Genomic DNA, 43,231 nt, shown 5'->3' with positions numbered 1-43,231 from the left:
CAAGGAGCACAAGGAATTCAAGGGCCAAAAGGAGAAAAAGGAAATCCGGGATCAACAGGACCAATGGGACCACAAGGAGATGTAGGGGTACAAGGAGTTCAAGGACCAAAAGGAGAAAAAGGAGATCCGGGATCAATAGGTCCAATGGGACCACAAGGAGATGTAGGACCACAAGGACCAGAAGGACCACAGGGAGTTCAAGGACCAGTTGGACCAATGGGAATGCAAGGAACGACAGGAGTAACAGGTGTTACAGGGGCACAAGGACCACAAGGAATCCAAGGAAATCCGGGCGAAATAGGACCGCAAGGAAATCCTGGAGTAACTGGACCACAAGGAATTCAAGGAGAAGAAGGGCCACAAGGATCTGAAGGACCAATAGGACCAAAAGGTTGTCAAGGACCAATGGGATGTCCAGGAGAACCAGGATGTCCAGGAAAAGAAGGATGTCCGGGACCAATGGGACCAATGGGATGTCCAGGACCAATGGGATGTCCAGGACCAGAAGGACCACAAGGGCCAACAGGATGCCCAGGATTAGAAGGACCAAGAGGATTAGAAGGCCCAAGAGGACCAATGGGATGTCCAGGAGAACCAGGATGTCCAGGACCAATAGGACCAATAGGACCAAAAGGACCAGGAGGATGCCCAGGACCAGAAGGACCAAGGGGAGCAAAAGGAGAACCAGGATGTCCAGGACCAAAAGGAGAAAAAGGAGAAAAAGGAGAACCAGGATGTCCAGGACCAGAAGGACCAAAAGGAGAACCAGGTGAATGTAAACATTCAGAAAATGCATATATATGTTCAGATTCATGTCAATTAATTAATGGACAAAATGCGATTAAACTAGGTGCTAATGTAGTTAGTAATGGCGATTCAATATATCATGCAGAAGATAGTAGTAAAATTGAACTATTAGAAAAGGGAACTTATTTAGTAAATTTCTCTACTTCGGCTTTAGGAGAATGTGGATCACTTGCTGAAATAAGATTAATGGCAAATGGTAATCCAATTGGAATTGCAGCAGCAGAAATATTCAAGAGCGGATCATTAGTTAATTTAGCTAGTTCAGCAATTGTTGATTTTTCAAAATGTAATGTAGTTGAATTAGAATTAATTAATTCATCTAGATGTAGCATGAAATATTGTTTAACAAGAATTACTATAGTTAAATTAGCATAGAACTCATAGTTTTACAGTTAAAATATAGTTGGAAATCATACAAGTATAATTATACTTGTATGATTTTTTTACTTATATTAAATAAAGAAATATATTATAATGAAATAAATATATTTCTGATATAAATATATGTAAATTAAAAGAAGTGAGGTGAAACAAAATGCATTTTGTTTGGTTAACTATTATATTGATATTTTTAAACCTATTGTTTGCAGGCTCATTAATATTTATTGAAAGAAAAAATCCAACAACTACATGGGCATGGCTTATGATTTTTATATTACTACCGGGACTAGGATTTGTGATTTATTTATTATTAGGCCAAAATTTTAGTAGACAAAAATTATTTAAAGATAAGTCTGTTACAGATGCTAATACGAGAAAAAATAATATAGCTAATAGCAATATGGTATTAAATGAAGAGGAACTTAAATACTTAGATTTAATAAAAATGAATTATACTAATTCAGGTGCTAGATATACACAAAGAAATGAAATAGAGATTTTTTCAGATGGTAAAGAAAAGTTTGAAAAATTATTAGAGGATATAGAGAATGCTAAAAAATACATTCATATCCAATATTATATTTTTAAAAATGATGAGATTGGAAATAAAATAATAGAGGCATTAGAGAAAAAACTTGATGATGGAGTTAAGGTAAGACTATTAGTTGATGCTATGGGCTCTTGGCAAGTGACAAAAAAGAAATTAAGGACGTATTTAAATAAAGGCGGAAAATTTTCTATATTTTTTCCAGGAATCTTACCACATATCAATACTCGTATAAATTATAGGAATCATAGGAAAATAGTAGTTATAGATGGGGAGTATGGATATGTTGGAGGATTTAATGTTGGAGATGAATATTTAAGCAGGGATAAGAAAATTGGAAACTGGAGAGATACACATATAAGAATACGAGGAAAGGCTGTAGAAGATTTAGATGAGCGATTTATATTAGATTGGTGCTATGCAGCTGATGAGAAAGTTGAAGATATAGAAAAATCTGAATTTGAAGATAGTAAAAGCATTGGAGATGTCAGTGTACAAATCGTAACTAGTGGACCAGATCATAATGAAGAATATATAAAAAATGGATATGTTAAAATGATTAATAATGCAAAAAAAGATATTTATTTAACAACTCCATATTTTGTTCCGGATGTTACTATGATTGAAAGTCTAAGAATTTCAGCACTTTCAGGTGTAAATGTAAATATTCTTATTCCGGGAAATCCAGATCATAAATTTATGCAATGGGCAGCAAATTCATATATAGGAGAATTACTTGATGCTGGAGCAAGAGTGTTTCATTATAATAAAGGGTTTGTGCATGCAAAAGTTTTAAGCATAGATGGATGTGTTTCTAGTATAGGGACTGCTAATATGGATATAAGAAGCTTTAGTTTGAATTTTGAAGTAAATGCTTTTATTTATAATTTTAAAGTTGCAAATGAAATTGAAGAACAGTTTAAGAAAGATTTAGAAGATTCAACAGAGATTACACGAGAAATATATCAAAATAGAGGAAGAATTTCGAAAATTTTAGAATCTATAGTAAAGCTTTTATCACCTATATTATAGAGGGATAAGAGAAGTTATTTTAAAAGAGATACTCATTTAATTCTTAGTTTATATTTTGTGAATTTTATACTGGTAGTTAGATAAAATAGTAGGCATAGTAGAGAGGTTTAATTCTACTGTGCCTATTTTATTAGATAGTTTTAAGGAGTTTAATATTAAATTTTATTTTTTATATAGCCAATTTAAAATTTATAGAAGAGCATGAAGTTTTATGGTGAGATAAAAGAAAAATTAAGAGTATTAAGCTAAAAAGAAAATACTGACAAAAACATATCATTATGATAAAATGTAAAAAATAGGAAAATGAAGAGATTCTAAGTTGATGGGGATATAGATCTAATTATTTATCTTAAATTCTATTTTCTTATATTTTGAGATTTATAAATTTAGAGACTCATCACAAAAGATGAGTCTTTTATTTTTAGGAGGGGAAATAATGATAGTAATATTAAAACAAAAAACAAGTAAAAATGAGATTGATAAACTTACTAAGTTTATTAGAGAAAAAGGTGTTGAAGTAAATCCAGTTATAGGACAAGATTTAATTATTTTAGGACTTGTTGGTGATACAAGTAGAATTGATTCTACACAAATTGAAGCAAATCGAAATGTAGAAAAAGTAATGTATGTACAAGAGCCTTTTAAAAAAGCTAATAAGATGTTTCATCCTGAAAAGACTATTATAGATATTAATGGAGAAAAAATAGGGGGAAAGAAAATAGCTTTAATTGCAGGTCCATGTTCTGTAGAAACTGAAGAACAAATAGTAAATATAGCGAAAGATGTAAAAGAACTTGGAGCAGGATTTTTAAGAGGAGGGGCATTTAAGCCAAGAACATCACCATATAGTTTTCAAGGTCTTGCATATGAGGGATTAGAGCTATTAAAAATTGCAAAGGAAAAAACAGGATTACCTATTGTTACAGAAATAATGTCACCATATGATGTAGAGGTATTTGATAGAGATGTTGATATAATTCAAGTAGGGGCAAGGAATATGCAGAATTTTGATTTGTTAAAGGAATTAGGAAAAACGAAAAAACCAATACTCTTAAAGCGTGGACTATCGTCAACTGTTGAAGAACTACTTATGAGTGCTGAATATATTATGGCTGGAGGAAATGAAGATGTAATTCTTTGTGAAAGAGGAATACGAACTTTTGAAACTTATACTAGAAATACTTTAGATTTGAGCATCATACCAGCTATTAAAAAATTAAGTCATTTACCAGTAGTTGTTGATCCAAGTCATGCAGCAGGAAAATGGTGGATGGTAGAGCCTTTATCAAAGGCAGCAGTTGCAATTGGTGCAGATGGGCTTATAATAGAAGTGCATAATGACCCAGTAAATGCATTATGTGATGGACAACAATCTATAAAACCAGATGTTTATGGGAATTTATTAGAAGAATTAAGACCTATTGCAAGAGCTGTTTCTAGAGAATTGTAATAAAGTTTGTTAATAATAGAAAAAGGTTGTAAAATTGATTAGGAAATTTAATTTTATGACTACAAGAAAGGTGGAAGAATATGAAAAGATTATTTGTTGATTTAAAAGAAAATTCATATGAAATATTAATAGAAAAAGGAATATTAGGGAGAGTTGGTACATTAATAAAAGATGTATTTAAAGAAGGAAAAATATTTATTATTACTGATGAAAATGTAGATACTCACTATGGTAAGAAAGTAGAAGACTCTCTATTAAATGAAGGTTTTATTGTAGATAAAGTAGTTTTAAAACCCGGAGAAGAAACAAAATCTTTTAATACTCTTCCACTACTATATAATAAGCTTTTAGATTTTAAATTAACGAGAAAAGACTTAATTATAACATTAGGTGGAGGAGTAGTAGGAGACCTTGGAGGATTTGTAGCTTCAACTTTTTTAAGAGGGATTCCATTTATTCAAATTCCAACATCATTATTAGCACAAGTGGATAGTAGTGTAGGTGGAAAGGTTGCAGTTGATTTAGAAAGAGGTAAAAATTTAGTTGGTAGTTTCTATCAGCCTAAGATGGTTTTAATAGATCCAGAAGTTTTAAATACTTTAGAGGATAGATATTTTAGAGATGGACTTGGAGAAGTTATAAAGTACGGTTTAATTAGAGATGAAAATCTTTATGGAAATTTAAAAAATTATAGTGGAAAAGAAGAAGTATTAGAACACATAGAAGAGATTATATATAAGTGCTGCAATATAAAAAGAATTATTGTAGAAAGAGATGAAAGAGATTTAGGGGAAAGAATGGTTTTAAATTTTGGGCATACAATAGGGCATGCAGTTGAAAAATATTATGATTTTAAAGAGTATACACATGGAGAATGTGTTGCAATAGGTATGTATAATATTCTTAAGTTATCAGAAGTAAAAGGAATTTCTAAAAATATATATTCAAATGAATTAAAAGAGCTTTTAATTAAATATAAATTGCCATATGAAGTTGAAGTAGATAATAAGGAAATTTTAGAAACTATAACTTTGGATAAAAAAAATATGGGGAAAGTATTAAAAGCAATTATTGTTAAGGAAATAGGAAAAGGCGAAATATATGATACGACAGTAGAATTTTTTAAGTAAGGAGTAGTGGTTTTTTTGGGGAATTATAAGATACAACCTAGACGATTAAGTGGAGAGGTAAGCATACCACCATCAAAAAGTATGGCACATAGAGCTGTTATTTGTGCAGCACTAGCAAAAGGAAAGAGTGTTATAGAAAATATTGATTTTTCAGATGATATTATAGCAACTATAGATGGGATGGAAGCTTTTGGAGCTAAAATAACTAGAAAACATAGATGCATAGAGATAGATGGAATATTTAGAGAAGAAAATATGCAACATAAGGATAAGATTAAAGTTGATTGTAATGAGTCAGGATCAACTTTAAGATTTTTAGTTCCGATAAGTCTTTTATTTAATAAGGAAACTAATTTTATTGGTAGAGGAAATTTAGGTAAAAGACCTCTTGAAATATTTTATAATATTTTTGATAAACAAGATATCCAATATTCATATAAAGAAAATGAGTTAGATTTAAAGATAAAAGGACTTCTAAAGAGTGATACATTTACTGTTAGAGGAGATGTTAGTTCTCAGTTTATAACAGGACTTATGTTTATATTACCGCTTTTAGAAAAAGATTCAAAAATAATAATTGAAACAGAATTACAGTCAAAAGGATATATTGACTTAACTATTCAAGCTATGAGAGAGTTTGGTGTTGAGGTAGTAAACAGAAATTATAGAGAATTTATTATAAGAGGAAATCAAGAATATAAAGAAAGAGAGTATAGAGTTGAGGGAGATTATTCTCAAGGAGCATTTTTCTTATGTGCAGATGCAATTGGAAATACTGTTATTTCTTTAGATTTAAAAGAAAATTCACTTCAAGGTGATAAAGAAGTTATAGATATATTAGAAAGAATGGGTGTTACTTTTAAAAGAATTAAAAGTGCAATTGGTGGAAAAGCAAAAGTTCTAAATGGAACAACAATAGATGCAAAAGGATGCCCAGATGTAATACCTGTATTATCAGTAGTTGCAGCTCTTTCAAAAGGAGTGACAAAGATAATTAATGGTGAAAGATTAAGAATAAAAGAATGTGATAGATTAAAAGCAATTTATTTAGAACTTACAAAGATTGGAGCTCAAATTGAAGAAAAAGAAGATGGGCTTGTAATTTATGGAGTAGAAGAGTTTAAAGGTGGAGTGCAGGTTTGGAGTCATAAAGATCATAGAATAGCTATGATGCTTGCAATAGCTTCAACTAGATGTAAAAATCCAATTGTTTTAAAAGATTATGAATGTATATCAAAATCTTATCCACATTTTTTTGAAGACTTTAAGAACTTAGGAGGAAAAGTAGATGAGTGGAATATGGGGGAATAATTTTAAATTATCCATATTTGGAGAATCACATGGAAAGGGAATTGGAATTACGATAGATGGATTACAGGCAGGTTTTCCTATTAATCTAAAAGAAGTAGATTTTCATATGAAAAGAAGAGCACCAGGAAAAAGCCCTTTATCAACAGCAAGAAATGAAGGTGATGAAGTAGAAATTCTTAGTGGATTTTTTGAAGGAAAAACTACAGGGACACCTCTTTGTGGAATTATAAGAAATAAAGATAATCGTTCAAAAGATTATAGTAAATTAAAAAAAGTAATGAGACCAGGACACGCTGATTATACAGGAAGCGTAAAATATAATGGGTTTAATGATTATAGAGGTGGAGGTCATTTTTCAGGAAGAATAACAGCACCAATAGTTTTTGCAGGAAGTATTGCAAGACAAATTCTTGAAAGTAAAGGAATAAAAATTATTTCACATGTAAAAAGTATAGGAAATATAGAAGATGAGTATTTTAATCCTTTAGGTATAGAAAATGGTGAAGAGTTATTAAATGAAGAACTGCCTTTATTAAATAAAGAATTAGAACCTAAAATGAGAGAAGAGATATTAAATGCAAAAAAAGAAGGAGATTCTGTAGGTGGAATTATAGAAGGAATGATTTTAGGTGTGGAGCCAGGTCTTGGAGATCCATTTTTCCATTCTGTAGAGAGTAGACTTTCAAGTCTTTTATTTTCAGTTCCAGCAGTAAAAGGTGTAGAGTTTGGTTGTGGATTTAATATGGCAAAACTTAAAGGTTCTCAGGCGAATGATTCTATGTACTATGAGGATGGAGAAGTAAAATGTAGAACTAATAATAATGGTGGGATTTTAGGTGGAATAACAAATGGAATGCCAATTATATTTAGAGTAGTTATAAAACCAACAGCATCAATAATTCAAAAACAAGAAACTGTAGATATAGAAAGTAAAGAAAATACTGAGCTAGTTATTGAGGGAAGACATGATCCTTGTATAGTTCAAAGAGCAATTCCAGTAGTGGAGAGTATGGCTGCTATAGGAATATTAGATTTAATGAAAGAGATTTAGTACTATGAATGATTTAGAAATTTGTAGAGATGAAATAGATAAGATAGATAGAGAACTAACAAAACTTTTTGAAAAAAGAATGGATGTAGTTTTAAGAGTAGCAAATTATAAAAAGAAAAATAATATGCAAATTTTCCATAAGGGAAGAGAACAAGAAGTAATAAAAAAGAATTTAAATAGATTAGAAAATAAAGATTATGAAAAGGAACTAGAAAAGTTTTTAAATAGTATGATGGAAGTTAGCAGAGAACTTCAAAGAAGAAAGTTAGCTGATGGAGAGGAAAATTATACTATTAAAAAAAGAGAATTTAATGAAGATAGTGTTCTTGGATTTCAAGGAGTTAGAGGTTCATTTACAGAAGAAGCATTATTAGAGTATTTTGGTGAAAAAAATAAATCTATTCCTTATGAAGAATTTGAAGATATTTTTGAGGGAATAAAAAATGATGAAATAGATTTTGGAGTTGTACCTGTTGAAAATTCATCTACAGGAGGAATTTCAGATGTTCATGACCTTCTTGCAAAGTATGGATTTCATATATCAGGGGAAATTAGTATAAAAATAGAACAGCATTTAATGGGAGTAGAAGGTGGGACTTTAGAGTCTATTGATGAAGTATACTCTCATCATCAAGGATTTGCACAAAGCTCACAATTCTTAAAGAAATATGATCATTTAAAGCTTATACCATTCCATAATACTGCAACTAGTGCAAAATTAGTGTCAGATTTAAAAGATGATAAGAAGGGTGCTATAGGAAGTAAAAGAGCTGCAGAAATATATGGATTAAAATTATTAAAGGAAAAAATAAATGATTGTGATGAAAATTATACAAGATTTGTAATAATATCTAAGGAATTAGTCAAGGAAGAGGGAGCAAATAAAATAAGTGTAGTTTTTTCACTTGAAGATGCACCAGGAACATTAAGTCGATTATTAAAGAATTTTTCAGAGAATAATTTGAATATGATTAGGATAGAATCTAGACCAACAAAGCATGATAAATGGAAGTATTTTTTATATGTTGATTTTGAAGGGAATTTAGAAAATACAGAAGTACAAAATGCTTTAGAACAAATTAAAACAAGTAGTGAATATTTTAATGTTTTAGGATTTTATAAAAATAGAATTTAGACTTAATTTGAGGAGTGAAATAGATGAATTATTATGGCTTAGTTGGAGAGAAGTTATCCCATTCTTTATCACCAAAAATACATGAGTATATATTTGAAAAGTATAGTGTTGATGGAGGATATGAGCTTTTCCCAATTCCTCAAGAGGATATATCAGAATTTGGGAAATGGATGAAACTTTTGAAGATTAAAGGAGTTAACGTTACTATTCCTTATAAAGAAAGGGTTATTGAATTTTTAGATGAGATATCAGATGAAGGAAAAAAAATAGGTGCTGTTAATACAATATTAAATAAAAATGGAACTTTAATAGGGTATAATACTGATTATTATGGTTTTAAATATATGCTGTTAGAACAAGAAATTTATGTTAAAGATAAAATAGCTGTAGTTCTTGGAACTGGAGGGGCGAGCAAAGCTGTAATTCAGTATTTAAAGGATGAAAAAGCAAAGGATATATATTTAGTATCTAGAGATATTAAGGGGAAAAAATCTTTAGATAAGGATGTTAAATTAATAGATTATGAAATGCTAAAAAATATTGAAGGATATGTTTTAATAAATACTACACCTGTAGGGATGTATCCTAAACTTTCTGAATGTCCTGTGAATGAGGAAGTTATAAAAAAATACCAGTGCATAGTTGATTTAATTTATAATCCATTAGAAACAGAATTTATAAAACTTGGAATAGCACAAGGTAAAAAGGTTTGTGGTGGACTTATGATGCTTGTGTATCAAGGTGTGAAGGCAGATGAAATTTGGGAAGAAGTTAAGGTTTTAAAAGAAGAGATAGTTGAATTAAATGAAATATTGAAAAAGGAGTTTGTTTAAGGAGAAATAATGTGCAAAAAGTATGAAAAGATTTTTCTTGTAGGAATGCCAGGTTGTGGAAAAACAACTATGGGAAAGGTTTTAGCTAAAGAATTAAATTATAACTTTTATGATATGGATGAATATATTGAAGAAATATCAGGAAGGTCCATAAAAGATTTATTTAGTGAATCAGAAGAAGTCTTTAGAACATGGGAGACAGAGGCTTGTAGTAGATTACGAGAGAAAAAAAGAAGTGTTATATCTACAGGGGGCGGAGTTGTAAAAAGAGATGAGAATATTAAGCTTTTAAAAGATTCCGGATTAGTTGTATTTATAAATAGACCAGTAGAGAAAATAATAGAAGATGTAGATATAAATAGTCGTCCGCTTTTAACGGCAGGAAAAGAACGAATATATGCATTATATGAAGAAAGATTTGATAGATATAAACAGATTTGCCATGTAGAAATAGTTAATGAAGGCTTTATAAGAGATACTATTGATAATATAAAAAAAGAAATAAGAGGTAAGGTGAAAGAATAACTATGAAAATAATGGTGATAAACGGACCAAATTTAAATATGTTAGGAATTAGAGAAAAAAATATTTATGGTGGAGAAAACTTAAAAGCCATAGAGGATTTAGTTCAAAAAGAAGGGGATGAGAGAGGACATGAGTTAGAATTTTTCCAAAGCAATAGCGAAGGAGAAATAATAGATTGTCTACATAGAGCTTACTTTGATAAATTTGATGGAGTTATTATAAATCCAGGAGCATATACACATTATAGCTATGCAATCCATGATGCAATAAAAGCCATTCAAATTAAAACAGTTGAAGTTCATTTATCTAATATTCACGGAAGAGAAGAATTTAGAAAAAAATCGGTAACAGCTAGTGCGTGTATAGGTCAAATATCAGGTTTTGGGAAGACGGGATATTTATTAGGAATGTACGCATTAGAAAAAGAGATAGAAAATTAATACACACATAAGGTAGATACTAAGAGTATCGTAGGAGGAACAAAGAAAAATGATAATAGTAATGAACCCCAAAACAAGTAGGGAAAACATAGAAAAAGTAGAAGCATGTATAAAAAATAATGGATTAAATATAAATTATTCAGCAGGAGAAAATCATTTGATTTTAGGTGTAGTTGGAAGTGCTGAAAGATTAGATTCAAATAAATTATTAAGATTTGATGGAGTGGAAAAAGTTTTAAAAGTAGAACAACCTTTTAAAAAAGCAAATAGACTATTTAAACCAGATGATACCATAGTAGATGTTAATGGAAGAAAAATTGGTGGAGGTCACTTTGGAGTAATAGCAGGACCATGTTCAGTTGAAAGTGAAGAGCAAATAGTAAATGTTGCTGAAGATATTAAAAGAGCAGGAGGAAACTTTTTAAGAGGGGGAGCTTTTAAACCAAGAACATCTCCTTATAGTTTCCAAGGATTAGAGCTAGAAGGATTAGAATTATTAAAGAAGGCTAGAGAAAAAACAGGGCTTCCAATAGTTACAGAAATAATGTCTACAGATTATATTGATCAATTTGTAGAAAGTGTTGATGTTATTCAAGTTGGAGCAAGAAATATGCAAAACTTTGATCTTTTAAAACAACTTGGAAAAACTAATAAACCAATACTTTTAAAAAGAGGATTATCTGCAACAATAGAAGAATGGATAATGTCAGCTGAATATATTTTAGCTGGTGGAAATGAAAATGTAATTCTTTGTGAAAGAGGAATAAGAACATTTGAAACTTATACAAGAAATACTTTAGATTTAAGTGCAATACCAATGGTAAAAAGATTAAGTCATTTACCAGTTATTGTAGATCCAAGTCATGCAGCAGGGTACTGGTATTTAGTTGAACCATTAGCAAAGGCAGCAGTAATGGCAGGAGCAGATGGGCTTATGATAGAAGTTCATAATGATCCTCAAAATGCATTAAGTGATGGACAACAATCTATAAAACCAGAAAATTTTAAAGCATTAATGGAAAAAATAAATATTTGTTTAGAATTAGAAGGAAAAACATTAAAATAAAAATTTTATAAAAGGGGTAGAGAATGAGGATTTTAATTGTAGGACTAGGAGTTATTGGGGCATCCTTTGCAAAAGGATTTAAGGAATTAGGCTACAATGAAGTTTATGGGGTTGATATTTCAAAAGAAACTTTAAAAAAAGCTAAAGATTTAGGAATAATTAAAGAAGGTTTTTTAGAAGAATCTGAAATTGTAAAAGAGTGTGAGTTAATTATATTGGCCATTTATCCTAAGTTAATATTTAAGTTTATAGAAAAAAATAAAGATAAATTTAGAGAAGGTACTGTTATAACAGATGTTACTGGAATAAAAGAAGTTTTTATAGATAAAATAAGGACTATACTACCAAAATCAGTAGATTTTATTTTTGGGCATCCTATGGCAGGGAAAGAAAAGCGAGGGATAGATTTTTCATCTAATGAGGTTTTTAAGGGAGCGAATTATATTATAACTCCAGTGGATGAGAATAAAGAAAAAAACATCCAATGTATAGAAAAAATAGCTTTAGAACTTGGGTTTAAAAATATAAAAAGAATATCACCAAGTTATCATGATAAAATGATAGCTTTTACAAGCCAACTTCCACATGCAATAGCAGTAGCATTAATAAATAGTGACGAGGAAGATAGGGATACAGGTTCATTTATTGGAGATAGTTATAGAGATTTAACTAGAATTGCAAATATAAATGAATTGTTATGGAGTGAGCTATTTTTAGGGAATAGAGAAAATTTACTAGAATGTATAGAAAATTTTGAAGAGGAATTAAATATCATAAAGACGGCAATAAAGTATAATGATAAAGATGCTTTAATAAAAGGATTTAATAAATCTTCAAAAAGAAGAGAAAATTTATAAAAATAGAATATTTATGCAAAATTATAGCTAAAAGATTAGGAATAAACTTTTCTAAAGAGAATCTTTTAGCTATAATTTATTTATAGGATATTTTATAGAGAAATTTAAAGAATTATTTAAAATGAGAGGTAGTTTAAATAATTACAAATTAAATAGTGTATAATGGATTTTATAGTAGTAGTTAAGATGGAGGAAGAAGATGAAGAGAATTGAAGAGGTTTTAAGAAGCTTAATCAATTTAAGCGGTGAAGAAAAAAGAGGTATATCTGCAATTGAACTTAGTGGAGAGATGAATTTAGATAGAGCTACAATAAGTAGGTATTTAAATGATTTATATAAAGAAGGTAGAGTAACAAAGATAGAAGGAAGACCAGTTCTTTATAGATCGATATTAGAAAGTGATTCAGCAGAGGATGAGCTGGGAATGGATTTAGAAAAAAATTGCTTAGATTCACTAGTAGGTGCAAATGACTCTCTTCAAATACCGATACAACAAGCAAAAGCAGCAATATTTTATCCGCCAAATGGACTTCATACACTTATATTAGGAGAAACAGGAGTAGGAAAATCAATGTTTGCAGAGGCCATGTATGGTTTTGCAAAAGAATCGAAAACATTAGGAGAAGAGTCATCTTTTGTAAGATTTAACTGTGCAGATTACTCAGAAAATCCACAACTTCTTATATCTCAAATATTCGGGGTAAGAAAAGGAGCATTTACAGGGGCAGATAAAGATAGAGACGGTCTTTTAAAACAAGCAGATGGCGGAATAATATTTTTAGATGAGATTCATAGGTTATCTCCACAAGGGCAAGAAATGTTATTTACGTTTATAGATAAAGGAAGCTTTAGACCACTTGGTGAAAGTGAAAAAGAAGTAAAAGCAAGTGTACAGATAATAGCAGCTACAACAGAAGAGCCGAAATCATTTTTATTACAAACTTTTACTAGAAGAATACCTATGACAATAACATTACCACCATTAAAAGAGAGAACATTGAAAGAAAGATATATGCTTTTAGAAGAATTCATAAAAAATGAATCATTAAGACTTTCAAATGATATTTACTTTGATAAAAATGCATTAATTTCATTTTTACTATATGAATGTACAAATAATATTGGACAATTAAAAAGTGATATACAATTAGCTTGTGCAAAGGCATTTTTAAATTATAAATCACGAAGTAAAAATATTATAATGGTAGAACAACAAGATTTACAGTCAAATGTAAAAAGAGGAATAATGAAACTTAAAGATCATAGAAGTGAAATTGATGAGTTATTTAATAATTTAAGTGACATAATATCTTTCTCTTATAAAAAGAAAAAGATAAAAACAAAAACCTATGAACTAGAAGAGGCTGTAAGAAAAAATGATATTGAATATTTTTATAGTGTTATAGAAGATAAAGTAGATTCTTTAAAAAAAGAAGGGTTAGATGAGGCACATATAAAAGATATTTTAAATGTAGATATAGATGAATATTTCAAAAAGTATATGAGTAGTTTTAAAAATAATTTTAGAAAAGCAGAAATTTTAAAAATTGTTGATGAAAAAGTATTAGATATAGTAGAGAAGTCGCTAGACTATGCATCAAGTAAACTAGGAAGAGAATATGATGAAAAAATCTATTATGGATTAGCTTTACATATGCAAGGTAGTATAGAAAGAATTAAAAACGGAAATAGAATATACCATCCTAAATTAAATTATATAAAATCTAAATTTAAAGACGAATTTATGATTGCAATGGATGTAGCAAAATTAGTAGAAGATGCATTTTCAATTGATGTTACATTAGATGAAATTGGATATATTACAATGTTTTTAAAATCTAATAGTGTAGATTCTGATAAGGATTTAGAAAAAACTGTAGGAGTATTAGTTATAATGCATGGAAAATCTACAGCAACTAGTATGGTAGAAGTTGCAAATACTCTTATAGGTGAAGAGTATGTGCATGCCCTAGATATGCCACTTACAATGAAGGCAGAAGAAATGCTAAGCAGAGTAAAGAAAAAGGTTATTGAGATAGATTCTGGAAAAGGTGTAATAATTCTTGCAGATATGGGTTCTTTAGTCAATTTTGGTGATATAATAAAAGAAGAGACATGTATTGATATAAGAACAATTGATATGGTAAGTACACTTTCAGCAATAGAAGTTGGAAGAAAAGCTTTATGTGGAAGAGATATAGATTCAATCTATAGATCATGCAGACATATACATGTTTATTCTGATAGTAATAGAATTAGAGGAATAAAAAAGGAACTTGCAATAATAACTACATGTTTTACAGGAGAAGGTTCTGCAGAAAGATTAAGAGATGTTATTGAAGAAAAGATTTATGTTAAAGATAGGGTTCGTGTAATACCTATAGATATTTTAGATAAAGATAGATTTTTTAATAATATAGAAGAACTTCAAAAAGACTATAATATTGTTTGTATTGTAGGAACTGTAAATATGTATGTTGAAGGAATTCCATTTATTTCAGCAGTAGAAATATTTACGGATGATGGAATCAAAAGGTTGAATTCTTTAGTTAGTGAAGAAGTTCAATATGATCATATTGGTGATTCGCTGAAAAATCAGCTTAATACAATAGATTCATACACATTAGTAGAAGAAATAAAAGATGCATTAGAAAAAATCGAAGCAAGTATTCAGGTTGATATTAAGCCAGATGTAAAACTAGGAATAGTTATGCATATATGTTTTTTAATTGATAAACTTAAAAAGGGTGGATCAGAAACTCAGTTTATTGGATTAAATGAATATAGAGATAAATATAATAAAGAGTTCATTTTGATTAAAGGAAGCTTTAAAAAGATTGAAGTTGAGTATGGAGTAAATGTAGGAGACAACGAGATAGCATTTATTGTTAGAATGGTGTTGAATAATAAAAGATAAGTGTGCTTAAACTAATGTAGAGTGTAAGGAATTTTACACACTATACTCGAAAAAAGAGATCTTAGAAAAGTCAGTAAATAAGCGGGTTAAAAGCTAAAAGGCAAAGTATTATGTTTTGGCATGATACTTGCTTTAAATAAAAGTATAAAAAACAAATGAGATTAAGAATTAAATAGTTCTTAATTAAGGAGGAAATGAAAATGAAAAATATATTATTAGTATGTTCAGCAGGTATGTCAACAAGTTTATTAGTAACTAAAATGGAAGCAGCAGCAAAAGAAAAAGGTATAGAATGCCATATTGAAGCTTTAGCTGAAGCAGATGCACACAGAAAATTAAACGAAGTGGACGTTTTATTATTAGGACCACAAGTTAGATTCTTATTATCAAAATTCAAAAAAGAAGCTCCAGAAAATTTACCGATAGAAGTAATTGAAACAGTTGCTTATGGAACTATGAACGGAGCAAAAGTATTAGATAGAGCTTTACAATTAATAGGATAATATTAAAGGTAAATAAAGTGGAGCTTTTAAACTCCACTTTTAAAATGTAATAATAAATAGATTTTGAAAAGAGGTATAAATATGGAAGAAATAATTATGAATTTAATTATGTATAGTGGAGAAGCTAGAAGTTATGCTATGGAAGCTATGCAAGCAGCAAAAGATGGAAACATAGAAGAGGCTAGAGAATTATTATCAAAAGCTACTGCACAATTAACAGAAGCACATCATTCACAAACTAAACTAATTCAAGGTGAAGCTGCAGGAAACAAAACAGAAGTTTCATTATTATTAGTACATGCTCAAGACCACTTAATGACTACAATGACATTAAAAGACGTTGCAGCAGAAATCGTTGATATAAGAGAAGAATTAAAGAAATAATATTTTTAAAATATAGATAAAAATAGATGAATATATAAATCAGAATAGAGGATACATTTGTATCCTCTATTTTTTTACTTGGAATTATTAAATTCTTCAATTAAGGTATAGATAGTTTTTGAAGTAGTATCTTTCATTGTATAGCCAAGTAGAGAAAGGATTTTAGCTAAATTTTCTTCAGAATCTGTTTCAATTTCAATATAAGGGAATGGACAAAAAGATTTATCGTTTATATCAATTTCAACTAATCCATTTTCTAGTCTATAACTTTCTCTATATTTTTTTATAGATTGATATAATTTTAGGCCAAGTGATTTGAAAATACCTTCAGCCATAACTTTATCATCAACGATAACTTCATTTTCTTCCATAACTTTAAATTTATCTTGAGATAAAAGTTTTTTTGTAGTCATAAAAATAACTTCTTTATTTCGTAGATTATCATAAACAGTTCTGATTCTTGCATATCCTTTTTCATTAAGTAATCTCTTATCTTCAAAGTCGTAAAGATCATTTATTTGATCTTCAACTTTAACTTTTTCTGCCTTTAACTCTATAAGTTTTTTTCTTAAATCTTCAACATCAATATTTATAATTCTAGTTTCTAATTCCTTTGCCATAAAAAAGCCTCCAAATAAAAATAATTTAGTTTAATTATAGCACTAAAATTTATGTAAAATATGATAGAATAAAAAAAGGTTGTTTTTAGTAAATATAGAAACACAGAATTTGTATGAAAATTAAAATGAATATAAAAGCAATAATTTGTTTAAGGGAGTTTTTTATGGAATATATTAATGATATAAATGTCAATGAAGCAATAATTCATATATTAGATAGTAATGGTGGAGAACCAGTTTTAAATGAGTATGCACTTGATTTAACAGATGATACATATAGATTTGTTTTTAAGCATATAGATAAATGTCTTAAAGATGAGGAGCTTAAGTATGCTGTGTTTAATCCAGAACGTAGTATAGTAAAAGAAGTATGTCAGGATTATTTAAATGGAATAGATAGTAATTTAATAGAATTATCAAAAGAGTTAGGAAGACAGATGTTTGCAATTATGAATGGAAATACTAATATTCCATCTTGTGATCTTATAGTGGCATCTATTGTAACAGATAAGGGACCTATGATTGCTATACTTAAGATGGATTATGTTAAAAATTTTACTCATCAAGTAGATTTCATTGATGATAAAATAGGAATAGACATAGTACCACAATCAGCAGGGCTTCCAGGTAGTGGACAAAAAATTCAAAAAGCAGCATTTATAAAGCCAATAAGAGAGGGCGAAGAGTATAACTTAATGGTTTTAGATAAGCAAAGAAAAAGTAAGACTGAAGAATATGGAGCAAATTATTTTATAAATAATTTTTTAGGATGTACAATAATCTCTAACGAAAGAGATATGACAAAAAGTTTTGTAAATGCAGCAGAAAATTGGACTAGAGAGAATTTTGCAGAAGATCCTGCAAGAGCTAAAAAGGTTCGTGATGCAGTTAAACAAAAATTACGTGATGAAGAAAAGATTAGTATAGAAGAATTTTCAAAGGAAGTTTTTGAAGGTGAAGCTGATAAAGGGCAGAATTTTAAATCTTATGTAAAAGATTTTGGATTAGAAGAAGTAGAAGTAGATAAAGCTTGGGCAGAAAAAAAACTTAAAAAGGTAAGATTGAAAATAGATAATAGTATTGATCTTTATATAGAGGAAGAACAGTATTTAGATTCATCAAAATTTGAAGTAACAAGAAATGGCGATGGAACAGTTAATATGACTATAAAATTTGTTACGAATTATATAGAAAAATAATATAAATAAAGGATCCCATAGATTGGGGTCCTTTAAATTTAATTAGAAAGTAATTTTACTAAAACTGCTTTTTGAACATGAAGTCTATTTTCTGCTTCATCAAAGATTACATTTGCATGTTTTTCTAGTACTTCTGTAGAAATTTCCTCTTCTCTATGAGCGGGAAGACAATGAAGAACTATAGCATCATTATTTGCAAATTCCATAAGAGATGAATTTACACAATAACCTTCAAAAGCAATTTTTCTTTTTTTAGATTCAGATTCTTGTCCCATACTTGCCCATACATCAGTTATAACAACATCAGCATTTTCAATTGCTTCTTTAGGTGAATTTGTTAAGGTGAAAAGTGTATTTTCAGTTTTGGAAATAGTATTTGCAAGATTTAAATATTCTTCTTTAGGATAGTATCCCTTAGGAGAAGCTATAGAAAAATCCATTCCAAGTTTTAAACAACCAATCATAAGTGAATGAGCCATATTGTTTCCATCACCAATATAACAAATTTTAAGGTCTTCAAAGGAATTTTTTTGTTCACGTATAGTCATTAAATCAGCAAGGATTTGACAAGGATGCTCATCATCAGTTAAAGCATTTATTATAGGAATAGAAGCATGTTTTGCTAAAGAATCTACTTCAGATTGTTCAAAGGTTCTTATCATAATACCATCTAAGTATCTTGAAAGAACTCTAGCAGTATCACAAATAGGCTCACCACGACCTATTTGTAAATCAGAAGAACTTAAAAATAGAGGGTTTCCTCCAAGTTCATACATACCAACTTCAAAAGAGACACGAGTTCTTGTTGAAGCTTTTGAAAATATCATTCCTAAAGATTTTCCTTTAAGTAAGGGATGTTTGATATTATGATTTTTTTCATATTTTAATTGATCAGCTAAGTTTAAAATTTCTAATATTTCGTTTTTAGATAAATCATTCATTTTTAATAAATCTTTTTTCATTATATAACCTCCCAGTTAAAATTTATCTATTATAGCTAAAAGAATGCTTAATCCTTTTAACAGATCTTCTTTTTGTATAGTAAGTGGAGGAAGAAGTCTTATAACATTTGGACTAGCAGTTAGAACAACTAATCCTTTTTCTAAAGCTAAAGATTGAATTTTACTACTAGAAAAAGGAGTTTCGATGCCTATCATTAAACCACCACCACGAACTTCAAGGATTTTTTCAGTATTTAAATTTTTAAAAGTCTCAAAGATTAATGAACTATTTTTATTTATATTTGTGATAGATTCTTGAGAGGAAAGTTTGTTTAAGACAACAATAGCTGATGCACAAGCAACAGGATTCCCACCAAAAGTTGAACCGTGATCTGAAGGAGAAAAGGTATTTTCTAGTGTTTCATCACATAAGGTAGCACCAATAGGTAGACCACCACCTAAGCCTTTAGCTAAAGTTATAATATTTGGTTTTACATTAAAGTGATTAAAACCAAATAAACGACCAGTTCTATAAATTCCACATTGAACTTCATCAAAAATAGTTAGAATATCTCGTTTCTTACATTCCTCAAAAACTTTTGAAACAAAATTATAATCTAGAGGATGAACACCACCTTCACCTTGAATACTCTCCATCATAACAGCACATACATCGGAAGTAAGATGTTCTAAAAATTCATTTATATTATTTGCAGTTACATATTTAAAGCCATGAGGAAAGGGATGAAAATAATTATGAAATTTTTCTTGACCTGTTGCTTTTAAGGTTGTTAATGTTCTTCCGTGAAATGAGGATTTTAAGGTTATGATAGTTCCACGAGTTCTAGTATTATATTTATCAAAACTGTACTTACGAGCAAGTTTAATTGCACATTCATTTGCTTCAGCACCAGAATTAGAAAAGAAAACTTTACTCATTTCTGATTTTTCTACAAGAATTTTTGAAAGCTCTAGTGACTTTTCATTTAAAAATAAATTAGAAATATGACAAAGTGAGTTTGCTTGAATTGATATAGCGGAAATTAAATCTTTATCTCCATAACCGAGAGAGTTAACTCCAATTCCACTGGAAAAGTCTAGATATTCTGTGCCTTCAGTATCATAAAGTTTAGTACCGATACCATGAGTGAAGATAGGAGAAAGCGGGGCATAAGTATTCATTAGAAAATTATCCATAAAAAACCTCCATAAAATTAATAAATCATTGTTCCAATACCATCATTTGAAAAAAGTTCTAAAAGAATAGAATGAGGAATTCTTCCATCTAGAATGTGGGTCTTAGTAACACCCATACGAATAGATTCAACACAACATTGTATTTTAGGAATCATTCCTCCAGTTATAATATTATCTCTATATAATTTAGGAATTTGATGTAATCTAAGTTTAGAAATTAAGGTGGATAAATCATTTGGATTAACTAAAACACCAGGGACATCTGTTAATAAAATAAGTTTTTCTGCTTTTAAGGCAGAAGCAATTTTTGAAGCACAAGTATCTGCATTTATATTAAATACCTCATTTCCATCAGAGCTAATGCCTATACTACCAACTACAGGAATATATCCAGAATTTAAAGCCATAGTTAAGACTTCTGTATTAATAGAGGATATTTCACCAACAAAACCTAAATCGCTTTTAGAATGGAGCTTAATTGCTTTAATTAGTGAGCCATCCATACCACAAAGTCCAATAGCTCTTTCACCTTTTTTAGTAAATAAAGAAACTAAATCTTTATTTACTTTTCCACCAAGAACCATTTGAACTATATCTATAGTTTCTCTATCTGTGTATCTAAGACCATCTATAAATTGAGATTCCAAATTTAATTTACTTAAAAAAGAAGAAATCGAAGGACCACCACCATGAACTACAACGGGATTTATACCTACACATTTCATTAATATAATATCGTTTATTACAGATTCACGAAGTTCATCACTTATCATTGCATTGCCACCATATTTTACAACTATAGTTTTGCCAGCGTATTCTTGAATATAGGGGAGAGCTTGAACTAAAACTTCTGCACGAAATTCATTATTTAAAATATGTGTATTCATTAGCTTCTATAGTCTCCATTTATTTTTACATAATCATAACTTAAATCGCATCCAAAGCAAGTAGCAGAATAATCCCCATTATGCATATCTACTATAATTTCAATTGTATCTTGGCTTAATATTGTTTTAGCTTTTTCTTCATTAAAGGGAAGTCCTATTCCATTATCAAAAACTAAAACTTCACCTATAGAACTCTTAAATGAAAGAGACAAATTATTTAGATTAAAGGGAATTTCAGTATAACCTAAAGCACATAAAATCCTTCCAAAGTTAGGGTCACTACCAAAGATTGCAGTTTTTACTAAAGGTGAGTTAATAATACTTTTAGAGAAAGTTATAGCATCATGTTCAGATGCAACAGAGAAAACAGTACACTCTATAAGTTTTGTAGTACCTTCACCATCACTAGCAATATTTTTAGCTTGAAGTAAATTAAGCTTATTTAAAGCATTTAAGAAAAGTTTATAATCATGATTTTCTTCTATTATCTTTGAATTTTTACAAAGACCATTAGCTAGGATTAGTACCATATCGTTAGTGCTTGTATCACCATCTACAGAAACTCTATTAAAGGTTTTAGATACAGAGTCTTTTAATGCTAGATTAAGAAGCTCATGAGAAATATTTAAATCTGTAGTTATAAATGAAAGCATGGTTCCCATATTAGGTTCTATCATTCCAGAACCTTTTGAAATTGAACCTATGTGACATGTTTCACCACTAGATAAAGTGAAACTTATACAGGCTTCTTTTTTTCTAGTATCAGTAGTCATTATAGCTAAAGCAGCATCTTCAGAATTTTTATAGGAAAGAGAAGATACAAGGGTAGGATAAGAGTTTATTATTTTTTTTAAGGGAAGAGGAACTCCGATAACACCTGTAGAAGCTACTAAAATATCTTTAGGTTCTATATGAAGATTAAAGGATAAAAAATAAGCCATAGCTTTTGCAGCATCAAGACCTTTATTCCCATTACAAGTATTAGCATTTCCACTATTTATAACTATGGCTCTTGCAGTTCCATTTTCAAGATGATCTCTAGTTACATAAATAGGTGCGCCTTTAATTGTATTTTTAATATAAACACCAGCAGCAGTACAGCTAGTTTCTGAAAATATTAAAGCGAGATCTTTTTTATTAGATTGTTTTAAACCACAATGAATTCCAGAAGCTTTGAATCCAAGTGGAGTAGTTATTGATCCATTTTTTATAAATTTCATAAATACCTCCAAAGTTTAGAAGCTTGGACTAATTAAATTTAAGCTTAAAGTTTCTTCAAAGCCTAAAGTTAAATTCATATTTTGAATAGCTTGTCCGGCAGCTCCTTTAAGCATATTATCTATTGCACTAATTAATATTAATTTATCTTTTTTATGGTTAAGGTGAAGTGAAATATTACAATTGTTAGAAAGTTTCACGCCTTTAATATCAGCAGTTTCATTAAGAGGTAGTATATTTATAAAAGGCTCATTTTTATAAAATTTTAAATATAAAGTATGGAGTTTTTCTAAAGATATATTTTCTCTTAATGAAACATAAATAGTAGATAAAATTCCACGATTTATAGGAAGTAAATGAGGAGTAAAGGTTACAGAGACATTTTCATTTGAAATAGAAGAAAGTGTTTCTTCTATTTCAGGAGTGTGTCTATGACCTTCAACACTATAAGGATTAAAATTTTCATTTACTTCTGCATAATGAGAAGAAAGGCTTAGATTACGGCCAGCGCCTGTAAGTCCTGATTTAGAATCACAAATTATAGAGTGTGTATCTATGAGAGAATTTTTTAAAAGTGGCATAAGTGCAAGATTAATGGAAGTAGGATAACAACCAGGATTTGCAATTATTCGTTTCTTTTTAATTTTTTCTCTATTAAGTTCAGGTAAGCCATATATAGCATATTGATGGAGTTTAGGCTTATCAAAAGATTTGCCATACCAAACCTTATAATTTTCTTCAGAAGAAAGTCTGAAATCTGCGCCTAAATCAATACAAATTTTATTTTTATAAAAAATCTTTTCAGCAATACTTTCACTTAAACCATGGGGGAGTGAGAGAAATATAAGATCACAAGTTTCTATAACTGAATCTATATCCTCACAAATTAAATCTGTTTTATTAAAAAAACTTTTATAAATAGAAGAATACTTTTCGCCTAAAAAAGATTTTGAACTTATTTTAAAAACTTCTATTTTAGGATGATTTAAAAGAAGTCTAAAAAGTTCAGAACCAACATAGCCTGTGGCACCAATAATTCCAACTTTAATCAATTAAATCATCTCCTTTAGTTTGTTTAATAAACTTATCTAAATAATGGAGTTGAAGAAGAACTGATTCTTTAGAGGGACCTCCAAAGACTTTTCTTTCTTCTACACAAGTAATTAAATTTATTGAATGATAAACATCACTTTCAAAAATATTAGAAAACTCTTTAAGTTTATCTAAAGTTAAATCTTCGATACCTTTATTCTCTTTAATACAATAAAGAACAACTTCACCAACTATTTCATGAGCATTTCTAAAAGCCATTCCTTTTTTGACTAAATAATCAGCTAAATCAGTAGCATTGGTAAAGCCTTTAGATGCACCAGATTTCATGACATCCTTATTTACTTTCATTGTAGAAATCATGCCAGTAAAAGTTTTTAATGAAAGACTTACAGTATCTAGACCATCAAAAAGAGCTTCTTTATCTTCTTGCATATCTTTGTTATAAGCTAAAGGAATTCCTTTCATTACTGCTAATAAAGCAATTAAATCTCCATAAACACGTCCAGTTTTACCACGAATAAGCTCTGCAACATCAGGGTTTTTCTTTTGAGGCATAATACTACTTCCAGTACTATACTGATCTGAAAGTTCAACAAAATTAAATTCATTTGTGCACCAAAGAATTATTTCTTCTGAGAATCTTGAAAGATGCATCATTATTATAGAGAGACATGAGAGTGTTTCTATAACATAATCTCTGTCAGAAACAGAATCTAAGCTGTTTAAAGTGACTTTAGAGAAACCTAAATCCTTTGCTACCATTTCTCTATCTATAGGGTAGGTAGAACATGCTAAAGCTCCACTACCTAATGGCATTTCATCAACTCTTGTAAAGCAATCTTTAAGTCTATTTATATCTCTCTTAAACATTTCACAATAAGCTAGTAGATGATGTGCAAAAGTTATAGGTTGAGCCTTCTGCATATGAGTATATCCTGGCATTATAGTATCGATATTTTCAGTGGATTTTTCCTTTAAAACAATTAAAAGTGAGTTTAAATCTTGAATTAAAGATTTAATATAATTTTTTAAATACATCCTTAAATCAAGAGTAACTTGGTCATTTCTACTTCTGCCAGTATGCAACATTTTTCCACAAGGACCAATGTAGTAAGTTAAAAGTCCTTCAGTAAAGCTATGAATATCTTCAGAAGAGGTATCAATTTCAATTACTCCATTTTCTAATCTTTTTAAAATCTCTAAAAGACCTTCTTCAATTTTTTGACTAGAAATTTTAGGAATAATATTTTTATCTCCAAGCATTTTTACATGTGCTAAACTACCTTGTATATCTTCTTTATACATTCTGCTATCTATATTTATAGAGGAATTAAAATCATTAACTAAAGGGTCAATTCTATCCTTGAAGCGACCACCCCAAAGTTTCATTAGTCTGTCCCCTTAAGAGCTTGATCCATTTTCGCTTTTACAGTTATCGGTAGTCCAAAAAGATTTATAAATCCAGCAGAATCATTTTGGTTATAAACTTCATCTTCATCAAAAGTTGCATACTCTTCACTATATAAAGAATAAGGAGAAGATATACCTGCACTTATAATATTTCCTTTATAAAGTTTTAGTTTAACATCACCAGTTACTGTTTCTTGAGTAGTATCTACAAAGGCAGAAAGAGCAGCACGTAGTGGCGTATACCATTGACCGTTATAAACTATATCAGCAAATTTTAAAGAGATCATTTCTTTATAATGCATAGTTTCTTTATCTAAGCAAATAGATTCAAGTTCTTTATGAGCATAATAAAGAATACTTCCTCCAGGAGTTTCATAAACACCTCTTGATTTCATTCCAACAAGTCTGTTTTCTACCATATCGCAAATACCAATAGCATTTTCTCCACCAATTTTATTTAAAGCTAAAATAAGAGAAGTACCATTCATTTTTTCACCATTTAAAGCTACAGGAATTCCTTTTTCAAAAGATAGTGTAATATAAGTAGGAATATTTGGTGCATTTTCAACAGTAGTTGAAAGTTCTAATATTTTTTCATAATTAGGTTCATTATTAGGATTTTCTAAATCTAATCCTTCATGACTTAAATGCCAAAGGTTTTTATCTTTACTATAGTTAGTTTCTTTAGTAAGTTTTATAGGAATATTTCTATCGATAGCATATTGAATTTCTTCATCACGAGATTTTATCTCCCAGATTCTCCAAGGTGCAATAATTTTCATATCAGGTGCAAAAGCTTTAATAGCAAGTTCAAATCTTACTTGATCATTTCCTTTTCCAGTGCATCCATGACAAATTGCATCAGCCCCTTCGTTTAATGCAATTTCAACCATTCTTTTTCCGATAATAGGTCTAGCAAAAGAAGTACCTAAAAGATATTTTCCTTCATAAACAGCATTAGCTTTTATAGTAGGAAAAATATAATTTTCTACAAAATCATTAGTTAAATCTTCTATATATATTTTGGATGCTCCAGTTTTTAAAGCTTTTTCTTCTAATCCTTCAAGTTCATCTTTTTGTCCTACATTACCTACAACAGCAATAACTTCACAACCATAATTTTCTTTAAGCCAAGGAATTATTATAGAAGTATCTAATCCTCCTGAATAAGCTAATACAACCTTATTTAATTTTTTCATTTTATAGCCTCCTACAAATTAATAAAAAATATAATTTCCATTTAATGGATATTATATACTTGATGGAATAATTATGCAATATATAAAAGTAAAAATCTTTAATTTTGCATAAAATACAAAAAATAACTTTAAATATGCATAAAATGGTATTAAATATAAAAAAATCTAGAAATGAGAGTACATCACTAATGAGACAAGGGTATTTAAAGAAGAAATAGTGAAATAATATAAATGTATCAATAAAGCAAGGAGTTGATGTTAAATGACTACATTAAAATGTGATGTTACAGATTGTAATCATAATAAGCAAAGCTGTTGTTGTAATAATGAGATAACAGTAGGTGGAGTTCAAGCAGAAAGTTCAAGTGAAACTAACTGCAAAAATTTTGAATGTAAAAGTGGTGCTTTAAGTAATGATGTAAGAGACATAAATCCTAGTTTATATGTAAACTGTAGTGCAGACACATGCATCCATAATAAAGGACAAAGTTGTGTTGCAAATAGTATAGAGATTTCTAATAATCTTAGCAGTTACGCAAGTGATACACAGTGTGCTAGCTTTGTAGAAAGATAGCTGAAAAAGATTACATCTGTATTGATGTAATCTTTTTTTTTGTGCAAAAATATAGGATTCTAAATTATGAATTATAGAATGTTTTCTAATGAAGGATATTGTAAATCGTGAATATTATTAGCATACAACTTTAAGATATGAACAGTAGCTAAAGCATCACTTTTATTTCGAGATTCTATATATATTGCAAGTGAAATACAGTTTGCTTTTAAATTTTCAATATCTGTGTGTGCTGCATAAATAGACAATTCAGAAGAATGTACTTCTAATTCAGTTAAAAGAGAAATACTTTTTTCATAAGCAGCATAATAATTTTCTTCACATAAAAAGTATTCAATGTCATTGCAAAAATATTCAATTTCATTACAAAGGAAAATTAATCTATCTTTAGCAAAAAAAACTAAGCACATGAGTACTATGAAGAGGATTAAGGAAATAATATTATTTCGCATTAGTATCCATCCTTTCGGCGTTATCAAATTCATCAAAAAGTTGATATCTAAAGTTGCCATTAGTATCAAAAAATGCAATTAGAACATTTTTTATATCTGTAATCCCATATTCAGAGAGAGTATTTAAAATCCATTTTGTATCTTTATTTACACGGGTTAAGGCATTTCTATTTATTTTCCCATCAGAAATTAAAATTTTAGGCAGAAAAATTTCATGTTCAGTTTGATTTCCAGACATAGTTATAACAGAACTTTCTAAATTATATGTAGAAGCAGTAGATTTAAAATCAGTATTTTGGGGCTTTAAATTTTTAGGCAGAATTGATAAATCACCATTTGTTTCTAAAATTGCATATTGAATTTGGTCTAAATCAAAATAACCTGCTATTCGAAGTTCCTCTAACAATTCATCAATATTTATTTGTTGATTTTTTAAAGCTTTATAGTTTATTTTGCTTCGATAAATTAAAATAGATGGTTCACCTTCAATGATTTTTCTTGCAAATTGACTTTTAAGTTGTAATTGTGTTAAAAGCATTTTTAGTAAAAGTAAAGTTAACATGGGAATGATGCCAAATAAAAGAGGGAGCTTAATATCTTGCATAGGTAACATTGCTAAATCTGAAATCATTATTGTTATAACAAATTCGTAAGGTTGTAATTCACCTATTTGTCTTTTCCCCATTAGTCGCATAACTAAGACAACTAAAAAATAAAGAATTATAGTTCTGATTAATAAAATAAACACAAAAAAACCTCCTTTATCTATAAATAATATTCTTCAAAAATAAATGAAATATTCATAAAATATGGATTTAAATTTGTTTTATACTTTAGATATCAGTAATATAATGGTAGTAGATTAAAGAGGAGGAGTAGAAATGATAGAATATAACTTAATATTAGAAGATGGAAGAAACATTGTAGTAGAAAAAGGAAGAACCTTTAAGGACATTTTAGAAGAATATTATGGTGAATTTAAAAATACAGTTGCATTATGTAGATTGAATTATGAGTATTATGAATTAAACTCTGAAATAAATGAAAGTGGGAATTTAAGCTTAGTTTTATTTGATAGCAGCTTAGGAATGAGTATATATAAGAGAACATTACAATTTATTTTTGTAAAAGCTACATTAGATATTTTCCCAAATTCTAAAATAACTATAGAGCATTCAATTAGTAAATGTATATTTGGAGAAATCCACAAAAAGTTATCTTTAACAAAGGAAGATGTAGAAAAAATAAAAACTAGAATGATAGAAATTATAGAGGAAAATCTAGAAGTACAAAAAGAGAGAGTATCTATAGAAAAAGCAATAGATATTTTTGAAGAGTATGGTATGGAAGATAAAGTGTCTTTATTAAGACATATTGATAAAGATTGGATTGATCTTTGTAAAATTGAGGATAGATACGATTATTTTTATGGACTAATGGCAAGCAATACAGGAGTTATAAAAGTTTTTGATTTAAAATATTATGAGCCAGGATTCATATTAAGATATCCTGAAAATTATGGAGATGTAGAACTTCCAGAAGTTACGGAACAAAAAAAATTATTTAATATATTTTATGAAACAGAAAAATGGCTTGAAATTTTAGAAGTTGGTGATGTTGGAAGTTTAAATAGTAAAATTGAAGAAGGAAAAAAGAGAGAATTAGTAATGGTATCAGAGGCATTACATGAAAAGAAAATAGCATATATTGCAGATAATATAGCTAATAAAAGTGGTGTTAAAATGGTACTTATTGCAGGACCATCTTCATCAGGGAAAACTACTTTTTCTAAGAGATTAAGTATTCAATTAAGAGTAAATGGATTTATACCAGTCCCAATATCATTAGATGATTACTTTGTAAATAGAGAAGATAATCCAAGAGATGAAAATGGAGAGTATGACTTTGAAAGTATAAAATCAGTAGATTTAATAACATTAAATGATCATTTTATAAGATTGTTAAATGGTGAAGAAGTTCAAATTCCTGCTTATAATTTTAAAACAGGAAGAAGAGAATGGCGTGGAGACACTTTGAAATTACCTAAAAATGGAATTATAATTGTAGAAGGAATACATGCTTTAAATCCTGAGCTCACTTTAAAAGTTGCAGAAGAAAATAAATATAAAGTATATATATCAGCATTAACACAACTTAATTTAGATAATCATAATAGAATAAAAACTACAGATGTTAGAAAAATAAGAAGAATAGTTAGAGACTATCTATCAAGGGGGTATGGAGCTGAAGAAACATTAAAAATGTGGCCTTCAATAAAAAGAGGTGAGAAGAAAAATATTTTTGTATATCAAGAAGAATGCGAAGATATGTTTAACTCAACTTTAGTATACGAATTATCAGTTTTAAAACCATTTGCTCTTAAAGAATTGGAAAAAATAAAAAAAGATAGTCCTGTATATGCAGAAGCGTATAGATTAAAGTCTTTTTTAAGTTTTTTCAAAGAAATACCTATGGAGTATGTTCCTGAAAACTCAATATTTAGAGAGTTTATAGGTGGAAGTTGTTTTTATGATTACTAAAATTAATAAATAAATACTTTATAGAGAATATATGTATAAAAGTGTTAAAAATAAGAAGCTTAATTTAAAAAATATTCATAGAACTTTAATTTGAAATATTTGAAGTTAAGTATTAAAATAAAAAGCAAATATAATATTTTTATCAAGAAGGTGGAGGGACTGGCCCTATGAAGCCTAGCAACAGCTCATAATATGAGAATTGTGCTAATTCCTGCAGAAATTTATTTCTGAAAGATAAGAGTAAGGTTATAAAATATAGAATTTTCAGCTATCTTTTGTCTGTAGAGAGAAAAGATAGCTTTTTTTCTCTCTTTAATTTCTTGATAAAACTAAAGAGGAGGAAAGATGAAAAGTATAAAAAAATTAAGCATGTTTGGATTTTTATTTTTAACTAGTTCAGTACTAATAGAAATATATGAATATCCAACATTTGCAATTAGTGGATTTAGTTCAATATTCTATTTGATTATTGGAGGAGTATTATGGTTTTTACCTGTTTGTCTTTGTGCAGCAGAGATGGCTACGGTAGAAGGATTTCAAGAAGGTGGAGTATTTACATGGACAAGCAAAACTCTAGGAAAGAAAATGGGGTTTGCACATATATTTTATCAATTTATAGTTTTTACAATTGGAGCTGTAACAATGATATATTTTATAGTTGGAGCAATAGCATATATAACAGGAATAGAAGCTATTAATAATAATCCAATAATTAAATTTATATTTGTTATAGCGATATTTTGGATAATAACTTACGTACAATTAAAAGGGATAAAAAAGACAGCATTAATAGCTAAAGTTGGCTTTATTGCAGGTATAGTTATACCGGCAGTAGTATTATTTGCATTAACAGGAATATATCTTATTAAAGGATATCCAATACATATAGATATGTCATTAAAAACATTTATACCGGATTTTAGTAATATGGGATCCCTTGTTGTTTTAGTATCATTTATGCTTTCATATATGGGACTTGAAGTTTCAGCAACACATATAAATGATATGGAAAATCCAAAAAGGGATTATCCAAGAGCAATTATAATTATATTATTTTTATGCATATTATTAAGTAGCTTTGGAGCATTATCTATTGGTATAGTAGTGCCACAAAGTAGTTTAAGCTTAAATCAAGGAGTTTTTCAAGCCTATTCAATTTTATTATCATACTTTGGAAATTTTGGATTTATAGTTAAATTGTTAGCTTTACTTTTATGTTTAGGTTCAATTGCTGAAATAAGTGCTTGGATAGTAGGACCAACTAGAGGACTTTCTCTTGCAGGAGAAAAAGGATTTTTTAGTAAAAAAATAGCTAAAAGAAATAAAAATGATGTAGCATCTAATTTACTTATAATTCAAGGAATAGGAGTTACTATTTGGGCATTTATATTAACATTTGCTGGAGGAAGTTCAAATAATTCATTCTTTATGGCTATGACATTAACAGTAATAGTTTATTTATTAGCATATGGAATCTTTTTTATTGCATATATAAAATTAACATTAAAGGGGAATGATTTAAATAGAAAATATCAAATAGCGAAAAGTAAGGTTGTAAGATTAGTAATAGGAATAGTTGGATTTGTTTTTACAGTTATTGCTTTTGGAATTTCTTTTATTCCACCATCAGGAGTTAAAAAGAGCCAAGTTGCTAATTATACACACTTATTGATAATTGTATTTGTTTTAATAGTTATTATACCGTTTATAATAACTAAAGTTAGAAAAAAACATATTATATAGTAAGAGGGATTGCGTTAAAGCAATCCCTTTTTACATATCCTGAATAAAAACGTTTCTTTTAGAAATAAATTCTTTTAAAGTATCTTTATTTTTCCTATTTAATTTAAGACTAAAAACTATCTTATTATTCTTTATAAATCCTATAGCAAATTTATTTTCATTTAGCTTTTGAATACCGATAGCATTAATATTGTCATACTCTAAATAATAGGACATTAAAAAAATTCCCTTATTACCTAGGGTAACTTTTGAAGATAAGGTAGCTGAAAATGCTATAGCTATAGCAAAAAGAATACCTGTAATTATTTCAAAAGCATTTAAATGATTACGTGCGTAAACCAGATAAAGTAAAAATATTATGGCACACACTATATAAGTATAAAAGCTAGGTAGAAAATGAGTGAACTCTACATAATCTCCCTGAGTGTAAAGAGCCTTTCTTTTATTAAAGTTCTTTTTAAAAATAACAATAAAGTAAATTGCAAAGGCTAGGAAAAGGATTGGTGATAAATATTTTTGCATGGTAAGTACCTTCTTTCTATGCATTTGTATATTGAGATTTTACCAAGAAAAAGAAAAATAATCAAAAAAATATACCAATACTACAAAGAAGTAATATCGGTACAGATTATTAAGCTTTTTCAATTGGACGTTTTCCATGAGTTTGCATATAAGTTTTAAATATTACTTTCTTTTCTTCAGGTAAAGTGAATTTAAACTCTCCACCGTTAGTTTTTCTAATAATAATTAAAAAGTTATTTGCTTTTTTAGGATTTTTTTCAATTGTAATTTTAGACATTTCTTTTAATTCCATAGTGCTATACATATATGAAAATCTGTTGAAACCTATAACCATTCTTGAGTTTACTACACCAGATGCTAAAGCGATAATGATAAAAACAATTGCTAAAGCGACAGTAATAGGATTTAAATGTTTGACATCGTAAATTACGTATGCAAATATAATTAAAATAACAATTATATATGATATAGATATTGGAAGTACGTTATATATAACTAATCCATCAGGATCTTTCTTCAATCTTAATTGAGCTCCAAATGGTTTTAGCATATTTTTTGATATCATAAAGACTAATCCGATTATTATGACATAAATAAGAATTTGCATAAAGATCTTCCTTTCAAAATTTAGTAGATAAAATATATTTTATTATTAACCTAAAATAGAAGATTTAATTCTAAAAATACATATATTTAAATGATAACAATATAAAAAGAATAAAATATTAATTTTTAATGAACTGGATATTAAATAAATGGGAAGTTGATAAATGAAAATATTTAGTGTTAAATAGAAGACAGAACACAATATATGAAGAGGTGAAATAATGATAAAAATAGATGGAAAAGAAGAAAAAAGAGAAGCAAAAGAATATATAAAGAATATAGCTAAATCATCAGCATATTTTTCTTTTAGAAATGGACCAATAAAGAAGTTATATGAAGAGGAAAAAATATCAGATGAAGAAATGAAGCAAATCCAAGAATATATGCAAGACCATTTAGCATATTTATATACTGTTTTATTAGAAGAAAATAATATTCAAAAATTTGATTTAATAGTATCAACAATGAATAAATTTTACGTAAATGATGATTCAGATGTTAAATTAAATGATGATGGATTTGATAATTTTTATAAAAGTTTATTTAAATAATAGATAAAGGCTATCTTTGAGATAGCCTTTATTTTATCTTATGTAATCCACTTTTACTGATTTTCTTTTTAAAATTTCTAACATAATAGAACCATTATTTTTGGATGTAGTAATAGAAAGCTTACTACCATTTTTAAATAGAAATGATATTACACGACCATTTCCTTTATTTAAAACACTAGCTTTTCGTATTTCTTTATATGATTTTTTAGAGAACATATAAAGAAAAGTATCATGACCAAAAAGAAGATTGGAATTAAAGTATGTAGTTACAAATAATAAAATAAGTAAAAGGATAGCTAAATACTTAGTAATAGAAGTAAAATCTTTAGTATACATAAAGATATATACTATAAAAACTATACATATTATACCTGTTGTAAAGAAGGATGCATTAAAATTTCTAATTATAGTGTAAGTACCTTCTTTTTTTGTGCTTATTCTTTTTGATAAATTTAATACTAAAAGTACTAATGTAAAAAGAATAAATAAAATTTCTAAGATTAATAAAGAATCCATAAAAACCTCCTTAAAGTAAAAGTGCATTTATCATAGCATTTAAAAGTAACCAAAATATTAATAAAGTTTAAAAATAAAATAAACAGTTATATTTTTGACATATAAATAAGAATATAGACAATATTTTATTATTTGAAATTTAAATAAGAATATTTTATAAATAATTATTTAAATCCGGTATAAAATATATTAAACTATAGATGGATAAAATATTACAAAAAGGACAGGGTAAAAAGATGAAAAACGTAGGTGTTTTTGATATATTAGGTCCTATAATGATAGGACCATCAAGCTCTCATACAGCAGGAGCTGCAAGACTTGGAAGAGTTGCAAGAGCTATTGCAGGAGAAGAAATAGAAGAAGTTACATTTATGCTTCATGGATCTTTTGGAAAAACATATAAAGGACATGGAACAGATAGAGCTTTAGTTGCAGGAGTTTTAGGAATGAATCCTAGTGATAAAAGACTTAGAACTTCTATGGATATAGCAAGAGAACAAGGATTAAAATATACATTTGTAGAAAAAGATCTTGGAGATGAGCATCCAAATACAGTTAAATTTGTAATGGAAACTAAAAGCGGAGCAGTTTGTGAAGTAATGGGATCATCTATTGGTGGTGGAAGCATAAAGATAGTTGAAGTAAATGGAAATAGAGTAAGCTTCACTGGTGATTATCCAACACTTATAGTTACACAGAATGATGTACCAGGAGTAGTTTCAAATGTAACAGCATTATTATCAGAAAAAAAGATAAATATTGCATTTATGAGTGTATTTAGAAAACAGAGAGGCGAAGGGGCAACTATGATTTTTGAAGTAGATAATATTATTGAAGAAGAAGTTTTAGATAATATAAGAGCTTTAGATAATATTTTAAAAGTCATACTTATAAACCCTGTAGGAGAGGATGCATAAAGATGAATATAGCAAGAAGTGGCGAAGAGCTTATAAACATATGTAGAGAAGAAAATATATCTTTAAGTGAATATGCAATAAGAATGGAAGAAGAAAAAAGCAATGTTTCACGAGAGATTATTATAGGAAAAATGAGAGAAAATCTTAAAGTTATGATTGATTCTGTAACAGAAGGAATGACAAAAGAAGTTTATTCAGTTACTGGATTGATTGGTGGCGATGGGTATAGAGTTAATGAATACTTAAAAAAAGGAGATACATTAACAGGAAGTACTACGGTAATGGCAATGGCAATGGCGCTTGCATGTTCAGAAGTTAATGCATCTATGGGAAAAATAGTTGCATGTCCAACGGCTGGGTCATGTGGAATTTTACCAGCAGTAATTTTAGCAGCTGGAGGAAAACTTGGAAAATCAGAAGATGAAATGATAGAAGGTCTTTTTGCAGCAGCTGCAATTGGAACTATTATTGGAATGAATGCAACTTTAGCAGGAGCTGAAGGTGGATGTCAAGCAGAATGTGGGTCAGCAGCGGCAATGGGAGCAGGAGCTGCAGTATTTATGATGGGTGGAACACCTAAAATGAGTTTAGATGCTGGAGCAATCGTAATAAAAAATATATTAGGGCTTGTTTGTGATCCAGTAGCAGGACTTGTGGAAATTCCATGTGCAAAAAGAAATGCATCAGGAGCTATAAGTGCTTTATGTACAGCAGATATTATTATGGCTGGAGTTGAGTCAAAAATTCCTTTTGATGATACTATAAGTGCAATGTATAAAGTTGGGCGTGAGATGCCAGCCTCATTAAGAGAAACAGCTTTAGGTGGAGTTGCAATTACGAAAACAGGACTAGAGCTTAGAAAAAAAGTTTTTGGTGATGAAAAATAAATAATAAGAAAAGGAAATGGGGACTATTTTAAAAAAATTAGTCCCTATTTCAAATTTAAAAAGAATATTTTCTAGCTTCAAATAAAAAATAACTTTTCTAAATTTAATAAAAATGAAACTATATTTATGTATAATAGATATATAACAAAAGAAAAAGGAGTGGAGAAGATGAATAAAGCGTTGACTATATCAGGCAGTGATTCTTTAGGAGTAGCTGGAATACAAAAAGATTTGGAAATTTTCTTAAAAAATAATATACAACCTTTTACAGTTATCACAAATATAATGGCTCAAAATACCAATGGAATGTTAAAAGTAGAATCAACATCTAAAAATATGATAAAAAATCAGATGAAAGTAACATTTGAAGAATATGATTTTAATGCTATTAAAATAGGAACTATAGTTGGAACTGATGAAATAAAGTTAATTGGGAAAATGTTAAGAAAAATAAAAAGAGTTCCTAATATAGTAGTAAATCCACAGTTAATAAATATAGATGGGGAAAAATTTTTATCAGATAATGAAAAAAAAGGGATGATAAAAGAAATATTTCCATTAGCATATCTACTAATTTTGAATAAAGAAAATACAGAAGAAATTTTAGATATAAAAATAAATCATATAGAAAATATAGAAGAAACTTTAGAAGATTTAAAAAAGTTAGGACCAGTAAATATCTTAATTAGAAATTTAGATAAAGAAGGGGAAAGAGTAGATATTTTATATGATGGAGATGAGCTAACTTACTTCATAAGCGAAGAATTAGATTTAAAAGATACATATATACAAGGGGAAAGACTGTCAGCTGCAATAACTAGTTTTGTTGCAAATGGATATAGCTTAAAAACAGCAATAAAATTAGGAAAAGATTTTATTGAAAAATAAAAATTAAGAATAAAAAATAATAAATGAGAGTATTATACACTAATGCAATTTAGGAGGTGTATATGTGCTCAAAAATTAAAGTAGGTATAATAGGTTGTGGAAACGTAGGAAAAGGTGTTATAAAAGCATTGAAAAAAGCTAATGATATGGAATTGGTAGAGGTATTTAGCCGAAGAAGAAATTTGAAGGTGGATGAACTATATGCTAAGGATATTTTAGAAGTATTGAACTATAAAGATAAAATTGATGTAATGATTTTATGTGGTGGATCAGCAGTAGATTTACCAAAGCAAGGTCCAGTGTTTTTAGAGCATTTTAATACTGTAGATTCTTTTGATACTCATGCTAAGATACAAGATTATTTTCAAAAAATGAAGATTGTTGGAGAGAAATGTGGAAAGCTTGGGTTAATATCAGTAGGATGGGATCCTGGATTATTTTCTATAAATAGATTAATAGGAGAAGCTATACTTCCAGAAGGAAATGAATATACATTTTGGGGAAGAGGTGTAAGCCAAGGACACTCTGATGCAATAAGACAAATTGAAGGTGTGAAAAGCGGAATACAGTATACAATACCTAAAGAGGATGTATTAGAAAAAATACGAAATGGTGAAGAGTTAAAGCTAAGTGCAAGAGAAAAACATAGCAGATTATGTTTTGTTGTCTTAGAAGAGTTTGGGAATAAAAATAAAGTGGAAAAAGCTATAAAAGAAATGAAGGATTATTTTCTAGATTACGATACAGAGGTTAGATTTATATCAGAAGAAGAGTTTAAAAGAAACCATAGTGATATGCCTCATGGTGGAAAAGTTATAAGAACAGGAAAAACAGGTGAAAAAAACTGTGGGAAAATAGAGTTTTCTTTAGATTTAGAAAGTAATCCTGAATTTACAGCAGGTATTTTAGTTGCTTATGCAAGAGCAGTTTATAGAATGGTTAAAGAGAAAAGAAGTGGTGCAATAACTGTGTTTGATGTTCCACCGGCATATCTCTCTATAAAAGATGGTAATACGTTGAGAAATGAATTATTATAAAAATAAAGATAATGCAAGTTTATAAATGCATTATCTTTTATTATTTTTAGTGTTGAAATTTAAATAATAAATATTAAAGAATAAATTGGAGATTATACTATGTATTAGATAAAGATGTTAAAATTAATTATTAAGTTATAAAAAATACAAGGCAAGTTAATAAAAATTTGTTAAAATTAAAAAAGTTTGTTTTCTTATTTAACGAAAATTTCAAAGATAAGGGTAGGCATTTTATTTTTGAAAAGAGAAGAAGGTGAGTTAAATGAGTATTTTTAGAACACAAAATATAGAAAGTATATCTAAACACGTAAGTTCAAGTGAGAAGAACTTAGGTACTTTAGATTTAACTTTAATGAGTATAGGTTCAGTTATAGGAACTGGAGTTATGGTTTTAACAGGAATTGTTGCAGCAAAGGAAGCAGGACCTGGAGTTATGCTTTCATTTTTAATTGGAGGAATAGCAGCAGCAGTAATAGTTTTATGTTATGCTGAGTTATGTTCTGCAATTCCTAGTTCAGGAGGATCATATACTTTTATATATACTACTATGGGTGAGATAGTAGCATATGTTGGAGGTTTATGTATAGTTATTGGATATATATTAGCAACAGCAACAGTTGCATCAGGCTGGGGCGGATATTTAGTAAATTTTTTAGATGCTTTTAAAATACATATTCCTAAAGTATTAACCACTATCCCTAGTGAAGGTGGAATAGTTAATTTACCAGCAATTTTTGCGATTTTAGCGATAACTTTTGTAATTTCTCGTGGAACTAAGGATAGTAAAAATGTAAATAATATAATGGTTATTATAAAAATAGGAGTTATTGCATTATTTGTAATAGTAGGTGTTTTTCACGTAAGTACTAAAAACTGGTCGCCATTTTTACCGTATGGAACTACAGGGGTAATGACTGGGGCAGCTTCAGTATTTTTTGCATATTGTGGATTTGATGCAACAGCATCAGCAGCTCCATATGTAAAGAATCCTAAAAGAGCATTACCAATAGGACTTTTAGTATCATTAGGTGTATGTACAGTAATATATATATCAGTATCAGCAGTATTAACTGGAATAACTTTATATTCTAATTTAAATGTTTCAGATGCCCTTTCATATGCTTTAAATGTAGCAGGCGATCATACTATATCGTTAATTGTGGCATTAGGTAGTGTAATAGGAATATTAGCTGTAATATTTGCTAGTAATTTTGCAACTTCGCAAATAATAAGCACAATGAGTGTTGATGGATTACTTCCAAAGATATTTCATAAGAAAGATAAAAATGATGTACCATACATTTCTTTATGGGTTGTAGGTATAATTGGCTCTATATTAGCAGGGTTTGTGAATTTAAGTCAATTAGCAAATTTTGCAAGTATTGCATTACTTCTTGTATATGGATTAGTTTCTTTTTCAATAATTATATTTAGAAGAAATTTTCCAGATGTAGAAAGAGGTTTTAAAACTCCACTAGTTCCTGTAGTGCCTATATTAGGAGCGGGATGTTGTATATTCTTAATGACCAATTTATCAAAAACAACATTTGTAATATTTGGAGTAGTATTAATTTTGATATTAATTTCATATTTTATATATGGAAAAAATCATTCAGCAATAATAGATGAGAAAACAAAATAACTTAAAATTAAGAAGAAGCACATAGATGTTGCTTCTTTTTTTTAGAAAAATTTCTAGAGAAGAAAATAGAATCTTTAAAAATAATATTCTTTATTTTATAATTAAAATAAAAGTCTATTATAAAAGATATAGGGAATAGTGAAAATAAGAATAAAAATAAAGATATAATTAGGAGATAAAATGAAAAAGAATAGTAAGAATAATAATTTTTTGAATGATGTAAGAGAAGATCTTTCACCAAAAATGTATGATGAAGTATTAAAATTAGTAAATGGTGGCAGAGAAGATTTAGCAAATGAAATTGCAAAGATAGATTATTTATTAGAGTATACAAGTAAATGTATAAAAGTAAAAGACTTTGCAGAAGCAAGGATGAGTATTGAAAGTGTTAAAGCTAGAATCCAGAAAATAAAAGATGCTGGATTTAAAATAGAGTATATAGAATACTTATATGAAGGAATAAAAAAGAAAGTAAAATAAAAAAATTAAAGGAGGAAAACAAGTGGATGTTAGAGAAAAAGCACATTATGCATTAAAAAAGTTCTATGGATATAATTCTTTTAGAGCTGGACAATATGAAGTTATAGAAAAAATATCAAATGGAGATGATGTGTTTTGTCTTTTACCAACAGGTGGGGGAAAGTCTATATGTTATCAAATTCCTTCTATAATTTTAAATGGAATAACACTAGTAATATCACCACTTATTTCATTAATGAAAGACCAGGTAGATAATTTAAAAGAGATTGGAATTAAGGGCGCTTTTATAAATAGTAGCTTAAATTTAGAAAAGATAAAGGAAATTTTAAAAGATGCATCACTTGGAGAATATAAGATAATTTATATTTCACCAGAAAGATTAGAATCTGAATACTTTAAAAAAATGGTAAGAGGAATAAATATTTCTCACATTGCAATTGATGAAGCACACTGTGTATCAGAGTGGGGACATGATTTTAGACAAAGCTATAGAGAAATAAAACCATTTTATGAAAGTTTAAAAGAGAGACCTGTGATTTCAGCCTTTACAGCAACGGCAACTAAAGAGGTGATTCAGGATTCAATAAAACTTTTAGGATTAAAAGAACCATATATTTATAAAGGTGATATAAATAGAAGTAACTTAAAAATAAATATTTTAAAAGAAATAGATAAAAGAGAAATAACTCATATAGTAAGAGAACATGAGGATGAAAGTGGAATAATTTATTGTTCATCAAGAAAAGAAGTAGATGAATTATATTACTTTCTGAAAGATGTAGGGTTTGAAGTATTAAAATATCATGGAGGAATGAAAGAAGAGGATAAAACTATAAACCAAGAAGCGTTCCTAAATGAAGAAAAAAATATAATGGTTGCAACGAATGCTTTTGGAATGGGAATTGATAAGAGTAATATACGATATATAATTCATTTTACTATTCCTAAAAATTTAGAAAGTTATTATCAAGAAATAGGCCGTGGGGGAAGAGATGGCGAGAAGTGTGAATGTTATTTATTTTACTGTAGAACTGATATAAGTAGAGTTGAATTTTTAATAAATAAAAGTATTCCATTAAGTAGAAGAGAGATAGCTCTTCGAAAACTACAAAGTATGATTGATTATTGTGATTATATAAATTGTTATAGAGAGTATTTACTTAAATACTTTGATAATAAAGCTTTGAGTTTTTGTAATAATTGTACAAATTGCTTAAATTCAGATAAAGTAATGGATTTTACAAGAGAAGCACAAATAATATTTTCTACAGTATTTAGAACGAGAGAAAAGTATGGAATATCAGTATTAACTGATATTGTGAGAGGGGTTAAAGGACCTAAAGTTATAAGCTATGGATTAGATAAAATAACAACTTTTGGATTAATGAAAGAGTATTCATCAAAATATATAAGAGAACTTATAAAGGGACTTTTAGATGGTGGATATATAAGCCTTAAAGAAGGAACATACTCTATGCTAAGATTAAATAATAACTCTATTAAAATATTAAAATCAGAAGAAAAAGTATATATGATTTTAGAAAATATTGAAGAGGAAGTTTTAGATAAGGAACTATATAATAAGCTTAAAGTATGGAGAAAAGTAATGGCTCATAAAGAAGATATAAGACCATATATAATTTTTTCTGATTCATCATTAATAAATATAGCTAACTTAAAGCCTAAAACAAAAGAAGACCTTATGAATATAAGGGGAATGGGTGAGAAGAAGTTTGAAAAATATGGGGAAGAGATACTAAACTTAATAAATATAGAAAATTAGGTGATAGAATGAAATTTGTATTAGCAACAGACTCATTTAAAGAAAGTATGACATCTATAGAGGCTTGTAAAGCTATGGAGAGTGGGATAAAGAAAATAATTAAGGATGCAGAGTGTGTGAAAATACCTATAGCAGATGGTGGAGAAGGAACTGTAGAAGCTTTAGTTTATGGAACGAAGGGGAAATTTGAAGAGAGAGAAGTAACATCACCAATAAAAAATAAAAAAGTAAAAGCTAGATATGGAATATTAGGAAATGAAGAAACAGCAGTAATTGAAATGGCAGCAGCAAGTGGATTAGAAATATTAAAAAATGAAGAAAGAAATCCATTAAAAACAACAACATTTGGAACTGGAGAGTTAATATTAGATGCATTGGACAAAGATATAAAGCATTTAATAATAGGCATTGGTGGAAGTGCCACAAATGATGGTGGAGTAGGAATGCTCATGGCACTTGGTGTTAAATTTTATGATAAAGATAAAAGAGAAATTGATGTTGGTGGAGAAGAACTTTTAAAGTTAGAAAAAATAGATATCTCAAATTTAGATAAAAGATTAAAAAATATTAAAATTGAGGTAGCATGTGATGTGAATAATCCAATTATAGGAGAAGAAGGAGCTACAAAAATTTTTGGACCACAAAAGGGAGCAACTCCTGAAATGGTAAAAGTTTTAGAGAAAGCTTTAGAAAATTATACAAGAGTTATAAAAAAAGATTTTAATTTAGATGTAACAAAGATTAAAGGTGGAGGTGCAGCAGGAGGACTTGGTGTAGCTTTTTTAGTATTTCTAAATGGAAAATTAGAAAAAGGAATTAACTTAGTTATAAAATATAGTGGATTAGAGAAAGAAATAAAAAATGCTGATTTTGTATTTACGGGAGAGGGCGCAATAGATTTTCAAACAAGATTTGGGAAAACACCTATAGGAGTAGCAAATGTAGCTAAAAAAAATGGAGTTAGGGTAATTGCATTTGGAGGAAAAGTGGATAGTAATATAGGGGAATTATATAAAGATGGAATAGATGCTATATTTAGCATAATGCAAGGGGTAGAACCGATTGAAAATGCATTAAAACATGGTCCTAAAAATTTAGAAATTACAGTGGAAAATGTAGTTCGTCTTTTAAATATTTTATAAGCGAAAAATTTTTTATAAGTAAATTTAATAAGTGATATGTAAATTAAAGTTTAAAGAATTAGAAAATAATTTTTCTAATTCTTTTTTTTTTTGTCATATATAGGGGCAATTTTTGAATATATTTTAAGTAAAAAGGAGGGTGAGTATTTATGGATTTTAGAGAATTTATACAAACCGATAGAGAAAGTAGAGACAAGGAAAAATTTAATGGAACATTTTTAGATTATTTAGAAATTGTGAAGCAAAATCCTGATATAGCGAAATTATCTCATAAAAGATTATATGATAAAATTTCAGAAAAAGGTGTAGAGGTCTTAAAAGGTGAAGAAAATTATAAGGTAAAAAGAATTTATGGAAATGATATTATAAGAAAATATGGATTCTTTAAAGATAGTTTCTTTGGAATAGATAAAGTTGTTATGAAACTTATGAATTATTTTCATTCAGCAGCTATGCAAGGTGAAGAAGCAAGACAAGTATTATATTTAGTTGGGCCAGTTGGTGCAGGTAAATCATCACTTGTAGAGTCTTTAAAGAAAGCATTAGAAAAATGTGACCAAATTTATTCAATAAAAGGATGCCCAATGCATGAGGAACCACTTCATCTTATTCCTAACCATTTAAGAGAAGACTTTGAAAAAGAGTTAGGAGTAAAAATAGAAGGTGATTTATGCCCAGTTTGTAAGTATAGACTTATAAATGAGTTTGGTGGAAAATATGAAGAAATGCCAATTGAAAAGAAAGGTTTTTCTATCAGATCAAGAAAGGGTATAGGAGTGGTTCCACCAGTTGATCCTAACAATCAAGATACATCAATATTAACAGGATCAATTGATATTTCTAAAATGGATATGT

At 28.6% G+C, this 43,231-nt stretch carries 41 protein-coding genes, 1 pseudogene and 1 riboswitch; of the genes and pseudogenes, 29 read left to right on the top strand and 13 right to left on the bottom strand.

Going from position 1 to position 43,231, the window contains the following annotated elements; genetic code table 11:
- From Q0W06_RS11545 to Q0W06_RS11475, 15 genes are all read left to right on the top strand, one after another.
- Positions 1-1,182, top strand: a 1,182-nt coding sequence (locus tag Q0W06_RS11545) for a hypothetical protein (protein WP_297635482.1), incomplete at its 5' end; no start/stop codon positions are given.
- Between the two features lie 160 nt (positions 1,183-1,342).
- On the top strand, positions 1,343-2,767 hold the full coding sequence (cls, locus tag Q0W06_RS11540; protein ID WP_297635479.1) for a cardiolipin synthase: 1,425 nt from the start codon (positions 1,343-1,345) through the stop codon (positions 2,765-2,767).
- A 436-nt stretch (positions 2,768-3,203) separates the two neighbouring features.
- The gene (gene aroF / locus Q0W06_RS11535) at positions 3,204-4,217 is read left to right on the top strand and encodes a 3-deoxy-7-phosphoheptulonate synthase (protein ID WP_297635477.1); all 1,014 of its coding nucleotides are present in this window, start codon (positions 3,204-3,206) and stop codon (positions 4,215-4,217) included.
- A gap of 80 nt (positions 4,218-4,297) precedes the next feature.
- Positions 4,298-5,347, top strand: a complete 1,050-nt coding sequence (aroB, locus tag Q0W06_RS11530; RefSeq protein WP_297635474.1) for a 3-dehydroquinate synthase — start codon at positions 4,298-4,300, stop codon at positions 5,345-5,347.
- 15 nt (positions 5,348-5,362) lie between these two features.
- Complete coding sequence (gene aroA / locus Q0W06_RS11525; protein WP_297635471.1) at positions 5,363-6,658, top strand: 3-phosphoshikimate 1-carboxyvinyltransferase; 1,296 nt, start codon at positions 5,363-5,365, stop codon at positions 6,656-6,658.
- The gene (aroC, locus tag Q0W06_RS11520; RefSeq protein ID WP_297635467.1) at positions 6,636-7,709 is read left to right on the top strand and encodes a chorismate synthase; all 1,074 of its coding nucleotides are present in this window, start codon (positions 6,636-6,638) and stop codon (positions 7,707-7,709) included. The genes aroA and aroC overlap by 23 nt, the downstream gene beginning before the upstream one ends.
- 4 nt (positions 7,710-7,713) lie before the next feature.
- Positions 7,714-8,844 carry a prephenate dehydratase gene (gene pheA, locus Q0W06_RS11515; RefSeq protein WP_297635464.1) on the top strand — a complete coding sequence of 377 codons (1,131 nt, stop codon included), beginning with the start codon at positions 7,714-7,716 and terminating at the stop codon, positions 8,842-8,844.
- Between the two features lie 23 nt (positions 8,845-8,867).
- Entirely contained in the window at positions 8,868-9,677 is an 810-nt protein-coding gene (gene aroE / locus Q0W06_RS11510) for a shikimate dehydrogenase (protein WP_297635461.1), read from the top strand.
- Positions 9,678-9,686: 9 nt separating this feature from the next.
- Positions 9,687-10,202, top strand: a complete 516-nt coding sequence (locus Q0W06_RS11505) for a shikimate kinase (protein ID WP_297635459.1) — start codon at positions 9,687-9,689, stop codon at positions 10,200-10,202.
- A gap of 2 nt (positions 10,203-10,204) precedes the next feature.
- A complete protein-coding gene (gene aroQ, locus Q0W06_RS11500) occupies positions 10,205-10,642 on the top strand; it encodes a type II 3-dehydroquinate dehydratase (protein WP_297635456.1) in 438 nt (145 codons plus the stop codon).
- A 49-nt stretch (positions 10,643-10,691) separates the two neighbouring features.
- Entirely contained in the window at positions 10,692-11,708 is a 1,017-nt protein-coding gene (gene aroF, locus Q0W06_RS11495; protein ID WP_297635453.1) for a 3-deoxy-7-phosphoheptulonate synthase, read from the top strand.
- A 23-nt stretch (positions 11,709-11,731) separates the two neighbouring features.
- Positions 11,732-12,565 (top strand): prephenate dehydrogenase, encoded by an 834-nt coding sequence (locus Q0W06_RS11490; protein WP_297635450.1) that lies wholly within the window; start codon positions 11,732-11,734, stop codon positions 12,563-12,565.
- A 199-nt stretch (positions 12,566-12,764) separates the two neighbouring features.
- Positions 12,765-15,482 carry a sigma-54-dependent transcriptional regulator gene (locus Q0W06_RS11485; RefSeq protein WP_297635447.1) on the top strand — a complete coding sequence of 906 codons (2,718 nt, stop codon included), beginning with the start codon at positions 12,765-12,767 and terminating at the stop codon, positions 15,480-15,482.
- Positions 15,483-15,682: 200 nt separating this feature from the next.
- Positions 15,683-15,985, top strand: coding sequence for a PTS sugar transporter subunit IIB (locus tag Q0W06_RS11480; RefSeq protein WP_297635444.1), 303 nt, complete (start codon positions 15,683-15,685; stop codon positions 15,983-15,985).
- Positions 15,986-16,066: 81 nt separating this feature from the next.
- The gene (locus tag Q0W06_RS11475; protein ID WP_297635441.1) at positions 16,067-16,369 is read left to right on the top strand and encodes a PTS lactose/cellobiose transporter subunit IIA; all 303 of its coding nucleotides are present in this window, start codon (positions 16,067-16,069) and stop codon (positions 16,367-16,369) included.
- A gap of 74 nt (positions 16,370-16,443) precedes the next feature.
- Here Q0W06_RS11475 and Q0W06_RS11470 read toward each other — a convergent pair whose 3' ends face one another.
- Entirely contained in the window at positions 16,444-16,989 is a 546-nt protein-coding gene (locus Q0W06_RS11470; RefSeq protein ID WP_297635438.1) for a CYTH domain-containing protein, read from the bottom strand.
- 164 nt (positions 16,990-17,153) lie between these two features.
- Here Q0W06_RS11470 and Q0W06_RS11465 point away from each other — a divergent pair, with 164 nt between their 5' ends.
- On the top strand, positions 17,154-18,188 hold the full coding sequence (locus tag Q0W06_RS11465) for a nucleoid-associated protein (protein ID WP_297635436.1): 1,035 nt from the start codon (positions 17,154-17,156) through the stop codon (positions 18,186-18,188).
- A 38-nt stretch (positions 18,189-18,226) separates the two neighbouring features.
- On the opposite strand, the gene argF is transcribed toward Q0W06_RS11465, so the two are convergent.
- Genes argF through Q0W06_RS11430 form a run of 7 tightly spaced genes read right to left on the bottom strand, consistent with a single transcriptional unit; the run spans position 18,227 to position 26,093 of the window.
- Complete coding sequence (gene argF, locus Q0W06_RS11460) at positions 18,227-19,150, bottom strand: ornithine carbamoyltransferase (protein WP_297635433.1); 924 nt, start codon at positions 19,148-19,150, stop codon at positions 18,227-18,229.
- Between the two features lie 15 nt (positions 19,151-19,165).
- Complete coding sequence (locus Q0W06_RS11455) at positions 19,166-20,326, bottom strand: aspartate aminotransferase family protein (RefSeq protein WP_297635430.1); 1,161 nt, start codon at positions 20,324-20,326, stop codon at positions 19,166-19,168.
- A 17-nt stretch (positions 20,327-20,343) separates the two neighbouring features.
- Entirely contained in the window at positions 20,344-21,201 is an 858-nt protein-coding gene (argB, locus tag Q0W06_RS11450) for an acetylglutamate kinase (RefSeq protein ID WP_297635485.1), read from the bottom strand.
- An 11-nt stretch (positions 21,202-21,212) separates the two neighbouring features.
- A complete protein-coding gene (gene argJ / locus Q0W06_RS11445; protein ID WP_297635427.1) occupies positions 21,213-22,433 on the bottom strand; it encodes a bifunctional glutamate N-acetyltransferase/amino-acid acetyltransferase ArgJ in 1,221 nt (406 codons plus the stop codon).
- 15 nt (positions 22,434-22,448) lie between these two features.
- A complete protein-coding gene (gene argC / locus Q0W06_RS11440; protein WP_297635424.1) occupies positions 22,449-23,483 on the bottom strand; it encodes an N-acetyl-gamma-glutamyl-phosphate reductase in 1,035 nt (344 codons plus the stop codon).
- Positions 23,476-24,873 (bottom strand): argininosuccinate lyase, encoded by a 1,398-nt coding sequence (gene argH, locus Q0W06_RS11435; RefSeq protein ID WP_297635421.1) that lies wholly within the window; start codon positions 24,871-24,873, stop codon positions 23,476-23,478. Before argH ends, argC begins: the two co-directional genes overlap by 8 nt.
- A complete protein-coding gene (locus Q0W06_RS11430) occupies positions 24,873-26,093 on the bottom strand; it encodes an argininosuccinate synthase (protein ID WP_297635418.1) in 1,221 nt (406 codons plus the stop codon). The genes argH and Q0W06_RS11430 overlap by 1 nt, the downstream gene beginning before the upstream one ends.
- Positions 26,094-26,355: 262 nt before the next feature.
- On the opposite strand from Q0W06_RS11430, the gene Q0W06_RS11425 reads away from it, so the two are divergent.
- The gene (locus Q0W06_RS11425; RefSeq protein ID WP_297635416.1) at positions 26,356-26,667 is read left to right on the top strand and encodes a DUF1540 domain-containing protein; all 312 of its coding nucleotides are present in this window, start codon (positions 26,356-26,358) and stop codon (positions 26,665-26,667) included.
- Between the two features lie 71 nt (positions 26,668-26,738).
- Here the strand turns inward: Q0W06_RS11425 and Q0W06_RS11420 are convergent, their stop codons facing one another.
- Positions 26,739-27,119, bottom strand: coding sequence for a DUF4363 family protein (locus Q0W06_RS11420; protein WP_297635413.1), 381 nt, complete (start codon positions 27,117-27,119; stop codon positions 26,739-26,741).
- Positions 27,109-27,867: a DUF421 domain-containing protein gene (locus Q0W06_RS11415; RefSeq protein WP_297635410.1), complete on the bottom strand. Its 759-nt coding sequence runs from the start codon at positions 27,865-27,867 to the stop codon at positions 27,109-27,111. Before Q0W06_RS11415 ends, Q0W06_RS11420 begins: the two co-directional genes overlap by 11 nt.
- Before the next feature lie 133 nt (positions 27,868-28,000).
- Here Q0W06_RS11415 and Q0W06_RS11410 point away from each other — a divergent pair, with 133 nt between their 5' ends.
- Positions 28,001-29,659 carry a nucleoside kinase gene (locus Q0W06_RS11410; protein ID WP_297635407.1) on the top strand — a complete coding sequence of 553 codons (1,659 nt, stop codon included), beginning with the start codon at positions 28,001-28,003 and terminating at the stop codon, positions 29,657-29,659.
- 136 nt (positions 29,660-29,795) lie between these two features.
- Positions 29,796-29,900: riboswitch (SAM riboswitch) on the top strand.
- Between the two features lie 104 nt (positions 29,901-30,004).
- Entirely contained in the window at positions 30,005-31,402 is a 1,398-nt protein-coding gene (locus Q0W06_RS11405) for an amino acid permease (protein ID WP_297635404.1), read from the top strand.
- Between the two features lie 30 nt (positions 31,403-31,432).
- Here the strand turns inward: Q0W06_RS11405 and Q0W06_RS11400 are convergent, their stop codons facing one another.
- Both Q0W06_RS11400 and Q0W06_RS11395 read right to left on the bottom strand, forming a co-directional pair.
- On the bottom strand, positions 31,433-31,924 hold the full coding sequence (locus tag Q0W06_RS11400) for a hypothetical protein (RefSeq protein WP_297635401.1): 492 nt from the start codon (positions 31,922-31,924) through the stop codon (positions 31,433-31,435).
- A gap of 109 nt (positions 31,925-32,033) precedes the next feature.
- On the bottom strand, positions 32,034-32,531 hold the full coding sequence (locus Q0W06_RS11395; RefSeq protein ID WP_297635398.1) for a hypothetical protein: 498 nt from the start codon (positions 32,529-32,531) through the stop codon (positions 32,034-32,036).
- A gap of 220 nt (positions 32,532-32,751) precedes the next feature.
- Here Q0W06_RS11395 and Q0W06_RS11390 point away from each other — a divergent pair, with 220 nt between their 5' ends.
- The gene (locus tag Q0W06_RS11390) at positions 32,752-33,081 is read left to right on the top strand and encodes a hypothetical protein (protein WP_297635395.1); all 330 of its coding nucleotides are present in this window, start codon (positions 32,752-32,754) and stop codon (positions 33,079-33,081) included.
- Between the two features lie 33 nt (positions 33,082-33,114).
- Here Q0W06_RS11390 and Q0W06_RS11385 read toward each other — a convergent pair whose 3' ends face one another.
- Positions 33,115-33,600 carry a hypothetical protein gene (locus Q0W06_RS11385; RefSeq protein ID WP_297635392.1) on the bottom strand — a complete coding sequence of 162 codons (486 nt, stop codon included), beginning with the start codon at positions 33,598-33,600 and terminating at the stop codon, positions 33,115-33,117.
- Positions 33,601-33,836: 236 nt separating this feature from the next.
- Between Q0W06_RS11385 and sdaAB the strand changes: the two genes are divergently transcribed.
- From sdaAB to Q0W06_RS11340, 9 genes and pseudogenes are all read left to right on the top strand, one after another.
- On the top strand, positions 33,837-34,517 hold the full coding sequence (gene sdaAB / locus Q0W06_RS11380; RefSeq protein ID WP_297635389.1) for an L-serine ammonia-lyase, iron-sulfur-dependent subunit beta: 681 nt from the start codon (positions 33,837-33,839) through the stop codon (positions 34,515-34,517).
- Positions 34,518-34,519: 2 nt separating this feature from the next.
- Complete coding sequence (sdaAA, locus tag Q0W06_RS11375; protein ID WP_297635386.1) at positions 34,520-35,404, top strand: L-serine ammonia-lyase, iron-sulfur-dependent, subunit alpha; 885 nt, start codon at positions 34,520-34,522, stop codon at positions 35,402-35,404.
- Between the two features lie 168 nt (positions 35,405-35,572).
- A complete protein-coding gene (locus Q0W06_RS11370) occupies positions 35,573-36,292 on the top strand; it encodes a bifunctional hydroxymethylpyrimidine kinase/phosphomethylpyrimidine kinase (RefSeq protein WP_297635383.1) in 720 nt (239 codons plus the stop codon).
- A 62-nt stretch (positions 36,293-36,354) separates the two neighbouring features.
- The gene (locus Q0W06_RS11365; protein ID WP_297635379.1) at positions 36,355-37,329 is read left to right on the top strand and encodes a diaminopimelate dehydrogenase; all 975 of its coding nucleotides are present in this window, start codon (positions 36,355-36,357) and stop codon (positions 37,327-37,329) included.
- A 262-nt stretch (positions 37,330-37,591) separates the two neighbouring features.
- Positions 37,592-38,971 (top strand): amino acid permease, encoded by a 1,380-nt coding sequence (locus Q0W06_RS11360; protein ID WP_297635374.1) that lies wholly within the window; start codon positions 37,592-37,594, stop codon positions 38,969-38,971.
- 180 nt (positions 38,972-39,151) lie between these two features.
- Complete coding sequence (locus Q0W06_RS11355; RefSeq protein ID WP_297635371.1) at positions 39,152-39,451, top strand: hypothetical protein; 300 nt, start codon at positions 39,152-39,154, stop codon at positions 39,449-39,451.
- Positions 39,452-39,473: 22 nt separating this feature from the next.
- Positions 39,474-41,234, top strand: a complete 1,761-nt coding sequence (gene recQ / locus Q0W06_RS11350; protein WP_297635369.1) for a DNA helicase RecQ — start codon at positions 39,474-39,476, stop codon at positions 41,232-41,234.
- A gap of 8 nt (positions 41,235-41,242) precedes the next feature.
- Positions 41,243-42,376 (top strand): glycerate kinase, encoded by a 1,134-nt coding sequence (locus Q0W06_RS11345; RefSeq protein ID WP_297635367.1) that lies wholly within the window; start codon positions 41,243-41,245, stop codon positions 42,374-42,376.
- A 149-nt stretch (positions 42,377-42,525) separates the two neighbouring features.
- Positions 42,526-43,231: pseudogene (locus Q0W06_RS11340) on the top strand (serine protein kinase); the annotation flags it as partial.

This window comes from uncultured Clostridium sp. (assembly GCF_947072515.1).
Lineage (GTDB): Bacteria > Bacillota > Clostridia > Clostridiales > Clostridiaceae > Clostridium.
The sequence above is the reverse complement of the archived record's forward strand: the minus strand, read 5'-3'. Positions and strand labels throughout refer to the sequence as shown.

Coding starts and splice junctions, on each gene's coding strand:
- Q0W06_RS11360 (WP_297635374.1), top strand. CDS start 37,592: ATGAGTATTTTTAGAACACAAAATATAGAAAGTATATCTAAACACGTA.
- Q0W06_RS11420 (WP_297635413.1), bottom strand. CDS start 27,119: ATGCGAAATAATATTATTTCCTTAATCCTCTTCATAGTACTCATGTGC.
- Q0W06_RS11465 (WP_297635436.1), top strand. CDS start 17,154: ATGGAATATATTAATGATATAAATGTCAATGAAGCAATAATTCATATA.
- Q0W06_RS11455 (WP_297635430.1), bottom strand. CDS start 20,326: ATGGATAATTTTCTAATGAATACTTATGCCCCGCTTTCTCCTATCTTC.
- aroE (WP_297635461.1), top strand. CDS start 8,868: ATGAATTATTATGGCTTAGTTGGAGAGAAGTTATCCCATTCTTTATCA.
- Q0W06_RS11425 (WP_297635416.1), top strand. CDS start 26,356: ATGACTACATTAAAATGTGATGTTACAGATTGTAATCATAATAAGCAA.
- Q0W06_RS11395 (WP_297635398.1), bottom strand. CDS start 32,531: ATGCAAATTCTTATTTATGTCATAATAATCGGATTAGTCTTTATGATA.
- Q0W06_RS11485 (WP_297635447.1), top strand. CDS start 12,765: ATGAAGAGAATTGAAGAGGTTTTAAGAAGCTTAATCAATTTAAGCGGT.
- Q0W06_RS11475 (WP_297635441.1), top strand. CDS start 16,067: ATGGAAGAAATAATTATGAATTTAATTATGTATAGTGGAGAAGCTAGA.
- sdaAB (WP_297635389.1), top strand. CDS start 33,837: ATGAAAAACGTAGGTGTTTTTGATATATTAGGTCCTATAATGATAGGA.
- Q0W06_RS11490 (WP_297635450.1), top strand. CDS start 11,732: ATGAGGATTTTAATTGTAGGACTAGGAGTTATTGGGGCATCCTTTGCA.
- Q0W06_RS11480 (WP_297635444.1), top strand. CDS start 15,683: ATGAAAAATATATTATTAGTATGTTCAGCAGGTATGTCAACAAGTTTA.
- Q0W06_RS11365 (WP_297635379.1), top strand. CDS start 36,355: ATGTGCTCAAAAATTAAAGTAGGTATAATAGGTTGTGGAAACGTAGGA.
- Q0W06_RS11505 (WP_297635459.1), top strand. CDS start 9,687: ATGTGCAAAAAGTATGAAAAGATTTTTCTTGTAGGAATGCCAGGTTGT.
- argJ (WP_297635427.1), bottom strand. CDS start 22,433: ATGAAATTTATAAAAAATGGATCAATAACTACTCCACTTGGATTCAAA.
- Q0W06_RS11355 (WP_297635371.1), top strand. CDS start 39,152: ATGAAAAAGAATAGTAAGAATAATAATTTTTTGAATGATGTAAGAGAA.
- argH (WP_297635421.1), bottom strand. CDS start 24,873: ATGAAACTTTGGGGTGGTCGCTTCAAGGATAGAATTGACCCTTTAGTT.
- aroF (WP_297635453.1), top strand. CDS start 10,692: ATGATAATAGTAATGAACCCCAAAACAAGTAGGGAAAACATAGAAAAA.
- aroC (WP_297635467.1), top strand. CDS start 6,636: ATGAGTGGAATATGGGGGAATAATTTTAAATTATCCATATTTGGAGAA.
- argF (WP_297635433.1), bottom strand. CDS start 19,150: ATGAAAAAAGATTTATTAAAAATGAATGATTTATCTAAAAACGAAATA.
- aroQ (WP_297635456.1), top strand. CDS start 10,205: ATGAAAATAATGGTGATAAACGGACCAAATTTAAATATGTTAGGAATT.
- Q0W06_RS11385 (WP_297635392.1), bottom strand. CDS start 33,600: ATGGATTCTTTATTAATCTTAGAAATTTTATTTATTCTTTTTACATTA.
- pheA (WP_297635464.1), top strand. CDS start 7,714: ATGAATGATTTAGAAATTTGTAGAGATGAAATAGATAAGATAGATAGA.
- Q0W06_RS11430 (WP_297635418.1), bottom strand. CDS start 26,093: ATGAAAAAATTAAATAAGGTTGTATTAGCTTATTCAGGAGGATTAGAT.
- cls (WP_297635479.1), top strand. CDS start 1,343: ATGCATTTTGTTTGGTTAACTATTATATTGATATTTTTAAACCTATTG.
- Q0W06_RS11470 (WP_297635438.1), bottom strand. CDS start 16,989: ATGGCAAAGGAATTAGAAACTAGAATTATAAATATTGATGTTGAAGAT.
- Q0W06_RS11370 (WP_297635383.1), top strand. CDS start 35,573: ATGAATAAAGCGTTGACTATATCAGGCAGTGATTCTTTAGGAGTAGCT.
- Q0W06_RS11390 (WP_297635395.1), top strand. CDS start 32,752: ATGATAAAAATAGATGGAAAAGAAGAAAAAAGAGAAGCAAAAGAATAT.
- Q0W06_RS11400 (WP_297635401.1), bottom strand. CDS start 31,924: ATGCAAAAATATTTATCACCAATCCTTTTCCTAGCCTTTGCAATTTAC.
- aroB (WP_297635474.1), top strand. CDS start 4,298: ATGAAAAGATTATTTGTTGATTTAAAAGAAAATTCATATGAAATATTA.
- Q0W06_RS11410 (WP_297635407.1), top strand. CDS start 28,001: ATGATAGAATATAACTTAATATTAGAAGATGGAAGAAACATTGTAGTA.
- Q0W06_RS11405 (WP_297635404.1), top strand. CDS start 30,005: ATGAAAAGTATAAAAAAATTAAGCATGTTTGGATTTTTATTTTTAACT.
- sdaAA (WP_297635386.1), top strand. CDS start 34,520: ATGAATATAGCAAGAAGTGGCGAAGAGCTTATAAACATATGTAGAGAA.
- Q0W06_RS11345 (WP_297635367.1), top strand. CDS start 41,243: ATGAAATTTGTATTAGCAACAGACTCATTTAAAGAAAGTATGACATCT.
- aroF (WP_297635477.1), top strand. CDS start 3,204: ATGATAGTAATATTAAAACAAAAAACAAGTAAAAATGAGATTGATAAA.